Genomic DNA, 56387 nt, shown 5'->3' with positions numbered 1-56387 from the left:
GCGCCGGCGGGCACGCCGCTCCGCGGCGGCGTAGAGCGCGAGGCCGGCCGCGAGCGCCGGCACGCACAGGGCCAGCAGCCGGCCCGAGGGCGCGCTGTGGCTGATCTCCTCGGCCGTCCCGTACAGCGAGGACACCACCATCACCAGCGCCAGACCGATGACGGCGACCGCCCGCCGCTCGCGGCCGGAGGGGCGCTCGCCGAGCACCGCCGAGGAGAGCACGAGCAGCAGCACGAGACCGGACAGGAACAGGCCCTGGGCGGCGGCGATCGGAAGGGTGCGGTAGACGGCCAGCTGCGCGGCGAAACCCAGGCCCAGGGCCACCGCCCCGCAGAGCCACAAGGGCCTGCCGAGCAGCAGGAGCAGGGCCCGGCCCGGCCGTGCGGCGCTCAGCGGGGGCATGTCGGCCAGCGCCCGCTTCTCCAGGACGAAGCCCGTGCTGTACAGGACGTTCGCCACCAGAGCGAAGGCCACCCCCCACACCACGGGCTACACCTTCCTCGCGTGGACGAGGAGGATGGAGGAGAGGGAAGGCAGCCCGCAGGCCAGCCGGTCGAGCGGGCGGAGCGGGCGCGGCACCCCGTGGAACGGCGCGCCGGCGACCTTCACCACCTCGAAGCCGGACGCCGCCACGAACTCGCGCAGCGCACGGGCCGTGTACAGCCGCAGATGCCCCACGACCTCGCTGCCGGGCCTGCCGTGGATGCGGCGCAGGCTCACCTCGGAGAACACCGGCTGGACTCCGGCGAGCAGCAGGACGCGGTTGTACCAGGCAGCGAGGTTCGGCGTCGAGAGCATCAGGTGCCCGCCGGGCCGCAGCACCCTGCGCAGTTCGTCGAGGGCGCTGTCGGGGTCGACGAGATGCTCGACGACCTCGCTGAACAGCACGGCGTCGGCGCTGTCCGAGGCGAACGGCAGCCCGCTCCCGGTCAGTTCGCCGCGCACGACATGGCTCAGCCGGGGCGCCGCCCGGCGCAGCGCGTCCTGCGACCAGTCGATCCCCACGACACGGTGCCCGCCGAGGACCTCGGCGGCGATCGCGCCCGCCGAGCCGTCGCCGCAGCCCACGTCGAGCACGGTCGCGGCCGGCCGGCCGGGCCCCACGGGGCCGAGCGCGTCGGCCAGCATCCGGGCCTGGCGCAGCGTACGGGCCTCGCCGGAGGCGACGGGAACGGACGGGTTCTCGTAGAAGTCCCGCAGCCCGGGGACCGGCCGGTCCGGAGAGGTCCCCGGCCGGGGCGACGTCCCGGTCTCTGTCGAGCCGGTGGCTGAGAAGGTCATGACGGCCTCTTGTGGTTGTCCTGGGTGGAGCGGGCTGCGTCGGCTGCCGGGTCCACGGCCGCCAGCGACTCCTCGAACAGGCCCGCCAGTTCGGCGCCGGCCGCGTCCCCGAGCAGCGCCCGTGACCAGCGCACCGAGATGTGCAGGCGCCCGCCGGTGGAGGCCGCCGCCACGCTCAGTCCGCGCGGCATCCGCGCGGGCGCGGAGAACCACACGGCCGTCGCCCGGCCGGCGTCGCCGAAGTCCAGCGCGTACGGCACGCGCCCGATGTTGGTGACCAGCGCCGTCGACGTCCAGGACGCCGCCGCCCGCCGAGCGCCACGGGTGAGCACGCCGCGGACGCCGACCGGCAGCACCGGCGCGGTCAGCAGATCGGCCCCGGCCCCCATCGGGGCGCCCCGGACCGAGGTCAGCGCGCGGGTGCGCCGAGCGGTGGTGCGCAGCAGCCGGTCCACGGCCGCCGGGTCCGGCCGCTCACCGAGCAGGAGCTCCGTGTCGCCCGGATCCTCGGCGGCCATGTCCACCTCGACGAGCCGGGTCCCGTTGCCCATCGGCATCTCCGCGCCACGCGGGCGGTCGTCGACGGGCATCGTGAGCCGGACCGGACCGGCGGGCCGGCCGTGCGCGACGTTCCAGCGGCCCACGGTCAGGGCCGTCGCGACCAGCAGCTGGTCGTTGACGGTCCAGGGCGGGAGGCCGTCGGCCGGCGTCGCGCGCCCGGGCACGGGGAGGTCCAGCTGCAGCATGCCGTTGCCCACCGTGCGGGCGCGTTCCGCCACGGGCCGGGAGTCCGGCGCGAGCCGCACGGGCCGCGTACGTGCCGTCCGGCCGGTCCCGCCCGGAGCGGCACCCGGGGGAGCGGGCCGGACCCGCCCCGGGACCGGGAGGGCCGCCCCACCGGCGTACCGCTCGGCGGTCGTGGCGAGCAGCCGCAGCCCCGACGGCGCGTCGAGGGCCGTGTGATGCAGCGTCAGCAGGAGCACTGTGCCGGTCCCGCCCGGGACCGCGGCCCGAGTCTCGCTCCCCGCCTCGTGCTCGGTAGCGTCTCCGGCCTCGGTACGGCCCCCGGCCTCCGCGGCGGCCCCAGCTCCGTCCTCGGCGAAGGCCTCGGCTCCGTCCTCGGCGTAGGCCCAGGCCCCGTCCTCGGCGAAGGCCTCGGTCCCGCCCTGCTCGACCGCCTCCAGGCGCATCGGCGGCGACAGGGTGAGCGGCGGGCAGACGTCCAGCGCGCGGGCACGGGCCCGCGCCAGGGCGTCGGGACCGCGGTCCGCGAAGCCGACCGGTTCGCCGTCCGGCGCACCGGTCAGCTCCCACGCGAAGGACCGCCGGTGCAGCCGGCCGGGCACCTCCCGCATCAGCGCCCTGGGGTGCGCCAGGAGCGCCTGCCGGAAGGCGGCCCGCAGCCGGTCCGGGTCCAGCCGTCCGGGCAGATGGACCTCGATGTGCACGCTCTCCGGCTCGTCGGCGTCGAGGCAGTGCCGCGACACCTCGTCGACGGTCGGAAAGGGGATCAGGGCCCCGCCGGGAGGGGTGGAGGCACCCCTCCCGGCGGCTGCCCGCGGACCCGTCACGAAGGGTCGCCGTCGTCCGGCCGGCGACGCGGCTGCTCGGGCAGGTACCAGTCGTCGGTGCCACCCGCCGCGGTCGCCGCCGGGCCGGTCGAGACCACCCGTCCGACGCCCGGGGCGTCACCTCCTCCGTGCTCCTCCCGTCCGGCGGCCTCGGCCCCCGGACGGACCGCCGTCACCAGCGCGGCGGAGACGGCCACCAGGGCGAGGACCTGCGCGAGACCGCTGAAGGCACCCGCCCCGGCGGCGACCGGCTCGCCGGCGCCGAAGGCCGCGACGAGGCCGGCTCCGGCCATCGCCGCCGCCGCGGTCGGCACGAGCACGGCCGGGCGGAACCTGGCCGCCACGGCCAGTGCGGGCACGACGAGGGCCAGCGGTCCCGCCACCACCGCGACGACCGCGGTCAGCGCCAGCGTTCCGAGGAGCATCCCGGGAGCCGCGGGCTCGGGCAGTTCCTCACCCGTCCCGTCGGCCTCGCCGCCCCGGCGGCGGCCCACGAAGGCCAGCGCGGCCAGGGCCACGAGCGCGAACGCACCGCCGATCAGGGCCGCCCGGTACGTACCGGAGGGCTCGAACTCCATGGTCACGGTGCCGGAGGCGCCGGCCGGGACGACCCAGGCCTGCTGCCAGCCGTCGAGGCGCACCGGCTCCAGCTCCTTGCCGTTCAGGGTGGCCGTCCAGCCGTCGTTGGCGTTCTCGAAGGTCCGCAGGTAGACGGCCTCGGAGCCCTCCGAGATCTTGACGGTCCGGCTGTCGTCGGCCCACCGGGTGACGGTGGCCTCGCGGCCCGCCGCCCCGGTCAGGGCCCGCGGAGCGCCCTCGGTCAGCGTGACGTCGGTGATCGCCAGCGGTCCGGCGTCGGCCGCCTCCACCTCGTGGTCGCCGGCGGGGAGCTCCAGGGTGCCGTCCTTCTCCTCACCCGCGCAGAGGGTGACGGTGACGGGGCGGCGCTCGGTGAGGTCCCGGACGAGCCCGGAGGCCTTCGTCTTGTGCAGGACACCGCCCACGGCGAGGTCCGGACCCTCGCCACAGGCCAGCGAGAACCGCGCGTCGGCCTTGGGCCGCGGCACCCGCAGTTCGGCCAGCGCGGGGACGTGCACCTCGCTCAGTCCGACCGGCAGCTGCAACTGCGCGTCGGCCACCGGGTTGTGGACGGTGAGCGGGGCGACCCGGCTGATGGTGATGTCGATTCGGTCCGTCTCGATCGCCGGGAAGCGGACGCGTCCGTTCTCGTCCACGTCGGCCACCGCGGCACCGTTCGGAGAGCTGATCATCACCTGCTCGGGCCGGGTGGACACCCCGCCCGCCGCCGCGAGGACGATCTCGTCGATCTTCGTCTTCGCGGGCCAGCTCAGGTGGACGACCGGCCGGTCGCCCGCGATCCAGGAGGTCGTCAGATCACCGTCGACCAGGTTGCGCGCGCCGAGCGAGGTGCCGTTGACCGTCACGGAGTCCACGGACGCCGTCAGCCGGTTCTTCGACCCGGGGGCCGCACGGTCGAGCAGCCGGTCCAGGGGGCCGCCGGGCACGGCGACGGCTCGCGCCGACACCTTGTACTCGCCCGCCTCCCCGGTGGTGAACCGGCGGTGCAGTCCCACCTCGGCCGAGGAGGGCGACAGGCCGCCCGCGTCCGTGCCCCGGTGCAGCGAGTAGACGGTCGCCGCCGCGTCGGTGCGCTTGGCGTCGGCGGGCAGCGCCAGCAGACGCGTCACCTGCACGTCCGGGATCGACACCTCGGAGAACCCGGCCCCGGCCAGGCCCGGCCGCGCCTGCTGCGCCGCGAGGACGGTGATCTTCATCCAGGAGGCCTCGCCGGCGGGGGCCTTGACGGTCTGCGGCCGCCCGTCGGTCCGCAGCGGGCTGTCGGCCGAACCGCGGTCGGTCTCGATCCGCACCTGCGTGGGCGCCGCGCGCAGGGCGTCGCCCGGCAGCGGGGTGAGCTGCACGGAGGCCGGGATGTCGGTCGGCCCGGAGAAGTCCACCCGGAGCCACTGGCCGACCGGCTCGCCCGGGCTGCCCTCGGCCCATGCCGTGTCGGGGTTGCCGTCGAAGGCGTTCACCGGGTCGAACTGCGGCAGGTGGAAAAGCCAGTTGCCGCTGCTGGAGGCCGTCACCGACGTGGCGCCGCGCAGCACCGCCGTCGTCTGGTGGTCGGTGCCCTCCGACGGCAGGATCTGCTTGGGCTGCTCGCCCGGGTTCTGCATGCTGCCGGAGTGGTTGCGCTCGTCCGCGGTGTACGTGTACGAGGTGTTGTTGTTGACCAGGCCGAAGCGGGTGTCGGCGCGGCGCAGCCCGTCCGCGACCGCCTCGACCGGCGCGACGACGCCCTTGGGCAGCTTGTCCCCGGCCAGTACGGCCGGCCGGTCCGTCATCGAGGGATCGGCGGACAGCTGGAGCAGCGACTCGGGTCCGCCGCTGACCACGGCCGTGTCGGCCACGGCCGAGACACCGACCCGGTCGGGCCGCCCGGACCGGCCGGCCGGCTCGTAGATCTCCACGGCCTGGAGCCGCGGGAACAGTCCCTGCACCTGGAGCGGGGTGTCGGCGGCGATGCGCCCGCCGGTCACCAGCGGGCCGAACCCGGTCACCTTGCGGTAGCCGGACGACTCCAGGGTCCGCTTCACCGTCTGCGGCGGGACGTAGCCGATCTGGTCGGGGTCGAGGTCGTTGCGGACGACCACCTCGTGCATGCCGGCCCGTGCCAGGTACGCCTGGAGACCCGGCACCTCCGTCCCGGACAGCAGCGCCTGCTCGACGGCGTCCGTCATGCGCCGTGCGCCGGGAGTGCCGAAGGGGACGAAGTCACGCTGCGCCCACGGGGTCTCGGCCAGCACGTCGAAGGGCTGGTCGATGGGGGAGCCCCAGGTGTAGATGCCGTGCGCGGTCGCCGGGACGACCAGGGCGCGGCTGTTCGGGGCGTTGTCCTTGAGCCAGCCGGCGGCCTTCTCCCAGTGCGTCGGCAGCTTGTCGAACGCGCCGGGCTGGAGGATCGAGCCGTTGACGTACGGGAGCGCCAGACCGGGCAGGACGAGCACGGCCGCGGTCGCGGGCACCCAGCGGCGGCCACGCAGCGCGCGGGTGCCCCGGTTCTCGGCCAGTACGGCGGTCAGGTGGGCCAGTCCGAGGGCGAGCGCGAGGGCCAGACCCGGCTGGAACTTGTAGATGTTGCGGAACGGCTTCAGCGTCCCGTTCAGCCACTCCTGCACGGCACCGTGGAACGGCGCGCCGAAGGCACCGCCGTACCCGGCGAGCACGATCAGGACGACGGACAGGACGGTCAGCAGCAGCCAGCGGCGCTCCGGCAGGTCCCGCCGGGCCAGGCCCGCCAGGCCCAGGGCCGCGGCGAACGCCGAACCGAGGACGGTGACGACGGAGGTCGCGACGGTCCAGCCGGCCGGCAGCCACGGCTCACCGAAGTTCAGGTAGGCCACCCAGTTGCCCGCTCCGCGCAGCAGCTCGGTCGCGGACATGGTGGCCGTGGTGGTGTCGGACTGCTCGACGAACGGCATGAAGTTCTCGCCGTGCATGCCGAGCAGCAGCAGCGGCACCACCCACCACACGGTGGCCAGTACGACGCCCGGAATCCACCAGCCCAGCAGCGCGCGCCGGCGCGGACCGGCCGGGCGGCTGAGCAGGTACAGACCCACCGGCAGCAGCGCGGCCAGCGTCGAGGCCGCGTTCACGCCGCCCATGAAGGGGATGAGCAGGGCCGAACGCGCGGCGGCCGTCCGGGGGCTCAGCGTCGCGGAGGTCAGCGGGAGCAGCACCCAGGGCAGCAGGGCGCCCGGCAGCGCGGCCGCCGAGGTCGACCCGACGACGATGGTGAACGTGGGCCAGAGCGCGTAGACGACCGCACCGATCACCCGCGACGCGGGCTTACCCACGCGCAGACGCTCGGCGAGCCTGAGCGCTCCCCAGAACGCGGCGGTCACGATCAGCGACAGCCAGAGCCGCTCGGCCAGCCAGACCGGCAGCTGGAGCAGGTCGGCGAGCGCGTAGTAGGGCAGTGCCGGGAAGGCGTAGCCGACGTACTGGTTGGCGATGCCGCCGAGACCCACGTTGCCGTTCCACAGCGAACCGAGGTCGCCGAGGAAGCGCCAGGGGTCGAGGGCGACCCCCAGTTTGGTCTCGAACGTCATCTTCCCTGGTGACACCGCGAGGAACGCCAGCAGTACGGCGGCCCAGAAGCCGAACAGCAGGCGTCGTCCACGCGGCTCGCCCGACGCGGAGGGCGCCGGGCCGGGCTGCGGCACCCAGGTGGGTGTCTGGACGGTAGTGGTCATGACCGTTCCTCGCTTCGCATGCTCATGGGCTTCGCCTGAGAATCAGCAGCAGATTCCAGGTGGCGATCTCGCGCAGACCCGGGACCCGGGTGATCGTGCTCGCGAGGAACGGCCAGTAACGTGACCGCGCCGTGACGACCTGGACGTCGTCGCGGCCGCGGACGTGCCGAAGGGTGGGACCGATGTGGACGGGGAAGAGGTTCTCGCCGAGCGTGTGCTTGGCCGCGCGGCCGGTGCGCCGCTCGTAGCGCCGCCGGGCCCGGTCGGCACCGAGGTAGTGCCACGGCGCGGTCTCGTGACCGCCCCAGGGGGAGAGCCAGTTGGTGAACGACAGGTAGATCAGCCCACCGGGGCGGGTGACCCGCGCCATCTCGCTGATGAAGGTCTGCGGGTCCGACACGTGCTCCAGGACGTTGGACGAGAAGCACACGTCCGCCGCCCCGTCGGCGAGCGGCAGCAGGTACCCGTCGGCGAGCACCGCGTCCTCGCTGACCGGGCCGCGGGCGCCGAGCTCCCGCGGGTCGGGCTCGAAGAGGTAGCACTCCGCGCCGCGGCGACGGAACTCCTCGGTGAAGTGGCCGCTGCCGCCGCCGACGTCGACGACGATCTTGCCGGGCAGGTCGACATGGCGTGCGACCTGCGCGACCGAGTCGCGGGCCAGCAGCGTGTAGCACCGTGCCGGGTCGTGCTGTTCGCGCATGAACGCCCGGAAGAGGGCGGTCGAGCGCTTCAACGACGGGTCCTTGAAGGGGCGTTCGGTGGTCTCAGGCACGGCGGCTCCCGCCGCCTCCACGGGCCACGGCCCGCGCCGTGGCCTCGGCGGCGACCGCCTGGAACTGACGGACCGTCGCGCTCCAGCGGAACCGCTTCGCGCGCTGCGCGGCGGCACGGCCCATGGCCGCGCGCCGTTCGGCACTGAGGGTCAGGGCGCACCACGCGGCCGCGAAGGAGCTCTCGCCCTTGGCGAGCACCCCGGTCACCCCGTCCTCGACGGAGTCGCACAGACCGGGGATGTCGAAGCCGATCGCGGGCGTGGCCCGGGCGGCTGCCTCGGTGACGACAAGTCCCCAGCCCTCGACGAGGGAGGGGTGCAGGAGGAGCCACGCCTCGCACATCAGGCGGTGCTTCTCGGCGTCCGAGACCCGGCCGGCGAAGGTCACGGAGGGGCCGGCCATGGCTTCGAGGCGCTCCCGCTCGGGGCCGTCGCCGACGATGACGAGCCGGCCTCCGGTGACGGGGCGGACCCGTTCCCAGAGCCTGAGGAGCAGATCGATCCGCTTGTACTCCACGAGCCGGCCGACGGCCAGGAACAGCGGTTCCTTCGCCTCGGGCAGCAGGGGGCCGGGCTCCTCGACGCCGTTGTTGACGATCCGGATGCGGTCCGCCGCGACGCCGATGCCGCGCAGCTCCGCGGCGGTCGACTCGGAGACGGCCACCATCAGGTTGTCTCGGTGGGTGCCGGCCAGCGCCCAGTGCTCCAGCCGACGGCCCAGCCGGGCCGCGGGGCCCGGGTAGCGCATCTGCCAGAGGTCCGTGTGTACGTGGTTGACCAGGCACAACGTCGGTCCGCGGTGCCACAGCGGTGCCAGGTACGGCATGCCGTTGCAGACTTCGACCAGCAGGTCGCAGTCGCCGACCTCGCGGGCGAAGGTCGCCTTGGCGCGCAGGAAGTGCCCGGCGTCGCCTCCCGCCGACACCACCCGGTAGTCGCGGGCCGCGGGCGGGCCGCCGCACACGAGGGTGACGTCATGGCCGTCGGCGGTCAGACCGTCGGCGATCCGGTCGATGAGCAGTTCCGAGCCGCCGGCGGCCCGGTTGGCCAGGTCGCGGCGGGCGAGGAAGGTGATCCGGTGCGGCAGGGGCGTCGCGGAGGACGCGAGGTGCGGGTCCGCGGTGAGCGGGTCGGCGACGCGGTCGCCGGTACGGGCTTGGGCGGGGACGGAAAGAGGGTCCTTCTGGCCGGGGGCCAGGGCGGACGCGCGCTGGGGCATAGAGGTGCTCCAACTCGGCGGCTGCGAGAGGCAGGCGGGTGAGGGTGGTGCCGGGCTTCCGGGGATGAAGCGCTGGGCTGGCTCGGTGCTGCGGTGGTCACGGGTGGTGCGGGTGGTGCGGGTGGTGAAGGTGCTGAGGGGTGCTGCGGATATGTCGGGTCTCCTGGGGTGGGAGACCCGTCCACAGGAAGCACTGACGCCTTACTAAGCGGTAACGTCAGTGTTCGTTCAAGCATTCGTTCCAGCTACTCACGCTGCTGATAAATTCGATCCGTTTCGCAGCGCCGTTTCCTCACTCCGGTGAGTGTTGCGGCCGTCGGCCGCCCCGCAGCGTCAGCACGGCGCCGACGATGATCAGCAGACCGCCGACGACCCCGCCGCCCAGGGGCGCGGTCTCGCCCAGGAGCTTCAGCCGGCTGCTGTCCGCCTCGGCCAGCTTCACCTGCTCACGCCGGGTCGCGTCGGTGAACCGCAGCCCCTCGCTGGCCAGCAGGGTGACCGCGTCCTTCTGCGAACCCGGGGCCCGCAGCGTCTTCGTCGGCGCGATGAGCGCGTTCATGATCCGGCCCGTGCGCGGGTCCACGGTCAGCTCGATCCGCGCGTTCGCGTACCACTCCTCGGCCGCCACCTGGCCCGGCTGCTTGCTCCCGACCAGCACGGCGGGCACCAGACGCGTGCCCGTGGCGGTGGCCTCGACGGAGCCGACGAAGCGGTAGCCCTCGTGCCCCTCGACCCGGGTGACCTGGTCGAACTTCAACGGCACCGTGGCACCCAGGCTGCTGTCCCACCAGGTGTAGGTGCGCTTCTCGACGTCGAACGGGAACTTCAGGTAGGCCTCGCCCTCGAACGAGGGCTTCTCGTCGCAGCAGTGCACCGGACGGTTCGTCCGGCGGTCGGTCACCCAGCGTTCGGTGGTCCACTGCAGGGACTTCCGCGGGTCGGCCAGCGGCAGCGTCTTCGGCGTGTCGATCTGGGTCGAGACGTCCCAGACCGCGTTCCCGCTGCGCTCGCTGCCGGCGACGTCCCCCACCACCTTGCGGGTGACGGTGAGCTTCTGGTCGTCCACCGTGGAGACGGTCCCGGTGTCGAAATAGCTGCCCTGACCCTCGAAGACGGTCGTGGAGAGCGTGTCGGTCGGCGTCCGTTTGGCACGCGGCTCCACGTACCAGGCGAGCAGTTGGGTGAGCACCAGCAGGAAGACACCGGTACCCAGCAGGATCAGGGAGAAAGGCGAGACTGAGCGACGCATGCGGGTACTCCGATACGGACGCGATACGTGAGAGGTCGGGGCCGCACGGAAGGCCGCGCGGATCACAGCCGGCCGGGGCGATGGACGTCTTACCCGGGAGTAACTGCTGTGCAGGGCGAAATTAGGTGGAGCTTGACCACCTGTCAATGTGCCTCGCATACTGACCGCGCCGGACCGGGCCGGCGCGCTGGGTGACAGACCTCATCGACTGAGAGGCCGATCATCCTCATGTCCAGACTGCTCGCCGTCCTCCTGACCTGCGTCGCCGCCGCCGTACTGGCCACGGGTGCCGCCTTCGGGATCGTCGCCGCCCTCGAAGCCACGCCCGAGCCGCAGAACGTGCCGCTCGTCACATTCCCCGACCCGCCCGCCCAGGGGCCTTCCGCCTCGTCGGGCTCCGGTGCGGGCTAGTTTGTGCCTGTCAGGGCGACCGATCGAGCCCGTGGGGACCGGACATCCAGGAGCGGCGCTGTGCAAGCCTCGTCAGCGTGGCACGACGTGCCACGGGAACGGATCAAGCTGTTCGCCGACCGCGCCCTGGCGGAGGTCCCCGAACTGGCCCAGGACATCCTCGCCGAGATCAGGCGGGAACATCCGGGGCTCGTGCTCATCCCCGACGAGTCCGGAGAACCGAAGGCGCTGGTGGCCATCCGGCACGCCCTGGAGCTCTTCGTGGAGCAGATGACCACGGGCTCGGACCGGCCGATGGCCCTGTCCGAGCTGTTCCAGGACTTCGGCCGCGGCGAGGTCTCGCAGGGGCGCAGCCTGGACTCGCTGCAGGAGATCTACCGGCTGGGCGTGCGCCTGTCCTGGCGGCGCATGGCGGAGGTCGGCCAGCAGGTCGACATCCCGCCCTCCGCCATGTACGAACTCGCCGAGTCCGCCTTCGAGTACCTCGACGTGATGGTCGCCCAGTCGGTACGCGGCTACGCCGAGGCCGTCGCCCGCCAGGCCGGGGAGAGACTGCGCCTGCAACGGCTCCTCGTCGACCTCATGCTCTCCGAGCACCGCTCCGACCCGTCCGCCCAACTCGCCGACCGCGCGGCCCATCTGGGCTGGCAGCTCCCGGAGAAGGTGGCGGTGGCGGTGCTGCTCCGGCCCGCCGAGGAAGCCGTCGCCCCGGCCGTGGGCGACGAGGTGCTGCTCGACATGGAGGGCGAGCGGCCACGGCTGGTCGTACCGGACATGGACGCCCCCGGACGCGTGGAGTTGCTGCACCGGGCGGTCGCCGGCTGGTCGGGCGCGCTCGGCCCGTCGGTTCCCGTCGCCGAGGCCGCCACCTCACTGCGCTGGGCCGAGGCCGCCGTCGGGATGATCGAGCAGGGCGTCCTGCCGCGCGGGCGGCTCCTGCACTGCGCCGAGCACGCCGAGGCCCTGGTGCTGCTGCCCGCGGGCGAGTTGATCGACGACCTGGCACGGCGGCGGCTGGCGGCGCTCGACGAGTCCGGCGGGCCTGCCCACGCCCACCGCCTGGCGGAGACGCTGCTGGCCTGGTTGGAGACCCGGGGCGGCGCCCCGGAGGTGGCCGCCCGGCTCGGCGTCCACCCGCAGACCGTGCGCTACCGGCTGCGCCAGCTCCGGGAGTTGTGGGGCGACGACCTGGACGACCCGGACCTGCGCTTCGAACTGGAGCTGGTGCTCCGCACCCGCCGGCTGCGCGGAGACCTCCTCCCGCCCCCGGAGTGACGAGCCGTCATACCCCTTCCCGCGCAACGATGATCGAGGTCAGGCCGACCGTCGGCCGGTGTCGGCCTCGTCCTGCCGTACGGCGTCGTGGGCGGCCAGCGCGGCGCGCAGCGTCAGTTGGTCGGCCCCCCGCGCGGCGTCCAGGCCGGTGAGCTTCGTGGCGCTGCGCAACCGGTAGTCCACCGTGTTGGGGTGGACCTGGAGCCGCGCGGCGGCCTGGCGCCGGTCGATGCCGCAGGCGAGGAAGGTGCGCAGCGTGTCGAGCAGTTCCGGGCGCGCGGCCAGCGGAGCGAGCAGGGCCGCGAGCGCCTTGCTGGCCGGGCTCGGGCGGCTCAACTGGTACTCCAGCAGCACGTCGTCGAGCACGTACAGACCGGGGCCCCGCCCCGACGCCTTCGCCACCTGCCGCACCTCGCCCACGAGTCGGGCCGCGTCCGCGACGCCCTCCGGTGCGGCGGCCGCCGCCGCCACGAGCAGTTCGGCCCCGCACATCCGGCTGAGGTCCTCGACCAGCCGGGTGAGCCGGTCCCGGTCCGCGCGGTCCAACTCGCCCGCCGGTGTCTCGTCGGGGACGAGCGCCAGTCCGCCGTCTCCCGACAGCACGGCCAGCGGGACGCCCGGCGTCCGGCGCTGCAACTCGTTGCGCAGTCGCCGGAGTTTGCGGCGTACGGCGACGGAGCGGTTCACGTCGGGGAGCAGCTCGTCCGGGTGCGGCCCCATCGTGATGCCCAGGACCAGATAGCGGGGCGGCAGCGGGATGCCGGCGCGGCCGGCCGCGGCACGCGGGTCGCCGCCCTCCAGGAGCTGCGACAGCAGCGACTGCCGGGCGACCTGCTCGTCGCCGAGCGCCGCCTGCCGCTCCTGTACATATCCGGCCGCGACCGCACAGCTCACCAGCCTGAGGAAGCCCAGCAGTTGACGCTGGACGAGCAGTACGTCCGACAGGTCTCCCGGCTCGGCCGCCGACAGCACCTGGGCCACGCAGGCCTCCGCGCCGAAGTGGTAGGCACCGACGACGGCCTCCAGCGGGATGCCCTCGTCGGCGCGGCGGGCCGACGACTCGCGGATGTTCGCCAACTCCGCCTCGCGCGGCGCCTCGCCGGTGCGCAGCACCTCGATGAAGGTGCGAATGCCGTGGTCCACCGCCTGCGCGGTGTCGCCGCGGAGCTGTTCCGACGGGAGCGCTCCGTACGCGGGAAGCTGCTCGACGAGCCGGGCCATCACCGCCGGCGCCAGGGAGGGAGCGGCGTCGAGGAGCCGCTTGTGGACCGGGATGCCGCCCAGCCGCGGTGCGGGGTCGGGCTCCGTGGCGTTGGACGCGGTCACAATCCACCTCACGAATCTCTGTGGTTCGCCCCGGGGACAGCGCGCCGCGCCGCCGCCATGATGGTTTCCGGGATATTACCTACCAGTTGGTAACACGCCATTTCCTGGACCGCCACACGTACCCGCAACGCCGTCCCACCGCGCGTCCACCAGGCGTCCACCGCGCTGTCCGCCCAGCGCGCCGCACGCTCATCGTGATCTCGCTCCACGAACCGGGGGAATCATGTCCAAGCAAGGAGTTCGGCTGCTCGCCGTCACCGCGGCCATCGCGACGGCGGGTCTCACCGCCGCCGCACCGGCCACGGCGACCACCGCCACCGGGGCCGTCACCGGAACCGCGCAGGCGACGACCACGGCCGGGGCCACGCCCGCCGCCGCGGACCCCTTCTACGCCTACGACGGCAGCGAGCCCCTGTCGTCGTTCGCGCCGGGCACCGTGCTGAAGACGCGGACGCTCCAGTACCACCTCGTCGGCATCGCCACGCCGCTGAAGGCGATCCAGCTGCTCTACCGCACCACCGACGCCCAGGGCCGCCCCTCGGCCAACGTGACCACGGTGGTGCGCAGCCTCACGGGCGACGGCGGCAAGGCCGTCTCCTACCAGTCGTTCTACGACTCGCTGAACCCGGAGGACGGACCGTCCCGCGCCGTCGCCGGCAACGTCTCCCTCGGCGGCGTCATCCCGAACGCCGAGGCCCTGTTCATGGCGCCGCTGCTCGCGAAGGGCTACACGCTCGTCATCCCCGACACCCAGGGGCAGCGGGCGAACTTCGCCGCGGGCCCCGAGTACGGGACCAACACCCTGGACTCGATCCGCGCCGCGACCCGGTCGGGGGAGACGGGCCTGAGCGCCGACACCAGGTTCGGTCTCATGGGCTACTCGGGCGGCGCGATCGCCACGAACTGGGCGGCCGCGATGGCACCGGCCTACGCGCCGGACGTGAACCGGCGGCTCGTCGGCTTCGCCGAGGGCGGCCTCCTCGTGGCCCCGGCGCACAACCTGAAGTACGTGGACGGGTCCCTCGTCTGGTCCGGCGTCATCCCCATGGCGCTCATCGGTGTCTCCCGCTCCTACGACATCGACCTGAAGCAGTACCTGAACGACTACGGCAAGCAGGTGTACGAGGAGCTGGAGCACGGTTCGATCCTCGACGCGCTCGGCCACTACCCCGGGCTGACCTGGAAGAAGATGGCGAAGCCGCAGCACGCCGACGCGAACTCGGTGCCCGGGTTCGTCGAGGCGGTCAACAGGATCAACCTCGGCTCGGCCGCCACCCCGACCGTCCCCGGGTTCATCGCCCAGGGCAACGGCGGCGTGCTGGAGGGGACCTTCGGCAACCCGCCGGGCATCGGCACCGGCGACGCGGTCATGGTCGCCGGGGACGTCCGGGCCCTGGCCAGGCAGTACTGCGCCACCGGCAACGACTCGATCGCGTACCGGCAGTTCAACCTGCTCAGCCACAACGGCGTGCCCCTCGTCTGGGCGCCGCTCGCGATCGACTGGCTCGACGACCGGTTCGCGGGCAGGCCGGCTCCGTCCGACTGCGGCGACATCCCGGCGGGCAACTCGCTCGCACCGGAGCAGCCGGTGCCGGCCCCCTGAGACCGAGCACGTAGAGTGGGCCCGGGCCGTGACTGGCGCTTGAGGTGGATCACCACCGGGGAGCGGCCCGGGCGGAGCGCACCCGAGCGGTGCGCCCGTGACGATGCCGTGCGCCTGGGCGAACCACCCCTCAGTTCCGACGCCCAGGAGTCACCATGTCCACCAGCACCGCCACGCTCATGGACGGCACCGCCCTCGCCCGCCGTACGGTCGAGGAGACCGCCGCGCGCGCCGCCGAGATCACCCGCCGCACCGGCGTCACGCCGTGTCTCGCGACCGTCCTGGTCGGGGCCGACCCGGCCTCCGTCACGTACGTGAAGATGAAGCAGAACCGCTGCGCGAAGGCCGGGATCCGCTCCAAGCACGTCGAACTGCCCGCCTCCACGACGACCGAGGAGCTCGTCGCCGCGATCACCGCGCTGTCGGAGGACCCCGAGGTCCACGGCATCCTCCTCCAGCACCCGGTCGGCCCGCACATCGACGAGCGCGCCGCCTTCGAGGCGATCGCCCCGGAGAAGGACGTCGACGGTGTCACCATGGCCTCCTTCGCCGCCATGGGCTTCGGCCTTCCCGGCTTCGTCTCCTGCACGCCGGGCGGCATCATGCGCCTCCTCGACGCCTACGACGTCGAGCTGAGCGGCAAGCGGGCCGTCGTCGTGGGGCGCAGCGCCATCCTCGGCAAGCCGGCCGGCCTGCTCCTCCTGGGCCGCGACGCCACCGTCACCTACTGCCACTCCCGTACCGAGGACCTCTCCTCCGTCATGCGGGAGGCCGACATCCTGGTGGCGGCCGTCGGCAAGCCGAACTTCATCAAGGGCGAGGACATCAAGCCCGGCGCCGTCGTCGTCGACGCCGGCTACAACCCGGGCAACATCGGCGACGTCGACTTCGCCTCCGCCGCCGAGCGTGCCTCCCTCATCACCCCGGTCCCCGGCGGCGTCGGCCCGATGACCATCGCCGTACTGCTCGCCCAGACCGTCGAGGGCGCGGAGCGCCAGCTCGGTCTGTAAGGGGCGAGTCCCCGGGGCGCCGCGACGGCGCCCCGGCAGGGGCGGGGGGCATTCTGGTGATCATCGGACAAGATGCCCCCAGGGGTGCTCGATCATGGTCACGATTCTGTACAGGCCGTACTCGACGGCCCCTGATCACTCGCATCACGGCCGCCGACAGGCAACCCTGGTGACTGTGCCGCACCAGCCGACCACCCCTCCACCGCCGGACCGCCGACCCGCCGAGCAACCCTCGGCCGAGCCCAGGTCCACCGAGCCGCACTCCACCGAGCCGCACTCCACCGAGCCGCACTCCACCCGGCCCTTCTCCACCGAGGCCGGTTCCACCGAGCCGTTCTCCACGGACGCCGGTTCCACCGAGCCCTTCTCCACGGACACCGATTCCAGCGAGCGGCCCACCGCTCCGGCGTGGTCGCGTGTCGTACGCCTCGGCGCGGCCCGGCCGGGACCGGCCGCGCGGCACGCCCGCTGGTTCGGTGTGCCGCTCGTCCCGCTCTTCCTGGCCGCGGTGGTCGTGGGCGGGGTCATGACCGTCGGCGGCGGGGACGAGTTCGAAGGAGGGGCCGACGGCGGCGGCCCGGTGGCCGGCCCGTCGCCGGTCGTCACCGCCGACGAGGACGCCGCCGCACCCGCCACTCCCAGCCGCGGCGCGCCGACGTCCGGCACGCCTTCGTCCGGCCCGCCCGCGACGCGCGGCCCCGTGGCCGACACGCCGACGCACACGGCCCCCGGCCGGCGCCACGGCCCGCAGGAGAGCAGCACCTCCCCGGAGTCCTCGCGCACCGCGAGCACCGCGCCGACGACCGAGCCGTCCCCTCCCACGGCCCCGCCGTCGACACGTTCCCCCGCCAGGCCCGTCTCCTTCGAGGCCCTGCGGGTGGGGGACTGCTTCGACATCGACCGCGCCACGCCGGGCACGGCACTCCGCCGAGACTGCGACACGCCGCACGACGCCGAGCTCGTCACCCGGCCGCGCCTGACCGGCACGTACGCCGACGACGCGGAGGTACGCGCGGCGGCCACGGAACTCTGCCGCGCACCCCTCCGCGACAAGGCCGCCCGGCAGCCGCTCGGCACCCGCTGGACGACCTTCGTCCAGTACCCCTACCGCAACAGCTACCTGCTCGGCTCCGACACCGTCGCCTGCAGCCTGGCCGCCCCGTCCGCCACCGGCGGGAAGCTCACCGGCCTCCTCCGGTAGCGTCGGCCGCTCCCGCGCCGCCGCCCCCTCCCGTGGCGTCGGCCGCGAGGGCCGTGGCCAGGGCCGACGCCGGATCGCGGTCGGCCGGGCCCGCCGGGGACCAGCGGCCCGCCGCTTTGAGGTACGGCCACCAGCGGCCGTCCGCACCGAGACGCAACTGCGCCTCCGCGCCCACCACCGTCCAGCGCGCGCCGGCCGTCCGCCGGAGCACCGGCCGCTCGCCGTCCTCCCAGGACTCGGCGAGCCGCGCCTCGGCCCGGGTGAGGGCCTCGGCGTCCGGCGCCCACTCCTCCTCCAGCACGGCGAGGGCGGGGCCGCCGCCGAGCCGCCACGCGCGCGTGGCCGCGTCCAGCTCCGCCCGCGTCCGGCCCGACCCGGCGGCGAGCCGGGCGGTGATCCAGGAGGCGGGGGAACCCGCGGCGAGGCGTGCCGCGTCCTGCGCGACCGTCAGCGCCCGCTCCGGCTGCTCCGGTTCGCCGCCCCCGAGGGCCGCGACGAGCATCCGGTGCGCCCGGGCCGCCGCGTCCGCGGCGAGGAACTCGAGCGCGGTCGGGTCGACGCCCGGCTCCGGATCCGTGTCGCTGTCGAGCGAGAGCGGCTCGCCCGGCGCCGGGAGGGCCCGCGGCGGGGCCGGCAGGGGCGGCAGGATGTCCCGGGCCGCGAACGCCTCGGCCGCCGGGACGCCCGGCATGCCTCCGGCACCTTCCACCGGGTCGCCGTCCCCTGCGCCGGGTCCGTCCTTCGCGCCGCCCACCGAGGGCGCCGCGGCCCGACGGGCGCTGCGTGCCTGCAGCTGGTCGAGGAGCGTCCGCTCCCCGCGCCCCCGCATCAGCAGCAGGACGAACGGGTCCTCGTCGAGCAGGCGTGCCACCTGGTAGCAGAGCGCCGACGTGTGAGCGCAGTGGTCCCACGCCTCGCAGCCGCACTCCGGATCGAGGTCGCCGATCCCCGGCAGCAGGTCGAGCCCCGCCTCCGCCGCGTCCTCCACCAGGTGCGGCGGCATCTCCCGTTCGAGGAGCGCCGCGATGTGCCCCGCACTGTCCACGGCCAGGTCGAGCAGCCGCTCCCACTCCTCCTCCGTGAACTCCCGCACCAGCACGTCGCTGCGGTGCGCGGTGCCGTCACGGTCCTTGACGAGCGCCGTGATCCGGCCGGGGCGCACCGACACGGCCCCCACCGCGCCCGCGCGCGCGTGCCTGCGCCCGTCCTTGAGCTGCTGGTTGTCGAGCGCCGTGTCCTCCAGCGCCCTGAGCCACGCCCGGCCCCACCAGGTCCTGGCGAACGCCCCGCCCTTCGCGGGCGGGAGCGCCGCGAAGGTCCGCTCGTCGCCGTGCCCGTTCTCGTGTCCGCTCATCGTCCGTCCCCTCGCAGCCGCACGAGCTCCGCCAGCTCCGCGTCGGTCAGTTCGGTCAGCTCCGGCGGGGTGTCGCCGCCCGTCCCGAGGACGGAGTCCGCCAGTTCCCGCTTGCGGTCGAGCATGGTGGCGATCCGGTCCTCGATCGTGCCCTCGGCGATCAGCCGGTGCACCTGCACCGGCCGGCCCTGCCCGATCCGGTAGGCGCGGTCGGTGGCCTGTGCCTCGACGGCGGGGTTCCACCACCGGTCGTAGTGCACGACGTGCTCGGCCCGGGTCAGGTTGAGCCCGGTCCCGGCGGCCTTCAGGGAGAGCAGGAAGACGGGCACCTCGCCGTCCTGGAAGCGCGCCACCATCGCCTCGCGCTCGGCGACCGGCGTGCCGCCGTGCAGGAACTGGGTCCGCACGCCGCGCGCCGCGAGGTGCGTCTCCAGGAGCCGGGCCATCCCCACGTACTGGGTGAAGACCAGGGTGCTCGCGCCCTCGGCGAGGATCGTGTCGAGGAGTTCGTCCAGCAGCTCCAGCTTGCCGGAGCGGCCCTCGATCCTCGGCCGGTCCTCCTTGAGGTACTGGGCCGGGTGGTTGCAGATCTGCTTGAGGCCGGTCAGCAGCTTCACGACGAGCCCGCGGCGCTCCATGCCCTCGGCGACGGCGATCGTCTCCAGGGTCTCGCGCACCACCGCCTCGTACAGACCGGCCTGTTCCGGCGTCAGGGAGACGGCCCGGTCGGTCTCCGTCTTCGGCGGCAGTTCGGGCGCGATGCCCGGGTCCGACTTCCGGCGGCGCAGCAGGAACGGGCGGACCAGCGCGCCGAGCCGCTCGGCGGCGGCCGGGTCCCCGCCGCCCTCGACGGCGGCGGCGAAGCGCGTACGGAAGGCCCCGAGGCTGCCGAGCAGGCCAGGGGTCGTCCAGTCGAGGATCGCCCACAGCTCGGAGAGGTTGTTCTCCACCGGGGTGCCGGACAGCGCCACGCGCGCGCGTGCCCCGATCGTCCGCAGCGCACGCGCGGTCGCCGAGTACGGGTTCTTGACGTGCTGGGCCTCGTCCGCGACGACGAGTCCCCAGCTCCGGGCGGCGATCCGCTCGGTGTCGAGGCGCATCGTGCCGTACGTGGTGAGGACGACGTCGCCGTCGGCGACGCCGTCCAGGTCGCGCGCGGCGCCGTGGAAGCGGCGGACCCGGGTGCCGGGCGCGAACTTCTCGATCTCCCGCTGCCAGTTGCCCATCAGCGAGGTCGGGCAGACGACCAGCGTGGGTCCGGCGGAGGCCGGGTCGGTCTGCCGGTGGAGATGGAGCGCGATGACCGTGATCGTCTTGCCGAGGCCCATGTCGTCGGCGAGACAGCCGCCGAGACCGAGCGAGGTCATCCGGTGGAGCCAGTCGAGCCCTCGCAGCTGGTAGTCGCGCAGGGTCGCGGCGAGGGCGGTGGGCTGCGCGACCTCCGGGCGGCCGCCCTCGGGGTCGGCGAGCCGCTCGCGCAGCCGCTCCAGCCAGCCGGACGCCGCGACCTCGACGCGGCGGCCGTCCATCTCGGTCGTGCCGGTGAGGACCGCTGCGAGGGCGTCGACCGGCGTGACCTTGCGGTCCTGCTGGGAGCGGGCGCGGAGCACCTCGGCCGGGTCGACGAGGACCCAGCGGTCCCGCAGCCGGACGAGGGGACGCCCGGCCTCGGCGAGCCGGTCGAGCTCGGCCCGCGTCAGCTCGTGCCCGCCCACCGCGAAGCGCCAGTTGAAGGCGAGCAGGGCGTCGGCGGAGAGGAAGGAGGGCAGCGCACCGCCGACGGGACCCTGCGAGCCGTCCGGCGTGCCGGAGTCGTCCCCGTCCGGAGCGCCGTGGCCCGCGGGCGGCGTGTCGCCGGCTCCGTACCCCGTGCCGCCCGCCTCGGCCGCGCCGCCCGAAGGGCCGATCACCGCCTGGGCGGTGAGGCGGTCGGTGAGCTCGCGCGGCCAGTGGACCTGGACGCCGGTCGCCGCCAGGGCCCGGGCCGCCGGGCCCAGGAGCTCGGTGACCTCCTCGTCGGCGAGTTCGACGGTGTCCGGTACGGCCGCGGTGAGCAGCGGGGCCAGGGGAGGCCAGGCACGGGAGGCGCGCCGCAGCGCGAGGAGCGCGTCGATCCGGGCCCGGGGGCCGAACGCGCCGGCCGTCGGTCCGGATCCCGCCCACACCTCGGCGGCGTCCGCGACCAGCGTCGGGTCGGCGACACCGTGCAGCTGGAGCACCGCGCGGAAGGCGGGCGCCTCACTCGCCTCGGAGGTGAAGCCGGGGAGTTCGAGGCGGAGCGACAGCCGTACGCCCGCGTCGTGCCCCGCCGCCACGTCGGCGGCCCAGGCACGCTGCTCGGGGATCGACTGCGGCGTGTCGACCGCGAAGGCGGTGCCGCCCGCAGCGAGGGAGGCGGCCGGGGTCCGCGGCAGCGAGTCCGCGACCGCGTCGGCGAACGCGCGCAGCAGCGCCTCGGGTTCGGGCAGCAGCGGCGGCTCGCCGGACAGGGGTACGGCGTGGGCGCTCGGCGGCATCGAGGCGGCGAGGGTGCGCAGGTGCGCCAGTTCCTCGGGGCCGAGCGGTCCGGCCCGCCAGGCGTCGTGCTCGGCGGGCGTCAGACCAGGGAGCAGCAGTCCGCGTGCGACGAGGTCCAGGGCGAGCAGGGACGCGGCGCCCCAGAACGCGGCGGCGGGTGACGCGGCGTCCGCGAACCGGGCCCGGGTGAGCAGCGGCAGGGCGTCCCGCACGGACAGGGCGTGCGCGGGGACGGTCACGGGCCGGAGGCTCTCGCCGTCCACGACCGTGAGCTCGGTGTTCGCGGGGACGCTGTCCGGCAGCGCCTCGTCGTCCGGGGGCCAGAAGGCGATCTGTCCCGCACGGGGCGGATCGGCGGGCAGGAAGACGGCGGTGAAAGCGGAGAAATCGGTGGGTTCGCGGGCGGAATCATCGGATCCGTACGACAGCGACAATGCGTTCCTCAAATTTGACTACCGGGCGACGGAGCGGCCGAGGTTACCTCAGATGATCACCGCGAGGCGCGCGCCACGAGTGTGACGTGCGCCACGTTCGCCCCGATCGCGCCGAGAGGTGGGGCTGCCCCCACCCCCGGCCCCCTGCGCGCCCCCTGTCCCGGACGGGTGGTGACGCCATGGCCCCGGTCGATCACCGATCCGTAGTTTCGACGGAGGCGCCCACCGATCCGATCGCACCCGACGCACAGAAACAGGAGCCCGCCATGTCCCAGGCCACCGTCCTGCCCCCGGCGCCCGCCCCAGCCGCGGCGCCCGCCGAGGCACCCGTCCGCGCCAGGGGCGGCAGCGAGTTCACCCCGCTCCTGCGGACGGTCAGGGAACAGGGCCTCCTGGAACACCGCCCCGGCTGGTACGCACGGGGCATCGTCGTCAACCTCCTGGGCATCGCCGCCGTCGTGGCCGGACTCGCCCTGACCGGCCCCTCCTGGTGGGCCCTCCTGCTCGCCGTCCCCCTCGCACTCCTCTCCGCCCGCGTCGCCTTCGTCGCCCACGACGCCGGCCATGCCCAGATCACCACCGACCGGAAGGCGAGCCGCGCCGTCCAGCTCGCCCACGCCAACCTGCTCCTCGGCATGAGCCGGGAATGGTGGAACGACAAGCACAACCGCCACCACGCGAACCCCAACCACCTCGACAAGGACCCGGACGTCGCCGCGGACATTCTTGTCTTCGCCGAGCACCAGACCACCGGCCGCACCGGCCTGCGCGGCTTCCTCACCCGCCACCAGGCCTGGCTGTTCTTCCCGCTGACGACCCTGGAGGGCATCGCTCTCAAGGTGTACGGGGTCAGGGCCCTGCTCGCGAAGGACGGCCCCTGCCGCACCCGGCGCGAGCGGCTCGTCGAGGGGGCCCTGCTCCTCGCCCACTTCGCCGGCTACGCGACCCTGCTCCTCACCCTCCTCACCCCGCTCCAGGCCCTGGCCTTCGCCCTCCTCCACCAGATGCTGTTCGGCGTCCACCTCGGCATGGCCTTCGCCCCCAACCACAAGGGCATGGAGCGCCCGGACGAGCACGCCGACGGCGACAGCTGGGGCCACCTCCGCCGCCAGGTGCTCACCTCGCGCAACATCCGCGGCGGCGTCCTCACCGACTGGTTCCTCGGCGGACTCAACTACCAGGTCGAGCACCACCTCTTCCCGAGCATGCCGCGCCCCAACCTCCGGCTCGCCCAGCCCGCAGTCCGCGCCCACTGCGCCGCGCTGGGCGTGCCGTACACCGAGACCGGTTTCGTGGAGTCGTACCGCCAGGCCCTCGGCCATCTGCACGAGGTCGGCGAGCCCCTGCGCACGGAGCGGACCGAGGGCGCCGGATAGGCGCCGAGTAGGGTCGGAGGTGATCACGCGCGGTGTGATCATCGGTCCGGGGTCGGGTGAGGTGTATTCCCGCACCCACGACGACCGGTCGGCAGCGGAGAAGGGGAGCTCCCCGGCATGAGCAGCGGCACCGTCCAGACGGTCAGCAGCAACGGCACGTACTCGTTCACCAAGCCCAACCGTGAGGCCATCACGCTTCTCGCGGGCCTCGGGGTGGAGGGCGACGTCCACGCGGGAGTGACCGTCAAGCACCGCTCGCGCGTCGCCCAGGACCCGACCCGGCCGAACCTCCGGCAGGTGCACCTGATCCACGCCGAGCTCTTCGAGGACGTGGCGGGCGCCGGCTTCGAGGTCGCCCCGGGCGACCTCGGCGAGAACGTCACGACCCGCGGGATCGACCTCCTCGGCCTGCCCACCGGCACCCGTCTCCACCTGGGCGCCGAGGCCGTCGTCGAGGTCACCGGGCTGCGCAACCCCTGCGCGCAGATCGACAACTTCCGGCACGGCCTGCTCAAGCAGGTCCTCGGCCGCGACGAGAACGGCGAGATCGTCCGCAAGGCGGGCATCATGGGCATCGTCCTCACCGGCGGCGAGGTGCGCCCCGGCGACACGATCCGCGCCGAACTCCCGGAGGGGCCGCACCGCCCCCTGGTGCAGGTCTGACCGCGCACCCCCGTCAGGCGGTGCGGACGGCCAGTGCGTCGAGCCCCGCGAGGAGCGCCGGCAGCCTCGGGCCCGGGGCCACCGGCAGCACCTCGCGCGGCAGCTCGTCGAGGAGCACGAACGCCATGTCGTCGGTCCGGGCCACGAACGACCAACCGGGACCGTCGGCGCGCAGCAGGCGGGCATCGCCCTCCGCCGTCGGCACGGACCGCACCCGCCCCACCGGAGGGGCCTCCGCCAGATAGCCGCGGAGCTCGTCGAGTGCCTTGCGCACGCCGTCGTACGGGTCGGGCGCGGAGGCGACGGCCGCCGCCTGCGGTGCTCCCGTCTTCGGTTCGGGCGCCCCGCCGTCCTGGCCGTCGTCGCCCACCTGCGCACGCCAGGCCGCCCACCGGAGGGCCACCTCGTCCGCGCCGAGCCGGCGCTGGGCCGGCCCCCACACGTCTCCGGAGGGCGGGACCAGCGGGGCGGGATCGCCCTCCTCCGGCTCCGGGTCGTGCGGCGCGGGCACGCCGGGCGCGGCGGTGGCCACGGCGAGCGGCCAGCCCGGCAGCGCCGTCACCACCGAGTTCTCGTCGGGGGAGAGGTCGTAGGCCATGCCGCAGTCCCAGGAGGAGATGGCCACCGCGACGAGCGACACGTCGTCGACGACGACCGTCCACCGGGCCCCGAGCCCGTCCTGGCCGAACACGAGCCCGTACCCGTCCACGTAGGGCTGGAGGCCCAGCGCGGCGCAGGCCGCCGGATAGTCGTCACCCAGCACGCTCGGGAAGCGCTCCGGCGTCAGCAGCGCCGCGGTCAGCACAAACAGCGCGTCGGCGTCGGCGTCCGCGTCACCGCCACGCGCCTCGGCGATCGGGTCCGTCCCGGCCACGGCAGCCTCCCCATCTGGTCGTCGGCGCACCTTAACCAGTGAGTAACCCGCGCGTCGAGGGTGCGCGGGCGAGATGTGCCGCGAGAGACGCCCCGCCCCCCGAGGCTTCCGGAGGCCTTCCTCGGGCGGTCGTCACTCGCTCCGGAGGCCGAGCAGCGAGCGGGCCACGGTGGTCGGTGACTCGTCGCGCTCCCGGGCGAGGGCGATGAGTGCCCGGCAGGCCAGCTCGTTGACCCCGAAGGAGAGCGCGCCGGGGGAGACCCGGCTCGCCGCCTCCTCCGCCCGGACCGGGTCGTCCTCGGCGCTCGCGGCCACGTACTCCGCCGCGGCCTCGAACAGGTTGTGGCCCTGCCGGGGCCGCGCCGGCGCCGGCGCGGCCGTCTCGGGCGCCCGCCGGGCGGAGGGGAGGAGTCTGCGCAGTCGTTCCGTCACCCGTGCCATGACCCACCGCCTTTCCCGGGCACGACTGCCCGGCACCTCCACCGTAGACAGCGAAGTGCCGTGACAGAAGGGCGCGTTGGGACAGTTTTCGATCAGGACCGGTCGTGACCTGCCGTGACGGACGGCAGCAGGCTCCGCGGGACGGTTCAGCCTTCGCGTACCGCCAGGACCAGGTAGCGCGTGTCCTCGTCCACGTAGCTGACGAGCCGCCAGCCGGCCTCGGCGAGCACGGGGCGCAGCACGGGCTCGGCGCGGAGGTCGTCCGGCGTGATCTGTCGGCCGTGCCGGGCCGCGAGGGCGGCGCGGCCGATCGGGTGGAAGAGCGCGAGGCGGCCGCCGGGACGGACGACACGGGCGAGTTCCCGCAGGCCGGCGACGGGGTCGGCGAGATGGGAGACGAGCCCCGCCCCGAAGACGGCGTCCAGCGAGCCGTCGCGCACCGGGAGCCGACCGACGTCCGCGAGCAGGAGGGTCCCTGTGCCGTCCACGCCGTCCGAGGCGTCGACGTGGGTGTCGCGCGATCCCTGCCCCGGGGCGCCGCGGCCCGCCCGGGCGGCCGCCGCCAGCATCTCGGGGGTCAGGTCGGCGCCGAGCACGGTGCCGGTCGGGCCGACGGCCGCGCGGAGCGGCGGCAGTGCCCGGCCCGTCCCGCAGCCCGCGTCCAGTACCGCGTCACCGGGGCGCAGACCGATCTCGTGCACGGCGGCGGCGTAGGCGGGACCGTCGTCGGGGAACCGGCTGTCCCAGTCGGCGGCGCGAACGCCGAAGAACTCTCGGACACGCGTGGGGTCATCGCTCATGCGCTCATGATTCACTACCCGGAGGTGTGAACGTTCTGTGTGCACGTTCGAACTCGGTGTGATCGTTCGGGATCATCTCTCTGTCATATTCCATCAGCTTTCGAAATGCGCCCCTGGTGCGCCCCCGCATGCGCACTAGCGTCCCTGAGCCATGGGACACCTGGACCACGCCACCTTCGGCTGGCTGACACCCGCGCTGTCGTACGCGATGGCCTGCATAGGCGCCGCCCTCGGGCTGCGCTGCACCGTACGGGCGCTCGACGCGACCGGCCGCTCGCGACGGAACTGGCTGCTCACCGCCGCCTCCGCGATCGGCACCGGTATCTGGACGATGCACTTCGTGGCGATGCTCGGCTTCGGCGTGACCGGGACCGACATCCGCTACGACGTTCCCCTCACCATCCTCAGCCTGCTCGTCGCCATGGCCGTCGTCGGCGTCGGGGTGTTCGCCGTCGGCTACGGCCGCGACCGGGTCCGTTCGCTCCTGATCGGCGGACTGACCACGGGCGTCGGCGTGGCGAGCATGCACTACATGGGCATGGCCGCGCTCAGGCTGCACGGCGAGGTCGTGTACGACCCGCTGCTGGTCGCCCTCTCGGTCGTGATCGCGGTCGTGGCGGCCACCGCGGCGCTGTGGGCGGCGCTGAACATCCACGCTCCGGCGGCCGTGGCCGTCGCCTCGCTCGTCATGGGCGCGGCCGTCAGCAGCATGCACTACACGGGGATGTTCGCGGTGCGGGTCGAGGTCCTGCCCTCCGCGACCGCGCTCCCCGGCGCCACGGTCATGCAGTTCATCTTCCCGCTCGCCGTCGGCCTCGGCTCGTACCTGTTCATCACCTCCGCCTTCGTCGCCCTCTCCCCGACGGCCAAGGAGCGGGCCGCGTACGCCTCGGCGGAACGTCTCACCGAACCGGACGAGCGGGCGGTGGACGTCGCGCCCCCCGGCTTCCGCACCGCCGAGACGGCCCGCCGCATCTGACCGGCCCCCACACCCACTCCGCCGACCCACTCCGCTCACGCACTCGACCGACCACGCCGACCGCCTACGCACCCCACGACCCGCACCGCTCACGCACTCGACCGACCACGCCGACCGCCTACGCACCCCACGACCCGCACCGCTCACGCACTCCGCCCCACGCACCACCACCGCACCAGAGACAGACCCAGCCGGAACGAGGAGCCCATGCGAACTCCCCGCAAGACCAAGGACGCCGAGGCGACGGCTCCGCCGCCGGCGGCCACGCGCGGGCGACGCGCACACGCCGGGCCCCCCGCCGCGGAACCGGGGCCGCACCACACCCCCGACCAGGGCTCCGGCTCGCCGGTACGCACCCGCCCGACGGGACACGGCCTGCGCCCCCGGACGGTCCGGGCCAAGATCGTCTCGCTCCTGATGGTCCCGGTCGTCTCGCTCCTCGCCCTGTGGGGATTCGCCACCGTCACCACCGCCCAGGACATCGCCAGGCTCCGACAGCTCCAGCGCGTCGACGCCGAGATCCGCGAGCCGGTGACGGCCGCGATCGACGCGCTCCAGGCCGAACGGCGCGCCGCCGTACGCCAGGTGGCCGCGCCCGGCGCCGCCCGGTCCACCGAGCTCAAGGACCGGATCCGCCACACGGACGCAGCCGTCGGGCGCCTCCGCCTCGGCGGCGAGCACACCGTCGGCGACACCGGGGACCTGCCCGGAGACGTCCCCGCACGGGTGAGCTCCTTCGTCGGCACCGTCGAGGGCCTCGCGCGGCTCCGCACCGCCGCCGTCGACGGGCGCGCCGACTGGGGCCAGGTGTACGAGGAGTACACCGCGGCCGTCTCCGCGGGCTTCGCCGTCGGCGGCGCCCTCACCGGCATCCAGGACACCCAGCAGGGATCCGACGCGCGCGTGCTCCTCGAATTCGGCCGCGCGGGCGAGATGCTGGCCCGCGAGGACGCCCTCCTCGGCTCCGCCCACCTCACCGGGCGGCTCACCGCGGACCGGCTCCGCGCCTTCGCCGGAGCCGTCGAGACCCGCCGCACGCTCACCGCCTCGGCCACCGCAGACCTCCCCGCCGCCACGCGCGCGGAGTGGGCCCGGATCGCGGCGGGCAGCGACCACGCACGTCTCGCCAGGGCCGAGGACAGTGTCCTCACCGCCGAGGCCGGACGTCCCGCGGCCCAGGCGGTCACGTCCGCCGACTGGGACGAGACCCTCAAGGCCGTACGGAGCGGACTCACCGCGGTCGAGACGGAGGCGCGTACGGCCGCGGCCGACCGCGCCGACCCCTTCGCGGGCGGAGTCCTGAGCATGGGCGGCGCGGCGGTCCTGCTCGGCCTCGCCGCCGTCGCCGCCTCCCTCGTCATCTCCGTCCGCATCGGCCGCGGCCTCGTCGTCGAGCTCGTCAGCCTCCGCAACACCGCCCTCGGGATCGCCCGCCGCAAACTGCCCGCCGCCATGCGGCGCCTGCGGGCCGGCGAGGAGATCGACGTACGGGCCGAGGCACCGCCGGGGCCCGTCTCCCAGGACGAGATCGGCCAGGTCGGAGAGGCGCTCACCACGGTGCACCGCGCGGCCCTCTCCGCGGCCGTCGAGCGCGCCGAGCTCGCCAGCGGGATCTCCGGCGTCTTCGTCAACCTCGCCCGCCGCAGCCAGGTCCTCGTCCACCGCCAGCTCAACCTCCTGGACAGCATGGAGCGGCGCGCCGACGACCCCAACGAGCTCGGCGACCTCTTCCGCCTCGACCACCTCACCACCCGTATGCGGCGCCACGCCGAGAGCCTGATCATCCTCTCGGGCGCGGCCCCCGGCCGAGCCTGGCGCATGCCCGTCCCGCTCACCAACGTCGTCCGTGCGGCCGTCTCCGAGATCGAGGACTACGCGCGCGTGGAGGTGCGCCGGCTGCCCGAGACGGCCGTCGTCGGCGGCGCCGTCGCCGACCTGACCCACCTCCTCGCCGAACTCATCGAGAACGCCGCCCAGTTCTCCCCGCCCCACACCAAGGTGCGGGTCAGCGGGGAACCCGTCGGCAACGGCTACGCCCTGGAGATCGAGGACCGCGGTCTCGGCATGGGCAAGGAGACCCTCGCCGAGGCCAACGCGCGCATCGCCCAGTCCGAGGCCCTCGACCTGTTCGACAGCGACCGGCTCGGCCTCTTCGTCGTCAGCCGGCTCTCCGCCCGCCACGACGTCAAGGTCCACCTGCGGACCTCCCCGTACGGCGGCACGACGGCCGTCGTGCTGCTCCCGACCGACCTCCTCCAGGGCGCGCTGCCGCCGGGGCGCAGCACCCCGGTAGCCACCGGGCCGGACGCCGGGGGCGTGGCCGCCCCGGCAGGGAATCCCGGGATCCGGCGCACCCCGGCCGACCCGGCCCGCGGTGGCGACCCCCGTACGGGCGCCCGCCACGGCCGGGACCCGCGCGCGGGCGGCTCGGCCGCGGACGCCTCGCGCGTCGCGCGGGAGCACGAGGAGGCGCAGCGCGCGGAGGCCCGCCGCTTCGGCCGCCCCCAGGGACCGCGTACGACGGCGCCGACCCTTCCCCTCGGCCCCGCCTCGGGCGCCCGGACCCCGCAGCCCCCGCCCGGCCCGCAGTCCCGTCCGCAGCCCGTGTCACGCCCGACGGCGGTCCCCGCGCTGTCGGCCCGACCGGAGGAGGTCCCCCCACCCGCAGGCGTCACCGCCCTCCGCCGACGCGGCCCGTCCGTGCCGCCACAGGCCGCACCGACGAAGCCCGGAGAGGTACAGGCCGGAGAGGTACAGGCCGGAGAGGGGCAGGCCACACCGACAAAGCCAGGAGCAGTGCCGCCCGGACCGGCACGGACGGTTCTGTCGCCGGCCGGACCGGTACAGGCAGGACCGGCCCAGGCCGGATCGACCCCGCCCGCACCCGTACAGATCGGACCCGTGCAGATCGGACCCGTGCAGCTCGGACCCGTGCAGCTGGGATCCGTGCAGTCCGGACCGACCCAGCCCGGCACCGTGCAGTCCGGACCGGTACAGCCCGGATCGACTCGGCCCGGCTCGCATCAGCCCGGACCGACGCGGATCGTTCCGACGCCCACGGGACCGACCCCCTCGTCGGGACCGGCGACGTCAGCGCCGCCATGGGGCCCGGCATCCACGGCACATACGCCCGCGAAGCCGTTCGGCCGGGGCGCCTACGGCCCGCAAGGAGACCCGGGCGGCCTCGGCGCCGACCCCGACGGCGATCTGCCGCGCCGCGTACGGCAGGCGAACCTCGTCCCGCAGCTGCGTGAGGCGCCCGTCCCCGCCCCGGCCTCCGCGCCCCCGGCGCCCGGCGTGAACGCGCGCACCCCCGAGCAGGTCCGGGACCGCATGGCGGCCTACCGGGACGGCTGGCAGCGCGGCGGCGGCCCCGCCCCCGGCAGCAGACGGCCCCTCGGGACCGGCTTCGGCGGCGATTTCCGCGAGGAACCGCACCACGACCTCATCGACCCCACACCCCCCCGCTTCGAAGGAGACGACGCATGATCGACCACGAGAGGATCTCCCATCACCGGTCCGGTGAACTCGACTGGCTCCTCGACGACCTCGTCATGCGGGTCCGCGAGGTCCGCCACACCGTGGTGCTCTCCAACGACGGCCTGGCCGTCGGCTCCTCCAGCGGCCTGAGCCGCGAGGACGCCGAGCACCTCGCCGCCATCGCCTCCGGCTTCCACAGCCTCGCCAAGGGCGCGGGCCGGCAGTTCGGCACCGGTGGCGTCCGGCAGACGATGGTCGAGATGGACGACGGGTTCCTCTTCGTCGCCGCGGCCGGAGACGGTTCCTGTCTCGCGGTCCTCAGCTCGGTCAGCGCCGACATCGGCCTCATCGCCTACGAGATGGCCCGGCTCGTCAAGCGGGTCGGAGAGCACCTGCACACCCCGCCGCGGCTCACGGTGACCCCGCCGGCCGCCGGCTGACCCGGAGACCCCCATGAACGAGGACAGTACCGGCGGCGGTCCGTCCGACCCGGGCAGTCAGTGGTACGACGCCGAAGCCGGGCCGCTCGTCCGCCCGTACGCGATGACCGGCGGACGGACCCGACCGGGGCCCAGCAACGTACGGTTCGACCTCATCGCCCTCGTGGTCGTCGACGACGACCCGCAGGGAACGGCCGAGGAGAGCCTCCTGGGCCCCGAGCACCGCTCCCTGCTCGCCCTGTGCCGGGCCGAGACGCAGTCGGTGGCCGAACTCGCCGCCGATGCCGACCTGCCCGTCGGAGTCGTCCGGGTCCTCCTCGGCGACCTCCTCGAATCGGGCTTCGTCCGCGTCAGCAGACCCGTACCCCCCGCACAGCTCCCCGACGAAAGAATCCTGAGGGAAGTCATCGATGGCCTACGAGCGCTCTGAGAGCACCGGCGCGCGCGACGGCGTGGACACCAGCGCCCTCGCCCTGAAGATCCTGGTCGCCGGCGGATTCGGGGTCGGCAAGACCACCCTGGTCGGCGCCGTCAGCGAGATCCGGCCCCTGCGGACGGAGGAACAGCTCAGCCGTGCCGGCGAACTCGTCGACGACACCGGGGGAGTCGACCAGAAGACCACGACGACCGTCGCCATGGACTTCGGCCGCATCACGATCCGCTCTGGGCTCTCCCTCTACCTCTTCGGCACCCCCGGCCAGGACCGCTTCTGGTTCCTGTGGGACGAGCTGTCCCAGGGCGCACTGGGGGCCGTCGTGCTCGCCGACACCCGGCGGCTCGAGGACTGCTTCCCGGCCGTCGACTACTTCGAGCACCGCAAGATCCCCTTCGTCGTCGCCGTCAACTGCTTCACGGGCGCCCGGACCTACGGCGCGCACGAGGTCTCCCGCGCGCTCGACCTGGACCGCGGCACGCCCGTCGTGCTGTGCGACGCGCGTGATCGGGACTCGGGGAAGGAGGTACTCATCCGCCTCGTCGAGTACGCCGGGCGGATGCACACGGCCCGGCTCCTCGACAGCGTCGGCTGAGGTCCGGGTAGTGACGCGCGGGGCGTGGTCCGGTGCTTGCCCTGTCCACGACAGTGCGTAAGGCTTGCCACGACACGCGGAGCCGGACGACCTGCGGTTCGACGGGGACGCAACACCAAGGGGGAGGACCACGCATGGCGCTGGACAAGGGACTGGACTGGCTTCTCGACGACCTGACCCAACGGGTCGGGTACATACGGCACGCGCTGGTGCTGTCGAACGACGGTCTGGTGACGGGCGCGAGCAGTGGTCTCGTGCGGGAGGACGCCGAGCACCTGGCCGCCGTCTCCTCGGGGCTGCACAGCCTGGCCCGTGGCTCCGGCAGGCACTTCAGGGCCGGCCGGGCCCGGCAGACGATGGTGGAGTTCGACGAGGCGCTGCTCTTCGTGACGGCGGCGGGCGAGGGCAGCTGCCTGTGCGTCCTGAGCGCGGCGGAGGCGGACGTCGGCCAGGTGGCATACGAGATGACGCTGCTGGTCAACCGGGTCGGCGAGCACCTCGGCGTGGCGGCGCGCCAGCCGGACCGGCCGGGCGGCACCACGTACTGACACGGGTTGTCCACAGGGTGTTGTCCACAGCCCGCACAGATGTCGTCACTCTGCGTTACGTTCTCTCTGTCGGAGTTCGAGAGGTACGAACGTACGGGGGAGGGCCACGTGAGGACGGTGGACGCAGGCACGCGCACGGTGACAACGGGGCGGGCGGCGGAGGAGCTGCGGCTGAGGCGCGACGAGTTCCGGCTCGCCGCTCAGCTGGGCCTGGTGAGGACCGTGCCGGTGGGCGACGGGGAGCGGCGGCGTGTCGAGCGGGCGGAGATCGACCGGCTCAGCGCCGCGCCGGACTTCCCCGAAGGGCTGCGAGAGCGGGTGCGGGCCGTGGGCACCCGGGAGGCGGCGGCACTCCTGTCCGTGACCCAGGAGCGGTTCACCCGGCTCGCGAGGACGGGGCACCTGAGCCCGGTGAGGTTCTACCTGAACCGCTACCGGGCGGTGGTGTGGATGTACCTCGCGGCGGAGGTGGCCGAGTTCGGCCTCTCCCACCCGGCGCTGCTCAGCGGCCGGCTGCCCCCGGAGGTGCGCGAGCGGCTCGCCGCGCACGAGGACTCCAGGCCGAGGAACTGGCGGGCGCGTCGGCTCTCCCTGCTGCTCCGGGCCGCGGGCGATCCCTGGTCCCGTGCGGCCGCCATCGCCTCCGTGCTCCACCCCGTCCATCTGGCCGAGGTCGTCGGCGACCCGTACGAGCGCGCCCACCTCGACCGCCTGCGCCCGCCACCACAGCCGGGGCACGCCGTGTCGCCCGCGGCCCGCGAGGTCACGGAGCGGCTTGCACTGGCCGACGAGCCGGACGAGGTCGTCTGGCACCGGATGAGCCTGACCCTGGCCCTGGAGGAGGCCCGCGCGGACAGCCCCGCCCCGCACCCGGGCGAGGCCCAGGACCGGACCCAGGTGCCCCGGCACCCCGCGCAGCCACCACCACTCCAGGAGCCGCCGCCGTCCCGGCAACCACTGCCGCCCGCGGGCCCGCCACTGGTCTCGGGGTCGTGGCAGGCGCCGGACCCACCTCCGGCCGCCGGCCCGTCACCGGTATCGGGCCCGGGACCGGCCGTGAGCCCGCTACCGGAATGGGGCCCGGGACCGGACTCCGGCCCGCCACCTGCCGCGGGCCCGCCACCGGCCTCGGGCCCGCCACCGGCCTCGGGCCCGCCACCGGCTGGGACCCGGCGGTCGGCGGTCCCGGACGCGCCACCGGATTCGGGTGTGCCGCCCGTCCCGCCGCAGCGGTCGGCTTCCGGTCCGCCGCCGGGTGCGCGGGGCGGCTCCCCGCGTCCCCGGCTGCTCGACCGGCTCCTGGGCAGGGCCGCCGCGCGGGCCGCGCGCGGGCGGGGGAGGAAGCGGCCGACAGGCTGGCCCTGACGTGACGGCAGGCCGGTGCCGGCGTGCGGCGGGGGCGCGGGGTGGGGAGGATGGGCGCATGCTGCTCGCCCGTGTCGCGGAGGTGTCCCGGGAGGTCGCCGCCACCTCCGCGCGCTCGCGCAAGATCGGCCTCCTGGCCGAGCTCTTCGCGGAGGCCGCGCCGGAAGAGAGCCCGCTCGTCATCGCCTACCTCGCGGGCCGACTCCCGCAGGGGCGGATCGGCGTCGGGTGGAGTGTCCTCCAGCACCTCGTTCCGCCCGCCGTCCCGCCTGCCGAGGCGCCCGGCCTCACGCTCGCGCACGTGGACACCGCGCTCTCGGAGCTGGCCGCCGTGTCCGGAGCAGGATCCAAGGCGGAGCGGGACCGTCTCCTCCGCGTGCTGTTCACCGCCGCCACCCGCGACGAGCAGGAGCTGCTGCTCCGGCTCCTCTCCGGGGAGGTCCGGCAGGGCGCGCTCGACGCCGTCGCCCTGGAGGGCGTCGCCAAGGCCGCCGGCGTGCCGGCCACCGAGCTGCGCCGCGCCGTGATGCTCGAAGGCTCCCTGCCTCCGGTCGCCCAGGCCGTGCTGGCGGAAGGGGCGACCGCGCTCGACAGGTTCACGCTGCGGGTCGGGAGCCCGGTGCAGCCCATGCTCGCGCACACCGCCGCCTCCGTCGCCGAGGCGATCGGCGCCCTGGGAGCCTGCGCCGTGGAGGAGAAGCTCGACGGCATCCGTGTCCAGGTGCACCGCAGCGGCGACGACGTGCGCGTCCACACCCGCTCACTCGACGACATCACCGACCGGCTCCCCGAGGTCGTCGCCGTCGCCCGCGCCGTGCCCTCCGAGGCGTTCATCCTCGACGGGGAGGTCATCGCGCTCGACCCCGACACCGGGCGGCCCGTGTCGTTCCAGTCCATCGCGGCCAGGGTGGGCTCCCGTACCGACGTGGCCGGGGCGCGCGCCGCCCTGCCCCTGACACCCGTCTTCTTCGACGTCCTCGCCGCCGACGGCGAGAGCCTGATCGACCGGACGGGCCGGGAGCGGCACGCCGTGCTGGCCCGGCTGCTCCCCGAGTCCCAGCGGGTCGGCCGCCTCGTCGTCACGGACCCGGCCGACCCCGCACGCGTCGAGGAGGCCGAGCGCTTCTTCACCGAGACGCTGGAGCGCGGACACGAGGGAGTCCTCGTCAAGGCGCTGGACGCGCCCTACGTGGCCGGCCGCCGGGGCCGCACCTGGCTGAAGGTGAAGCCGGTCCACACCGTCGACCTCGTCGTCCTCGCCGTCGAACGGGGCCACGGCCGCAGGACCGGGCTGCTCTCCAACCTCCACCTCGGGGCCCGCGCGGAGGACGGCGGCTTCGTCATGTTGGGGAAGACGTTCAAAGGGCTCACCGACGCGATGCTCCGCTGGCAGACCGAGCGGCTCGGCGAACTCGCCGTGGAGGACGACGGGTTCACCGTACGGGTGCGGCCCGAGCTCGTCGTCGAGATCGCCTACGACGGGCTTCAGGCCTCGACCCGGTATCCGGCCGGCATCACCCTCCGTTTCGCCCGCGTCCTGCGCCACCGCCCCGACAAACCCGCCTCGGAGGCCGACACCGTCGAGGCGATCACCGGGCGCCGCGGGCCGCGGGGCCACGGGGCCGGCTGAACCCGCAGGACCTCGTCGGACCCCGCCGGACCTCGCGGGAGTCCTCGCTGCGAGGGATGCTGGAGACGTGGCACGAGCAGCCGCGAGGAGATGAGCGACGTGTACGACTTGCACATCGACACCGACGTCACCGTGCAGCTGAGCGACTGCTGCCGGGAGGACGCCCAGGCCGTGTTCGACGTCCTCGAGGGTGTCTACCAGCTGGAGGACGTGGAGGCCCCCGGCCCGCGGACGGCGGAGGGCCCGGCCCCCACCGTCTGGGTCGCCACGTTCGACACGGCGGGCGGACGCCGTGAGGACGTGGGCCCCACGCATCTGTCCGCGCTGGTCGGCGCCACCCTCACCGGTGGCTACCACGCCGTGGACGAGGTCCAGCGTGTCCTCGCCACCGGCTTCGACGTCCGGTCCCAGCAGTCGGTCTCGGGCGACCAGGAGACGGAGGCCCGCCTGCTGCTCGCCTCCCGCTGAGCGACGAGGCCGAAGGAACCCCCCGGGCGGAGCGGACGGGCGCCGTCCGGGGGCTCACGTGTGCCCGCACGTGACGGGTGCACCCCCCTGTGAAGCCCGGTATACACCGTGTGTAGAGTCCTTCGACGTCGCATGATCCGCCCTGACCAGGCGGTGGCGACTCATCGAGGACTTCACAGGGGAAGCGGGTTCCAGCATGTTCCGATTCAGGCCGGGCCGCCGCAGGGGGACGGCGGCCGTGGTACTCGCCGCCGCGTCGCTGATGCTGACGCTCGGCGGGTGCGGGGTCGACCGGGTCACTCCTCAGGACGCCCGGGACGCGGCCGGTACGGACGACAAGGCGGGTGGCGACGGGAGTGCCCGGCGCGTCGACTGCGCCGAGGTGAAGTGCATAGCGCTGACCTTCGACGCCGGGCCGGGCAAGGACACGCCCCGGCTCCTCGACGTCCTGAAGGAGAAGCAGGTCCCCGCCACCTTCTTCCTGCTCGGCAAGCGGCACGTCGACCGGTATCCCCAGGTCGTGAAGCGCATCGCCGACGAGGGGCACGAGGTCGCCAACCACACCTGGAGCCACCGGATACTCACCGGCCTCGACAAGGCCGAGGTGCGCGAGGAGCTGGCCCTCACCCAGACCGCCGTCGAGAAGATCACCGGCCGCAAGCCCACGCTGATGCGCCCGCCGCAGGGCCGCACCGACGACACCGTCTCCGAGGTCAGCAAGGAGCTCGGGCTCGCTCAGATCCTGTGGAGCGTCACGGCCAAGGACTACTCCACCGACGACTCCGCGCTGATACGCCAGCGCGTGATCGACCAGGCGGGCCGCGACGGCATCATCCTGCTCCACGACATATACGACGGAACAGTGCCGGCCGTCCCCTCGATCATCGACGAGCTGAAGAACCGGGGCTTCACCTTTGTGACGGTCCCCGAACTCCTCGCCCCGGGGAAGGCCGAGCCCGGAGCCGTCTACGCGCCCGAGGCGGAGTGATCACACCTGCTGAAAGCGGGTGAGGTGACTCACATCGCCCACACGGGAGTACACGGAACATTCGGGAAAGGTTTACCGTTCTACGTATGTGACTGCGAAGGGGCCCGGTCCCCTTGGTCCCCCGCCTCGCGGTGACCGCCCTTTGTCGTCACGGCTCACGGCCCCGGTTGGAATCCCCCGTCCAACCGGGGCTCAGTCGTGTCCCGGGGAGGTTCCGGGACTCGGTCCCGCCTGAAGTGCCACGTGAGGTCCCGCGTGAAGGCGCCCGAGGGGCGTGCGACCCGGCGCGTTCGACCCGTTCGAGTGAGCCTCGGCATGGCCGGTCCGACTACGGGCAGTGATCTTCCCGGGCCCTCCGGGTGATCGACCGGACCCCGCCCACCCGGGACGTCCGAAGGGGGACCATGTTTCTCGGCACACCTCGCGCCCGCCGCGCCCTCGTCACCGCGGCAGCCTCACTGCTCCTCCTCTCCGGCTGCACGGTCGTCGGCCCGGACGTCCCCGGTCCGCCGGGCGTACCGGCCGATCGGGCGGCCCAGGACCGACTCCTGAAGGCGGCCGAGCACCGGCTCGTCGTCGACTGCCTGGCCGACCGGGGCCTCACCCTCACGGCACGGGCCCGCGCCCCGGACGACGAGCGGACCCTCCAGGCCGCGCTCTTCGGAGCGGGGCCCCGCGAGCTCTCCGTCACGCTCGCCACCGGCGCCACCGTCACCGCCCACGCGGACGGCTGCCTCGCCACCGCGAGAGCCGGGCTCTACGGCGACGCCCGCCGTTGGTTCCGGGCCCAGGTCACCGTGGGCAACCTGCGCGCCGAGGCCCAGGCCCGGATGCGCGACGACCCCGCCCACCAGGAGGCGCTCGCCCGCTGGACCCGGTGCGCCACCCCGGCCGACCGTTCCCGCCCTCCCAGCCCGGACCCCGCCGTGGCCACCCGCTGTGCCCGGGAGAGCGGACTCGACGCCGTCCGCACCCGGCTGGAGGCCATGGAGCTGCTCGTGGTGCGGAGCCTGCACCGGGACCAGCTCACCGCATACCGGCAGCTGCGCGACCGCGCACTGCTCCGGGCAGCCGAACTGCCCGCGCCCACCTCACCGCAGAAAGGCCACGACCACTCGTGAAGCGCATTCTCGCCCTCTCCGCGGCGGCACTGCTCGCCGTCACCGCAGGCCTCGCCCTCTCCGCCTCCGCGGGCGCCGCCGAGTGCCCCAGCGGGGAGTTCTGCGTCTGGCAGGAATCGAACTTCGGCGGCCAGCGCGCCAACTGGAGCGGAGACGACGGCTGGTGGGAGAGCTGGATCTCCGACACCGACTCCTCCTGGGCCAACCACGGCATCTCCGGCCCCGGCATCAAGGACCACGTCAAGGTTTACGAGAGCGCCTGGCAGGGCGGCGACATGACCATCTGTCTCGCCCCCGGGCAGGAGGTCGGCTACAACGCCGCCGCGAACGACCGCGGCGACTCCCACATCTGGTCTACCGGCTGCTGACCCAGGGCAGGGCCGTCAGGCGCGATTGATCCGGCCGGGATCAATCGCGGCCGAGGGAGCCGCCCGGGTGGCGCAGGGCGGAGGCCAGCATCAGTCCCGCGCCGCGGACGACGCTCGTCGACGGGTCGCTCGCCAGCCGCAGGCGGGCCCGGAGCAGGTGCGCCAGGCGACCCGTCACGTCCATGCGGAGCGCGCCTCCGCCGGTCACCAGGACGCCGCGGCGCAGCGCCCCGCGGACGGCACCCGTGTGGTCGTGGCGCCACAGGTCGCTGACCAGATCGGCGGCCGTCCCGGCGATCGTGTCGGGCATCCTGCCCGACTCCGGCACGTCGTCGACGCCCACCTCGGCCAGCCGCGCGTCCTCGACCAGGCCGTCGACGACCAGTGTCACCTCGGTCAGCTGGGCGCCGAGGTCGACCACGAGCAGGGGGCCACCGCCGGGCGGGGCGGCATGGGCCGCGGCGGCGCGGGCGCTGTCCACGGCGATGACCCGTACCGGGCCGAGGCCGTCCACCACCCGGCGGGCGGCCTCGCGCTCCGCCGGGGCGGCGAGCACCGGATGGGTCAGCATCACGACGGTGTCGTGCCCGCCGTCACCGGGAGCGGCTTCCGTCACCCGGCGCAGCAGCCGGAGATGGGAGTCCGCGTCGGTCACCCGGCCGCGCCGGACGGGTCCGCTCGGCACGTCCGCGAAGACACCCGCCCCCGGCGCCCATGCCCGGGTCCGCGAGCTGCCGATGTCGAGCGCGATCCCGCGCACCGGGCGCCGCCCCGCACCCCGGCCGCCGCCGACCGATCCGAACGATCCCATCGCTTCCGTCCATTCGCTCCGTACCCGCTGATTGCGAGGCCGATACGGGCCCTCACTATGCAGTATCCGCAGCATGAATGCCATGCCGCTTGGCTATCGAAGGCAGGTGGTTCGCTGAAGGCCTCCCGTGCGGAGGCCTTCAGGAGAGGGTGTCAGTTCTCGGCGCCGAGCCACAGGTCCGGGCCGAATACCTCGTAGTGGATGTCGGCCGCGGCCGTCCCCCGGCCGAGGAGGTCGCCGCGCACGGTGCGGAGGAAGGGCAGCGGCCCGCAGAGGTAGGCCGTGGTGCCCTCGGGGAGGTCGAGCGCGGTGACGTCGGCGCGACCGCGGAGCGCCACGGAGTCCTCGCCCGGCTCCTCGTACCAGAGGTGGAGGGCGGCCCCCGGCAGCGCCTCGACGAGACGGTGCAGCTCGGCGGCGTGTGCGTGGGACGCGGGGGAGCGGTCCGCGTGCGCGACGACGACCGGGCGGGTCGATCCGGTGGCCGCGAGGTGGTCGAGCATCGCCAGCATGGGCGTGCTGCCGATGCCGGCGGAGGCGAGCAGCAGGGGTCCGTCGCCCTCGGGCAGCACCAGGTCGCCGAAGGGTGCCGACACCTCCACCGTGTCGCCCGCGCGGGCGTGGGCGTGCAGCCACGACGAGACCTCCCCCGCCGGGTCGCCGTCGACTCGCTTGACCGTGATCCGCCACTGCGGGTGTCCGGGAGCGGCGGAGAGGCTGTACTGACGGATCTGCCGGGCGCCGTCGGGCAGGGTGACCTGGACGCTCACGTACTGCCCCGGCCGGAACGCGGAGGCCGGGCTCCCGTCGGTGTGCCTCAGGACGAAGGACACGGTGTCGGCGGTCTCCTCGCGGCGCTCGGCGATCTCCATCGGCCGCCAGACCTCGCCCTCGGCGACGCCGGCCTCCTGGTACAGCCGGGCCTCCACGGCGATGAGCGCGTTGGCCATCAGCCAGTACACCTCGTCCCAGGCCTGGGCGACCTCGGGGGTGACCGCGTCGCCGAGGACCTCGGCGATGGCGGCGAAGAGGTGCTCGTGCACCGTCTTGTACTGCTCGGCGGTGACGCCGAGCGAGGCGTGCTTGTGAGCGATGCGGGAGAGCATGACGTCCGGGCGGCTGTCCGGGTGGTCGAGGAGCGCGACCGCGAAGGCGGCTATGGACCCGGCAAGGGCCTTCCGCTGCTCGCCGTTGACCTGGTTGCCCCGGTTGAACAGGTCGCGGAGCAGCTCGGGGTGGGCGGCGAAGAGCCGCGCGTAGAAGCGCTCGGTGATCTCGTCGAGCGCGCCGCCGACGGCGGGCAGAGTGGCGCGGATGACCGGGGCGGCCTGCTCGGACAGCATGGGAACTCTCAATCTGGTAGATGATCTGCGTATTAAATGGTGTGGGTGCTCCCCCTCCGAGGAGGGGGAGTGCCTGGTTCAGGTGGAAGGGCGTGGAGTGAGGGAGAGGAGCAGCGGTCCCGTCGGCGAGGCGACGAGCTCGTCCACGGTCAGCGGGTCGAGGACGCGGTAGAACGCCTCCTGCGCCTCGCGCAGCGCACCCCGCAGCCGGCATGCCGTGCGCAGCGGACACGGCGGGTCGCCCTCACAGCCGACGACCTCCTCCTCGCCCTCCAGGGTGCGGGCGAGCCACCCCACCGAAGAGCGCCGGCCCAGCTCCGTCAGGGCGAGGCCGCCGCCCCGGCCGCGTCGCGCCTCGACCACGCCGAGGTGCTGGAGCCGGGTGACGACCTTCGCCATGTGCGCGTAGGGCACGTCCATCGACTCCGCCACCTCGCGCGTGGTGACGGACTCCTCCTGCGCGATGACCGCCAAGCGCATCACGGCACGGAGCGCCAGGTCGGTGAACTTCGTCAGCCTCACGATCCGACCTTATCAAAGCAGCATTTGGCATACGTATTAAGGGGTGGTGCCTGAGACGGGCGGTCTACGAGAAGGGAAGTGGTGTACGAGAGGGGAGCGGCGTACGAGAAAGGAGTGGCGTACGCGCCCACGGCCCGTGCGCCACTCCCTCCTCCCCGGCCCGGCCATGTACGGCCCGGCCCTGACCTCAGGCCAGGACCTTGGCCTTCGCCTTCTCGAACTCCTCGGGCGTGATGGCGCCCTTCTCCTTCAGATCCGCGAGCCGCGCCAGCTCGTCGGTGGCACCGCCGCCCGGCGCCGACCCCGCCGTCTTGCGGATGTAGTCCTGGAACGCCGCCTCGGAGGCCTTGGCCTGCTTGACGTCACGCTCGCCCATGCTCTTCCCGCGGGCGATGACGTACACGAGCACGCCGAGATAGGGGAGCACGATGCAGAAGATCAGCCAGCCGGCCTTGCCCCAGCCGCCGAGGTCGTGGTCACGGAAGATGTCGGTGATCACCTTGAAGAGCAGGAAGAGCCACATGATCCAGAGGAAGAACCACAGCATGGTCCAGAAGACGTTGAGGAGAGGGTAGTCGTCCATTCCTGCGCACTCCGTTCCCGCGTGGGCCGTGTGGAGGCCCGGCGTACGAGTGAGTCTCGTGCAGGCTCCGCCTCCCCGCACGTCGTGGCGGCCCGGCATGCGGCCCGCTCCGAACCGTGCTCGGATGGGCCGTGCGTCAGCCGCGCCGCAGGGCGGCCAGTGCCCGGTCCGCGTGCACGCTCATGCGGAGTTCGCTGCGCACGACCTCCCGCACGCGCCGGTCCTGACCGATCACGAACGTGATCCGCTTCGTCGGCGCGAGAGAGAAGCCCCGCTTCACGCCGAACCTGTCCCGCACGGCCCCGTCCGGGTCCGACAGCAGCGGGTATCCGAGGGAGTGCCGCTCCGCGAACTCCAGCTGGCGCTCCACCCCGTCGGTGCTGATCCCCACGGGCCGCGCCCCGACGGCGCGGAACTCGGCCGCGAGGTCGCGGAAGTGGCACGCCTCGGCGGTGCAGCCGGGGGTCATCGCCGCCGGGTAGAAGAAGAGGACGACCGGCCCCTCGTCCAGCAGCCCCGAGAGGGAGCGCGGAGCGCCGGTTTCGTCCGGAAGGGTGAAGTCCTCGACAAGGTCACCGACGTTCATGGCGGTCCGTCCCCGATCCGTCCGTACGCGGCCACCGGCGCCTCCGGTGGCCGGCCGGTGACGTTACCGCAGAGTAGGGGATCCCCGTAACCCCCGCCCGGCCCTCGTCGAAGCCTCAGCGGGCGGGCGTCGCCACACCGTCGCGCGCCGCGGCGCGCCGGTCGAGCACGGCGAGGGCCCGCTCCCCCCAGCGAAGGTTCTCCTCCTCGAAGAACCGGCCGCGCATGAGCGTGAGATAGGGGCCGATCCGCTCCGCCTCGACGAGGTACGTCTCCTCGTCCCGTCCGTCGAGCATCCGCTCCCGCAGCCGGTCGTAGCGCGCCAGCTTGGTCCGGGCCGTCTCCATGCGCCGGGCCACGAAACCCCGCACCGCTTCGGTGTCGCCCTCGTCGCAGGACTGCACCTGGACCATCAGTTCGTCGCGGATGGCGCTGGGACGCGGGGGCGCCGAGGTGTAGACGTGCAGATCGCGCCGCCCCGACTCCGTGAGGCTGAACATCCGCTTGTTGGGACGCCGTTCCTGCTCGACCACGCGGGCCGTGATGAGACCGGCCTCGGCGAGCCGCTCCAGTTCGCGGTAGAGCTGCTGCGGGGTGGCGGCCCAGAAGTTGGCGACGGACACGTCGAAGATCTTGGCCAGGTCGTATCCGGAGGCCTCGCCCTCCAGGAGAGCTGCGAGGACGGCGTGCTTGAGCGACATCCGGACAAAGTAGCAGCACGTTGAATAGTTTCCTCCGCACCTATTCAACGCCGCAGGATCGCCCGGCGGCGCTTCGCTGGCACGTCGCTCCCGCGCCTGCCTAGGCTGGAGGGAGAAGGCCGTGGGGGCGTAGATCCGAGGGGCAGCGCGATGTGCAGCGACACGTTCGTCTACACCACCTACATCCGGACCACCCCCGACGAGCTCTGGAAGGCGCTCACCGCCCCGGAGCTCACCCGCCGCTACTGGGGCGTGGCCTTCGAGTCGGAGTGGACGCCCGGTGCCCCGATGGTCTGGGACGAGGCCGGACGCAGGACCGTCGACCCGGAGCAGGTCGTCCTCGCCGCCGAACCCGGCCGTCTCCTCTCGTACACCTGGCACACCTTCACCCCGGCGTGGGCGGAGGCCGTGGGCCTCGACCGGGAGGTGTACGCGCCGCTGACACGGGAGCGCCGGTCCCGGGTGACCTACGACATCGAGCCCTCGGGCGACACCGTCAAACTCACCGTCACCCACGGCGACCTGGAGCCTGACGGCCTCATGCGGGGGCTGATCGGGGAGGGGTGGCCCGCGCTGATCTCCAGCCTCAAGTCCCTTCTGGAGACCGGCGAGGAACTCCCCGAGCCACCCCGCTGACCAGGGCCCCGGGCGCGCTGGCCCATTCGAGTCGTCTCCGTCCCCACTCCGCCGCCACGCCCGGCGTCGTGATCATCTTTTTTCCTCCTTTCATCCGCTTTGATGCTGCTTCGGCGACGCCCGTCGTCGCTGCTGCCGTCCGGAAAGGGAGGGTGTCCGACGTGGCGTCACGCAGATACGTACGGAGGTGGGGAGCGCTGTCCCTGGCGGTCGGAGCCGTCCTCGTCGGCGCGGCCGCCCGGTCGCCCGCCGGCCCGGACCCGCTCGCGGCCGGGACGGCGCCGGAATCCACCACCGTGGTCTCGGTGGACGGCTGCGACACCGGTGGCCTGTGCACCGCGCCCCGCCACACCGTGGCCCTGACCGCCGGCACCTCGGCCGGACGTGCCCTCACGGGGCACCCCGTCACCCTGGTCGCGGGGGCGACGGGCCCCGTCTCGCTGCTGCTCCGCACCCCCGGCCGCTTCGCCGACGTCACCGTGACCGACCGGCGCGGCCGCCGGGTCGCCGGAGCGGTCGGCGCGGACGGCACCCGCTGGACGAGCGCCACCGCACTGGCCGCAGGAGGCCGCTACACGGCCCGTCTCGTCGTCGAACGACCGCGGGACGGAGCCGGCCCCGAGGCTCCCCGCCGCCATCTCGCCCGGCTGGTGCTCCGTACCCCCGTCGCCCCCGGCGGCGAACGGCTCACCGTCACCTTCGGGCCGGCGGGCGGCCGGACGTACGGCGTCGGCCGGCCGGTCACCGCCGAACTCAGCCAACCCGTCCCGGCGGACAGCCCCGTCACCCGCCGCCTCGTCGAGCGCGGCCTCCGGGTCCGCACCGAGCCGAGGGTCGAGGGCTCCTGGCACTGGGTCGACCCCACCACCCTCCACTACCGCCCCCGCCACTACTGGCCCGCCCACGCGACCGTCCACGTCCACAGCGCCCTCGACGGACGGCACATCGGCGGCGACCTCTACGGCGGCCGGTCCCGCCCGCTCACCCTCACCACCGGAGACCGCGTCGAGGCCGTCACCGACGTGTCCGCCCTGAAGATGACCGTCTTCCGCGACGGCCGGGCGATCCGCACCATCCCGGTGACCACCGGAAAGCCGGCTACCGGACCCGAGGCGGTATCAAGGTCGTCCTCGGCAAGGAGCCGCTCGTCCGTATGCGGGGCGACTCCATCGGCATCGCGCGCGGCAGCCGCGACTACTACGACCTCAAGGTCCGTTGGGCCACCCGGGTGACCTGGAGCGGCGAGTACCTGCACGCCGCACCCTGGTCCCTCGACGCGCAGGGCAGCGAGAACGTCAGCCACGGCTGCACCGGGATGAGCACCGAGGACGCCGCATGGCTGTTCCGCACGGTCCGCGAGGGCGACCTCGTCCGCGTCGTGAACGGTTACGGGGAGCCGATGACGCCCTTCGGCAACGGCTTCGGGGACTGGAACCTCAGTTGGGCGGAATGGCGGCGCGGCAGCGCGCTGACGGACCCGGCCGCCGCCCCCGGTCCCGCGACGGCCGCGGCGGGCTCCCTGCGCCCGGCGCTCTGAGCCGCACATCGAGTCCGATCCGTCGCCGAGTCCGGTCCGTCGACGGGTCCGATCCGTACGCTGCTCAGGCCCGCGCCACGCCGAGTGCCCGAGGGACGCCCCCGGGCCCGTACGCCTCGGTGATACTGACGTCCTGTCAGGTGGCCGGTGCAGGGAGCTTCGATGTCGGACGTCACCAGGGTCGGGGTCGGGGACGCGACCCTCTTCGTGGAAGCCACGCGGCTGGGCCCCGACAGCGAGCTGGAAGGGTTCGGCGACCGGCTGCCGGACCTCTCCGCCGTCACCGCGGCGCTCGCCTCCTTCGCCGGGCAGATCGGCGAGGCGCTCGACCGTGCGGCCCCCGACCGGGCGACCGTCGAGTTCGGCTGCCAGCTCGGTCTGGACGCCGGCAAGCTCACCGCCCTCGTCGTGCAGGGCAGCACCAACGCCAGCCTGCGGGTCACCCTCGAATGGGAGAAGTCGCCCCGCTGAGGCCGCCGGACCGGGCCCTCTCACTCCTTCCGCCGGTGTCGCCCGCCACGATGATCTCCGAGATGCCGGTGAGGCCGACCGCACCGGGGGCGAGCGGCCAGAAGCAGGGCAGGAACACCACCCTGTCCGGCGTGTGCCAGCGGCGGGCGATCCACCTGGCGGAGAAGTACAGCAGAAAGCCGAAGCCGGGGAGCAGCACGCCGCCCCACGGCGCCCAGAGCCCGAGCGCCGCTCGCGCACGTCAGCAGTGGATGCGAGGCCTCACAGTTGTCCGCACAGTTGTCCGTTCCGGGGCGGGCCCGGCACGGGTTCCGAGCGCAAGGCTCGACCTCTGGTCGATGGTGAGAGTCCCGGGCGTGCTGCGCTCCGCGAGGCGAGGCCCGGCGTGGGTCAGCCGTCGACGGCCGAAGCCCGGTCGTCCACGACCGCCGGTCAGTCGTCCACGGCCGAAGGCCGGTCGTACACAGCCGCCGGTCAGTCGTTCACGGCCGTCAGGAGGACCACCGCGTCCTCCAGGGCCGTCAGCCCGTGCCGCTCCTTGGGGATCATCCGTAGCGCCGCCGCCGGGAGCTCCTCACCCCAGCCGGCCGCCGTCAGCTTCACCCGCCCCCGCAGCACCTGGAGGCTCGCGGCCGGCGGCGCGTTGTGCTCGTCCAGGGACGTGCCCGAGGTCAGGGCGATGACGGTCTGCCGGAGCACCCCGTCGTGCATCACCAGATGGGCGCTGCGCCCGTGCGGTGCCGTGCGGGCCGCGGCCAGGTGCTCGTCGGCGAGCGCGGTGAGGTCCAGGATCATGTCTCTCCCTGCGGGGTTCTCTCCGGTGCGGTGCTCGGGCGGATATCCCCAGCCTCCCGTGTGGCGTCCGGGCCGCAACTCGGGACCGCCGGCCACGCCACCACGAGACCGGCGACCGCGACGCACGCCCCGGCCGCCGACAGGGCGGCGGTCCAGCCGTGCGCCGTGTACAGCCAGGTGCCGACGAGCGAACCGAGCGCCCCGCCGCCGAAGGTCGCCAGCATGAAGACGGTGTTCACCCGGGCCGCCACCGCCGGGCCGATCGCGAAGATCCGGGCCTGACTCGCGACCTGGCACGAGCTGACCCCGACGACCAGCAGATTGGCCCCGGCCACGAGCGCCGCGGGGGAGTGCGGGGCGACCCCGGCCACCCCCAGGCCGAGCCCCGCGGCCGCCAGCCCTCCGGCGTTCACCACCCGCGCCCCGTACCGGTCGGCCGTCGGACCGGCCACGGCGGAGAGGAGCGCCGCCGGCAGGGTCAGCACGCCGAAGAGCCCGGCGGCGCCCGGCCCGAACCCGAGGGGCGGGGCCGCCAGATGGAAGGCGAGCACGGACCAGAAGACGCTGAACGCGGCGAACACGCACGCCCCGAGCAGTGCCGAGATCCGCAGTTCCCGGTGGGCGGCGAGGAGCCCGGGCAGTCCGGCGAGGAGCCGGAGGTACGAGGAACGGCGCCGGCCGTCCGGCCCTGCGTCCCCTCGCCCGCCCATCCGCTCCGGCAGCCGCCGGGGCAGGAGCCACAGCAGCGCGGCCGTCGCCGCGGCGGCCACCAGGTAGGCCGCGCGCCAGCTCCCGCTCGCGTCGGCCACGGCCCCCGAGACCGTACGGGACAGCGTCGAACCCAGGGTGAGGCCGAGGCCGACGAGCCCCACGACCCTGCCCTGCCGCCCGGGACCCGCGAGCACGGCCGCCACCGGGGTGAGGATCTGCGGCAGCACCGTCGTCGTGGACAGCGCCAGGGTGGCGAGCGTCAGGGTGACCACGTCCGGCGCCGCCGCGGCCACGAGCAGCGAGGCGGTGGTCAGGGCGAGCAGCACCGACGTGAGCCGGCGCAGCCGCGCGGTGTCGGCGAGCGGCACGAGCAGCAGGATGCCGAGCGCGTACCCGATCTGGGCCGCCGAGGCGATCAGCCCCGCCGTCCGCTCCGAGACCTCCAGGCCCCGCGCGACCGCGGCGAGCAGCGGCTGCGGGAAGTAGATGTTGGCGACGGTGACGGCCCCGGCGACGGCGAAGAGCAGGACGTTCACGGTCCGGGCGGGCGAGGGCGAGGTCGGCGCGGGGGTGGGTGTGGGGGGTGCGACGGCGGGGCTCGGTTCCACGGACTCTCTTCCGTACGGGGGAGGGCGACGCCTCCAGACGCCTCCAGGCTCCTCGCCGTCACCCTTGTCGAACAAGATGCGATCATCGAAGCGTCGTTGAGCCGCACTCAACGATCCGAAGAGGCCCGGAGGAGGTCCGATGTTCGAGCGGTACGAGCTGGAGGCGTTCCTGGCACTCGCCGAGGAGCTCCACTTCGGGCGCACCGCCGAGCGCCTCGGCGTCTCCACCGGCCGCATCAGCCAGACCGTCAAGAAGCTGGAGCGGCGCGTCGGAGCCCCGCTCTTCGCCCGGACCAGCCGCAGCGTGCAGCTCACTCTCGTCGGCCGGCGCCTGTACGAGGACACGCTGCCCGCCTACCGGCAGCTGCGCGCCGCGCTCGAACGTGCCACCGAGGCAGGGCGGGGCGTCCACGGCAGACTGCGGACCGGCTTCGCCACGCCCTGGGGCGGCGAACTGCTCACGGCCGCCGCCGACATGCTTCTCGCCGGCCACCCCGGCTGCGAGATCACGGTCCGCGAGGTCCCGCTCGACGGCGGAACCGGCCCGCTCCTGGACGGGACGCTCGACGTCCAGTTCGCCGCCTTCCCCGTCCGCGAGCCGGACCTCACCACCGGTCCCGTCCTCGTCGCGGAGGACCGGGTCCTGCTCCTGCCCGCGGCGCATCCGCTGGCGGGCCGGGCGTCCCTCGGCCTGGAGGACCTCGCGGGGCTGGCCATGATCGCCCCCGAGGGCGCGAGCCCCCGGTACTGGCGGGACCACCACTTCCCCCGCCGCACCCCGTCGGGCGCCCGCGTCGCCCGGGGGCCCGCGGCCGCGACCTGGCAGGAGGTCCTCTCCCATGTGGGCGCCGGCCGGGGCGTCGCCGTCGGCGCGGCGCTCGGCGCCCGCTACCACCCGCGCCCCGGCGTCGCCTACGTCCCGCTGCGGGACGCCCCGCCCATCGAGTACGGACTGGCCTGGCCCACGGCCGCGGACTCCGCGCTGCTCAGGGCCTTCGTGGCGGCGGTCGCCGCCGCGTCACGCCCCTGAGTCCTCGGGTGCGGGCGCCGTCAGAGCCCCCGTCAGATGGTCGTACGCCACGTGGGCGTGGAGCCGGACACCGGTGACGAGGGTGTCGTCGTCCGCGTAGAAGTGCGGATGGTGGTTGGTGACGATGCCGCGCCCGCCCGGCACCGGCACGGGCCGGCCCGCGGGGTCCAGGGCCGAGTCCTGCACCCCGAGCATCACGTACAGGCCGCCGAAGCGGCGTACGAACTCGGAGACGTCGTCGTACCCGAGCGTGCCCCCGGTCTCCACGACCCGGTCCTCGCCCACGACCCGGCGGAAGGTCGGCAGCGCCGACTCGACCCACGGCCGGGTGTTGTGGACCGGCGGGACGGGCTGGAGACAGTCGACCGAGGCCGTCGCCCCGTACGCCGCCGCCGAGTGCTCCACCAGCGTGGTCAGCCGCCGCTGGACCTCTGCCATGTCGGACTCGACGGCACACCGGACCGTGCCCCACAGGGTCACCGTCTGCCCGATGATGTTGAACCGGCCGACGTCCTCCACGTGCCCGAAGGAGACCGTGACCGGGGAGAAGGCCGAGACCTGCCGGTAGAGCTGGCCCACCCCCGTCAGGACCGCCCCCACCGCCGGCATCGGATCGACGCCCTCCCAGGGGGTGGAGCCGTGCGTCTGCTTCCCGGTGACGACGACGCGGACGAGGGCGGACGCGGCGTACTGATTCCCGATCCGGTAGCCCACGTACCCCTTCGGATAGGGCGTCACGTGCAGACCGAAAGCCATCGTCGGCACCGGGTCCACGAACGCGCCCGCCTCCACCATGGCCCGTGCCCCGCCCTCCTCGGTCACCGGCGGGCCCTCCTCGGCGGGCTGGAAGACGAAGAGCACGGTGCCGGGGAGGCGGTCCCGGACCCCGGCGAGCACCGTCGCCGCGCCGAGCACCATCGCCGTGTGGCAGTCGTGCCCGCAGGCGTGCGAGACGGGGAACGGGCCGCCCGGATAGTCGGCGTCCACGACGTCGGCGGCGAACTCCGCCCCGCACAGGTCCTTGACCGGCAGCGCGTCCATGTCCGCCCGGAGTGCCACGACCCGCCCGCCCGGCGACGCGCCCCCGCCGCGCAGGACGCCCACGACGCCGTGGCCCGCGATGCCCGTCCGTACCTCGTCGAGGCCCAGCGCGCGGAGCTCGTCCGCCACCAGCCGGGCCGTGTTCACCTCCCGGTTGGACAGCTCCGGGTTCCGGTGCAGATGGCGCCGCCAGGCGACCACCCGTTCCGCCGCCTTCGCCGCTCGCTCGTCCAGTTCGTCGTGCGTCGTGTCGGGCTCCGTGCTCAACGGGGGACTCCCTCTCGTCAAGGCTTGCGCCGGGGCCGGGGCCGGGGCCGAACCGGACCGGCCGCCGACACCCAAGAGTGTCAGCGGCCGGTCCGGTCGGCGAGTGCGCCGACAGAGGTGAGGTGCGTCGGGTCGGCGTCAGCCGGTGAAGACCTCGGTCAGCGACCAGATCGCCAGGCCCGCCATGCACACGCCGCCGATGCGCTGCACGGTCTTGAGCGGTACGCGCTTGGCGATGAACCGGCCCGCGACCAGGGCGAGGGCGGAGACGCTCATCAGGGCGGCGAGCGAGCCGATCGCCGTCGACCAGGTGCCGTTGGTGGCGGCGAGGTTGGCGGTGGTGATCTGCGTGAGGTCGCCCCACTCGCTGATGAAGACGGCCATGAAGGCGGTCGAGAAGACGGGCCAGAAGCCGGTCACCGTCCGGCCGCCCCCGTCGCCGTCCTCGTCGTCGCCCCCGCCGCGCAGCAGCATGAACGCGCCGAAGCCGAACAGCAGGGCCGAGACCAGCTTGACGATCCAGCCGGGGAGCAGCCCGAGCAGGCTGCCGGCTCCCACGGCGATGGCGACATGCGCCAGGAAGGCGGTGGACGTGCCGATCCAGACGTACAGCGGACGCATGCGCGTGCCCATGGCGAGGGACGCGAACATCGTCTTGTCGGGAAGCTCGGCGAGAAAGATCAGCCCGAAGGCGGTGAGGATCGCCAAGGGGTCGAGGTGCATACCGGGGCTCTCTGCTCGGTCCGGGCCCGTGGGCTCCGCACCTCGAAGGCGACGGGAGGACCACTCGGCCCGGCATGACGGACCACGCCCACGGAGGCGCGGACGCGGTTGATGCCTGGCCGAAGGTCTCGCCCGTCCACCACACACGTGGACCCGGTCACCGGGAACCCGGGGGTTCCAGTGTGTCGACGACCGGTTCGCGGGGCTACTCCCCTTCGCTGTCCCTCAGTGTACCGAACGGGGCGTGAGAGCGGGTAGACACTGTCTACTCGATCTTGCTAGACAGTGTCCATGCAGCTTCAGGAGAACGAGGGACCCGACGAGCACGAGCAGGCGTACGACCACGGGCACGAGGACGGACTGCGCGGACGGCTCGTCCGGGCGGGCGTCGAGCTCGTGAACGCGGAAGGCGCGCAGGCCCTGTCCCTGCGCGAGATCGCCCGCAGGGCCGGCGTCTCCCACGGAGCGCCCCGCCGCCACTTCCCGACCCACCTGGACCTCCTGTCGGCCATCGCCCGGCAGGGCTTCGCCGAGCTGGCCGAACGGCTCGCCGAGGAGGACCGGGAGGACGCGGGGCCGCGCGAACGGATCGCGATCCTCGCGCGCGTCTATCTCGGGTACGCGGAGACCCGGCGCGGCATGTACGAGCTGATGTTCCGCCACGACCTGCTCGACAGCGGCCGGCTCGGCCTGCGCGAGACGAGCCTGCCGCTCTTCGCCCACCTCACCGATCTCGTCGCCCGTACGTCTCCGGGGACGGGCGGGGCCTCGCCCGGCGGCGCGCTCCCGCCCACCGGCGCGGCGCTGCGCGCCGGCGCCCTCTGGGCGAACCTCCACGGCATCGCCCAGCTCTGGCACTGGGGGAGTCTGCCGCTCGCCACCGGCGGCACCGACCCCGCCCCGCTCCTCGCCGCGGCCCTCGACGCCCACCTCGGTCCCGGCGAGGACACCCCGTGAGCGCGCCGGGCCCGCGCCGCGCCTCCACCCTCGCCTGCAGCGTCCTCGGCGCTGCCGTCGTCGCCCTCGACGGCACCGTCCTCACCGTCGCGCAGCCCGCTCTCCAGCGAGACCTGCACGCCGACGTCGGGCAGGTGCAGTGGACGAGCACCGCCTACCTCGTCACCGTCGCGAGCCTGCTCGTCTTCGCCGGCCGCCTCGGAGACCGCTACGGCCACCGCCGGGTCTTCGCCGTCGGCGCCCTCGGCTTCGCCGCGGCCTCCGCCGGCATCGCCCTCGCCCCCGGCATCGGCGCCGTGATCGCGTTGCGCGTGCTCCAGGGGGTGTGCGGGGCGCTCCTCCAGCCGGCCACCCTCGGCATGCTGCGCACCGCCTTCCCGCCCGAGCGGCTCGCGACGCCGATCGCCGTGCGCACGGCCGCCATCGGTCTCGCCGCGGCGGCGGGCCCGCTCGTCGGCGGCGCGCTCGTCTCCTCGTACGGCTGGCGCGCGGTCTTCCTCCTCGGCGTGCCGCCGACCCTGGCGATCGGCCTGCTCGCGCTCGCCGGACCGGACCCGCGCACCGAGGCCGCGGAGCGGCGCCCCTCCGCCGGAATCGCCGCGCTCGACCCGCTCGGCGCCCTCCTGCTCGCCGTCGCCCTCGGCCTGCTGGTCCACGGACTCGTCGACGCGCCCCGGCCCGGCGGCACCGGCACCACCGTGCTCGTCCTCGCCGCCGCGGCGGCCGCCGGCGCCGCGCTCCTCCGCCACGAGCGCCGTGCCCCGCACCCCCTCCTGCCGCCGGAGTTGATGCGGAGCGTGCCCGTCCGCGCCGGGCTCGCCGTCCTCCTCGCCGCCTCGGCCGCCCTCTTCGGGACGCTCTTCGTCGCGACGTACTTCCTCCAGGACGTCCAGGGTCTCGACCCCCTGGACTGCGCGCTGCGCTTCCTGCCGCTCGCCGCGCTCATGGTGCTCGGCGCGCCCCTCTGCCCGCCCCTCCAGCGCCGCTTCGGCCCCCGGCGCACCGCCGTCGCCGGAGCGACCCTGCTGACGCTCGGCGTCCTGCTGCTCTCCCGCCTCGACGCGACGGCCTCCGCCGTCTCCGTCGGGACCGGCTCGGGCCTGCTCGGCGCGGGCTTCGTCACCCTCATGGTCACCGCGACCTCCGTCGTCGTGCACCGCGCCCCCGAGGCCCACGCGGGTGTCGCCGGAGGCCTCCAGCAGACCGCCATGAACATCGGACCCGCCCTCGGCGTCGCCACCGCGACCCTGCTCCTCGCCCTTGTGCCGGACGGCGGTTTCGTCCCGGACCGGGGCGTCGCCCTGCCCGCCCTCGCCGCCGTCGCGGCCCTCGCCCTCCCCGCAGCCCTCGCCCTGCCCGGCACGACGCACCACCGTGTGAAGCAGACGGGGAGTCGGACCGGGAGCCGGATCGGGGGCCAGACGGGGGGCCATATGGGGAGCCGGCCGGGGAAGCAGCGGGAGGGCGGTGGGGGGACACGCCCGGAGCCGACCGCACCCCGGACCCGACGGTGATTCTGCGTACGATCATGAAATGCCCGACGCCGGCCACCGGCGCCCGCCCGGCAAGGCGGAGCGCACACAGTTCAACCTCGGTCGCGCCCTGCCCTTCCTGATCCTCGCGGTGACGGCCGCCGCCGATGTCCTCACCCCCGACCGGGAGCGCTTCGAGCGCCTCCTCGTCGCCGCGCCCGCGCTCGCCGCCGTCACCTGGAGCGTGCGCGGGACCATCGGCATCGGGCTGCTCGCCATGGTGGTCCGCGCCCTGCTCCACCTCGGCCGGGACGAGCCCCTCGTGCCCGACCTCCTCGCGAGCGAGGTGTTCCTCGCCCTCGTCACCGCCTGCGCGGCCTGGGTCAGCCGCGTCCGCACCCGCTACGAGCAGGACCTGCGCGAGGTCACCGCCGTCGCCGAGGTCGTCCAGCGGGTCGTCCTGCGGCCGCTGCCCGAGCGACTCGGCCGCTTCGACCTGCACCTGCTGTACGTCGCCGCCGCCGCCAAGGCCCGGATCGGCGGCGACTTCTACGAGGCGGTCCGGGTCCCCGGAGCCGTACGGATCATGCTCGGCGACGTCCAGGGCAAGGGCCTCGGCGCCGTCGAGACCGCCTCCGTGCTCCTCGGCTCCTTCCGCGCCACCGTCAACACGGCCCCCGACCTGGCCGCGCTCGCCGACACGCTCGACGAGGGCCTGACCCGCTACGGCGGCTGGGACCCGGAATCCGACGCCGCCGAACGCTTCGCCACCGTCGTCCTCGTGGAACTCCCCGAAGACCGGGACGTCGCTCTGCTCCTCAGCTGCGGCCACCCCGCGCCCCTGATCCAGCGCGGCGCCGAGGTCGTCCCGGTCGCCTTCGCCGACCCCTCCCTCCCCGTCAACCTCGCGGGCCTCGCCGAGAACCACCACCGGATCGAAGAGGTCCCCTTCGGGCCGGGGGACCGCATGCTCCTCTACACGGACGGCGTCAGCGAGACGCGCGACCGGGCCGGCACCTTCTACCCCCTGGAGCTGCGGATGCGCGGCTGGGCCCGCGAGCCGGGTGCCGAGCTGCCGGCCATCCTCCACCGCGACCTCGCCGCGTACGGCGCCGACGGGCTCGACGACGACGTCGCGGCGCTGCTCGTCGTCCGCGCGCCCGAGCCCGTCCGTCCGCCCGAGCCCGTCCGTCCGCCCGAACCCGTCGGCCCGCCCGGGCCCGGTCACCCGCCGGAGCCCGCCCGACCCCCCTCCTGACCACCTTCGCACCGCGAACGGTGTCCTCAAACATCAAGTACGGGGCGGCTTGTGTCGTTCCCGCACGGTTGCGCGACACGTGCGCCGTTCGTGCGCTCTGGCCGCTCCGACCCTCATACGTGAGGCTTGCGACCGTCCGCAGCGCGGACAGACTGCAGTCCACTCGAGAGGAACGGGTGCACGTGCCCCAGGACAACCCCTTCACCACCGGCTCGTCCGAAGAGTTCCCCGGCTTCCCGGACGGCACGGTGGGCCTCACCGCCGCCGACACCGCCCGCATCGCGGGAAGCGGCATCGCCGGCGGAAGCGGCCTCTGGGCCGCCGACGGAACCGTGAACCCCGACGCCGTCCGCCTCGGCCAGACCCTCGCCACCGCACTCCTCGGCGGCGGCACCTCACGTCTGGCGAGCACCGACTCGCTGCTCCCGGCCGAACTCGCCGCGCACGTCGAAGAGGTCCGCGGCCTCGCCCGGCCCGCGTACCACCGCATCGAGTCCACCGACGGCGTCCGGCTCTCCGCCCTCAGCCTCCGTCAGCTCGGCCCGGGTCCGCACCCCCTCGTCGTGGTCCCCGCGGGCTGGACCCCCTTCGGCTGGCCGCTCTTCCTCTGGGCGTACCTCAGCCTGGCGCGCAGGGGCTACCACGTCCTCGCGTACACGCCCCGTGGTCTCGGCCTCCCCGGCCTGCCCTCCACCTCCGAGGGCCTCGTCGACGTCGCCGGGCCCCACGACTGGGCCGACGGCTCGGCCGTCATCGACTTCGCCGTGGAACACCTCGCCCCGAGCACCATCGGATTCCTCGGCGAGTCCTACGGCTCCGGCATCAGCCAGCTCGTCGCCGCCCACGACGGCCGCGTCTCCGCCGTCGTCGCCCTCAGCACCTGGGGCAACCTCGCCACCAGCCTGTACGACAACGGGACCCGCCACCTCGCGGCGGTGAAGGCGCTGCTCGCGCTCACCGGCGGCCCGGTCGAGGAGAAGTTCGACGAGGAGAACCAGCGGATCCTGGCCGACTTCCAGGCCGACCGGAACCTGGACGAAGTCGTCAGGTGGGGACGCAAGCGCGCCCCCGAGTCGTACCTGCCGCTCACCAACGAGAACGAGACACCCACCTTCTTCTCCAACACCTGGCACGAGAGCCTCTTCCCGGTCAACCAGGTCCTGACGGCCTTCGAGGGCCTGCGGGTGCCCAAGCGGCTCAACCTCTGGATCGGCGACCACGCCGCCCCCGAGGGCCCGGCGCTCATCGGCACGGAGCCCCGCAAGCCCAACGTCCCCATGGAGGAGGCGTACGCCTGGCTCGACCACCACCTCAAGGGCGATCACAACGGGGTCGAGGAGTGGGAGAACGTCTCCAGCCAGGTGATGTTCACCTACGTCACGGAACCGGTCACGGACCCCGGCACCGGCGCGCCGACCGGGGAGAACCGGATCGTCCAACCCGCCGTCCGCGAGTCCCGTGCCGACTGGAGCGAGGTCACCACCGGCATCGAGGTGTTCGGGCTGACCGGCGACGGGGCGGGCGGCGCCGACGGCCGACTGGTGCCGCGCACCGGCGAGGGGCGGGACCCGCGGGAGGAGACCGGCTGGCGGCGCGCGTTCGTCGCGGGTGTGGACACCGAGGCCACGGCCATGGACGCGCTCATGAAGACGGGTCAGGCGGAGTGGGGCGGCAACCCCAAGATCTACGACACCCGCAAGATCGACCGCCGGCACGCCGTGGCCTGGACGACGGAGCCGCTCGAAGCCGCCGAGGGGGAGGAGCGGGCGGCCCGCCGCGTCCGGGGGATTCCGCGCCTGCGCCTCACTATCCGCTCCACCGCCACGTCGGCGGGGCTCGTCGCCCACCTCCTGGACGTCGCCGAGGACGAGACGGCCCGGATCGTCACCCACGAGCCGCTCAACGTGTACGGCCTGACGCCCGAACAGGACACCACCGTGACCTGGAACCTCCAGGCCGCCGCGTACGACATCCCCGTGGGCCACCGGTTGATGCTGGTCGTCGACAGCATGGACCCGCTGTACGGCGGGGCCTCCGTCACCTGGTCGCAGACCGCCTTCGGCTCACCGGCGGGCGAGCCGTCGTTCCTGGAACTGCCCCTGGGCTGAGCCGGGAGGCGGTACGGGGGGAGTGGGGGCGCGAACCGACCGCGTCCCCACTCCGCGTCCGCGCCCTAGATGAATGAGTCCGATTTCCGTGCTGGTCGCGACCATGGCGAAGGGCGCCCGTTGGTCAGTGTGTGAAGACAAACCTGGACGCCCTTC

General features: G+C 74.0%; 50 protein-coding genes, 1 pseudogene and 1 riboswitch (1 of these 52 running past the window's edge). Of the genes and pseudogenes, 28 read left to right on the top strand and 23 right to left on the bottom strand.

The genetic code is table 11. The features are described from left to right. The 7 genes from ACF08F_RS32855 to ACF08F_RS32825 form a co-directional block, all read right to left on the bottom strand. On the bottom strand, window positions 1–486 hold the 5' portion of the coding sequence (locus ACF08F_RS32855) for a DMT family transporter (RefSeq protein WP_392302179.1). 420 nt of this gene lie to the left of the window's left edge; 486 of the gene's 906 nt are visible here — the first part of the coding sequence; its start codon is at window positions 484–486; its stop codon lies off the left edge, out of view. A gap of 3 nt (window positions 487–489) precedes the next feature. Continuing rightward, the gene (locus ACF08F_RS32850; protein WP_392302178.1) at window positions 490–1281 is read right to left on the bottom strand and encodes a class I SAM-dependent methyltransferase; all 792 of its coding nucleotides are present in this window, start codon (window positions 1279–1281) and stop codon (window positions 490–492) included. Next, the gene (locus ACF08F_RS32845) at window positions 1278–2768 is read right to left on the bottom strand and encodes a condensation protein (protein ID WP_392302177.1); all 1491 of its coding nucleotides are present in this window, start codon (window positions 2766–2768) and stop codon (window positions 1278–1280) included. Before ACF08F_RS32845 ends, ACF08F_RS32850 begins: the two co-directional genes overlap by 4 nt. Window positions 2769–2848: 80 nt before the next feature. After that, a complete protein-coding gene (locus ACF08F_RS32840; protein WP_392302176.1) occupies window positions 2849–7132 on the bottom strand; it encodes an alpha-(1->3)-arabinofuranosyltransferase family protein in 4284 nt (1427 codons plus the stop codon). Between the two features lie 22 nt (window positions 7133–7154). Then, entirely contained in the window at window positions 7155–7832 is a 678-nt protein-coding gene (locus tag ACF08F_RS32835) for a class I SAM-dependent methyltransferase (protein ID WP_392302257.1), read from the bottom strand. A gap of 64 nt (window positions 7833–7896) precedes the next feature. Further along, window positions 7897–9123 (bottom strand): glycosyltransferase family 4 protein, encoded by a 1227-nt coding sequence (locus tag ACF08F_RS32830; RefSeq protein WP_392302175.1) that lies wholly within the window; start codon window positions 9121–9123, stop codon window positions 7897–7899. Between the two features lie 292 nt (window positions 9124–9415). Beyond that, complete coding sequence (locus ACF08F_RS32825) at window positions 9416–10372, bottom strand: DUF3068 domain-containing protein (RefSeq protein WP_392302174.1); 957 nt, start codon at window positions 10370–10372, stop codon at window positions 9416–9418. Between the two features lie 228 nt (window positions 10373–10600). On the opposite strand from ACF08F_RS32825, the gene ACF08F_RS32820 reads away from it, so the two are divergent. After that, the gene (locus ACF08F_RS32820; protein ID WP_392302173.1) at window positions 10601–10783 is read left to right on the top strand and encodes a hypothetical protein; all 183 of its coding nucleotides are present in this window, start codon (window positions 10601–10603) and stop codon (window positions 10781–10783) included. 87 nt (window positions 10784–10870) lie between these two features. Beyond that, on the top strand, window positions 10871–12058 hold the full coding sequence (locus tag ACF08F_RS32815; RefSeq protein WP_392302172.1) for a PucR family transcriptional regulator: 1188 nt from the start codon (window positions 10871–10873) through the stop codon (window positions 12056–12058). Window positions 12059–12097: 39 nt separating this feature from the next. Here ACF08F_RS32815 and ACF08F_RS32810 read toward each other — a convergent pair whose 3' ends face one another. Then, window positions 12098–13384, bottom strand: coding sequence for a PucR family transcriptional regulator (locus ACF08F_RS32810; protein ID WP_392302171.1), 1287 nt, complete (start codon window positions 13382–13384; stop codon window positions 12098–12100). Window positions 13385–13607: 223 nt separating this feature from the next. Here ACF08F_RS32810 and ACF08F_RS32805 point away from each other — a divergent pair, with 223 nt between their 5' ends. From ACF08F_RS32805 to ACF08F_RS32795, 3 genes are all read left to right on the top strand, one after another. Next, window positions 13608–14987 carry a lipase family protein gene (locus tag ACF08F_RS32805; protein WP_392302170.1) on the top strand — a complete coding sequence of 460 codons (1380 nt, stop codon included), beginning with the start codon at window positions 13608–13610 and terminating at the stop codon, window positions 14985–14987. An 18-nt stretch (window positions 14988–15005) separates the two neighbouring features. Further along, a riboswitch (ZMP/ZTP riboswitch) is annotated at window positions 15006–15114 on the top strand. A gap of 28 nt (window positions 15115–15142) precedes the next feature. Next, the gene (locus tag ACF08F_RS32800) at window positions 15143–15997 is read left to right on the top strand and encodes a bifunctional 5,10-methylenetetrahydrofolate dehydrogenase/5,10-methenyltetrahydrofolate cyclohydrolase (RefSeq protein WP_392302169.1); all 855 of its coding nucleotides are present in this window, start codon (window positions 15143–15145) and stop codon (window positions 15995–15997) included. A gap of 175 nt (window positions 15998–16172) precedes the next feature. Continuing rightward, entirely contained in the window at window positions 16173–17198 is a 1026-nt protein-coding gene (locus ACF08F_RS32795) for a hypothetical protein (protein WP_392302168.1), read from the top strand. Here the strand turns inward: ACF08F_RS32795 and ACF08F_RS32790 are convergent. Together ACF08F_RS32790 and ACF08F_RS32785 are read right to left on the bottom strand one after the other, a co-directional pair. Further along, window positions 17179–18552 (bottom strand): SWF or SNF family helicase, encoded by a 1374-nt coding sequence (locus ACF08F_RS32790; protein WP_392302167.1) that lies wholly within the window; start codon window positions 18550–18552, stop codon window positions 17179–17181. The genes ACF08F_RS32795 and ACF08F_RS32790 overlap by 20 nt on opposite strands. After that, window positions 18549–21497 carry a DEAD/DEAH box helicase gene (locus ACF08F_RS32785; RefSeq protein ID WP_392302256.1) on the bottom strand — a complete coding sequence of 983 codons (2949 nt, stop codon included), beginning with the start codon at window positions 21495–21497 and terminating at the stop codon, window positions 18549–18551. Before ACF08F_RS32785 ends, ACF08F_RS32790 begins: the two co-directional genes overlap by 4 nt. Before the next feature lie 272 nt (window positions 21498–21769). Between ACF08F_RS32785 and ACF08F_RS32780 the strand changes: the two genes are divergently transcribed. Beyond that, window positions 21770–22879, top strand: a complete 1110-nt coding sequence (locus ACF08F_RS32780; RefSeq protein WP_392302166.1) for a fatty acid desaturase family protein — start codon at window positions 21770–21772, stop codon at window positions 22877–22879. Between the two features lie 117 nt (window positions 22880–22996). Further along, window positions 22997–23542, top strand: a complete 546-nt coding sequence (locus tag ACF08F_RS32775) for an MOSC domain-containing protein (protein WP_392302165.1) — start codon at window positions 22997–22999, stop codon at window positions 23540–23542. A 13-nt stretch (window positions 23543–23555) separates the two neighbouring features. Here ACF08F_RS32775 and ACF08F_RS32770 read toward each other — a convergent pair whose 3' ends face one another. The 3 genes from ACF08F_RS32770 to ACF08F_RS32760 form a co-directional block, all read right to left on the bottom strand. Beyond that, entirely contained in the window at window positions 23556–24416 is an 861-nt protein-coding gene (locus ACF08F_RS32770) for a hypothetical protein (protein WP_392302164.1), read from the bottom strand. A gap of 132 nt (window positions 24417–24548) precedes the next feature. Beyond that, the gene (locus tag ACF08F_RS32765) at window positions 24549–24857 is read right to left on the bottom strand and encodes a hypothetical protein (RefSeq protein WP_392302163.1); all 309 of its coding nucleotides are present in this window, start codon (window positions 24855–24857) and stop codon (window positions 24549–24551) included. A 146-nt stretch (window positions 24858–25003) separates the two neighbouring features. Further along, the gene (locus ACF08F_RS32760; protein ID WP_392302162.1) at window positions 25004–25657 is read right to left on the bottom strand and encodes a methyltransferase domain-containing protein; all 654 of its coding nucleotides are present in this window, start codon (window positions 25655–25657) and stop codon (window positions 25004–25006) included. A 151-nt stretch (window positions 25658–25808) separates the two neighbouring features. On the opposite strand from ACF08F_RS32760, the gene ACF08F_RS32755 reads away from it, so the two are divergent. The 12 genes from ACF08F_RS32755 (at window position 25809) to ACF08F_RS32700 (ending at window position 38072) form a co-directional block, all read left to right on the top strand. Next, window positions 25809–26636, top strand: a complete 828-nt coding sequence (locus tag ACF08F_RS32755) for an MHYT domain-containing protein (protein ID WP_392302161.1) — start codon at window positions 25809–25811, stop codon at window positions 26634–26636. A 207-nt stretch (window positions 26637–26843) separates the two neighbouring features. Continuing rightward, window positions 26844–30125, top strand: coding sequence for a nitrate- and nitrite sensing domain-containing protein (locus ACF08F_RS32750; RefSeq protein ID WP_392302160.1), 3282 nt, complete (start codon window positions 26844–26846; stop codon window positions 30123–30125). After that, complete coding sequence (locus ACF08F_RS32745; RefSeq protein ID WP_392302159.1) at window positions 30122–30556, top strand: roadblock/LC7 domain-containing protein; 435 nt, start codon at window positions 30122–30124, stop codon at window positions 30554–30556. Before ACF08F_RS32750 ends, ACF08F_RS32745 begins: the two co-directional genes overlap by 4 nt. Before the next feature lie 13 nt (window positions 30557–30569). Continuing rightward, window positions 30570–30986 (top strand): DUF742 domain-containing protein, encoded by a 417-nt coding sequence (locus ACF08F_RS32740; RefSeq protein ID WP_392302158.1) that lies wholly within the window; start codon window positions 30570–30572, stop codon window positions 30984–30986. Further along, the gene (locus tag ACF08F_RS32735; RefSeq protein WP_392302157.1) at window positions 30967–31584 is read left to right on the top strand and encodes an ATP/GTP-binding protein; all 618 of its coding nucleotides are present in this window, start codon (window positions 30967–30969) and stop codon (window positions 31582–31584) included. Before ACF08F_RS32740 ends, ACF08F_RS32735 begins: the two co-directional genes overlap by 20 nt. A gap of 134 nt (window positions 31585–31718) precedes the next feature. After that, window positions 31719–32132 carry a roadblock/LC7 domain-containing protein gene (locus tag ACF08F_RS32730; RefSeq protein ID WP_392302156.1) on the top strand — a complete coding sequence of 138 codons (414 nt, stop codon included), beginning with the start codon at window positions 31719–31721 and terminating at the stop codon, window positions 32130–32132. Between the two features lie 108 nt (window positions 32133–32240). Continuing rightward, window positions 32241–33497 (top strand): DUF6397 family protein, encoded by a 1257-nt coding sequence (locus ACF08F_RS32725; RefSeq protein ID WP_392302155.1) that lies wholly within the window; start codon window positions 32241–32243, stop codon window positions 33495–33497. A 58-nt stretch (window positions 33498–33555) separates the two neighbouring features. Next, window positions 33556–35127: an ATP-dependent DNA ligase gene (locus tag ACF08F_RS32720; RefSeq protein WP_392302154.1), complete on the top strand. Its 1572-nt coding sequence runs from the start codon at window positions 33556–33558 to the stop codon at window positions 35125–35127. A 90-nt stretch (window positions 35128–35217) separates the two neighbouring features. Continuing rightward, window positions 35218–35595 carry a hypothetical protein gene (locus ACF08F_RS32715; RefSeq protein ID WP_392302153.1) on the top strand — a complete coding sequence of 126 codons (378 nt, stop codon included), beginning with the start codon at window positions 35218–35220 and terminating at the stop codon, window positions 35593–35595. 196 nt (window positions 35596–35791) lie between these two features. Then, window positions 35792–36583, top strand: coding sequence for a polysaccharide deacetylase family protein (locus ACF08F_RS32710; RefSeq protein WP_392302152.1), 792 nt, complete (start codon window positions 35792–35794; stop codon window positions 36581–36583). Between the two features lie 404 nt (window positions 36584–36987). Further along, window positions 36988–37704, top strand: a complete 717-nt coding sequence (locus tag ACF08F_RS32705; protein ID WP_392302151.1) for a hypothetical protein — start codon at window positions 36988–36990, stop codon at window positions 37702–37704. Then, complete coding sequence (locus ACF08F_RS32700; protein WP_392302150.1) at window positions 37701–38072, top strand: peptidase inhibitor family I36 protein; 372 nt, start codon at window positions 37701–37703, stop codon at window positions 38070–38072. Before ACF08F_RS32705 ends, ACF08F_RS32700 begins: the two co-directional genes overlap by 4 nt. Before the next feature lie 40 nt (window positions 38073–38112). Here ACF08F_RS32700 and ACF08F_RS32695 read toward each other — a convergent pair whose 3' ends face one another. The 6 genes from ACF08F_RS32695 to ACF08F_RS32670 form a co-directional block, all read right to left on the bottom strand. Next, window positions 38113–38883: a rod shape-determining protein MreC gene (locus ACF08F_RS32695; RefSeq protein ID WP_392302149.1), complete on the bottom strand. Its 771-nt coding sequence runs from the start codon at window positions 38881–38883 to the stop codon at window positions 38113–38115. 152 nt (window positions 38884–39035) lie between these two features. Continuing rightward, window positions 39036–40226, bottom strand: a complete 1191-nt coding sequence (locus tag ACF08F_RS32690; RefSeq protein WP_392302148.1) for a globin domain-containing protein — start codon at window positions 40224–40226, stop codon at window positions 39036–39038. 78 nt (window positions 40227–40304) lie between these two features. Then, complete coding sequence (locus ACF08F_RS32685; protein ID WP_392302147.1) at window positions 40305–40748, bottom strand: RrF2 family transcriptional regulator; 444 nt, start codon at window positions 40746–40748, stop codon at window positions 40305–40307. 187 nt (window positions 40749–40935) lie between these two features. Further along, window positions 40936–41331: an SHOCT domain-containing protein gene (locus ACF08F_RS32680; protein WP_392302146.1), complete on the bottom strand. Its 396-nt coding sequence runs from the start codon at window positions 41329–41331 to the stop codon at window positions 40936–40938. 136 nt (window positions 41332–41467) lie between these two features. Next, window positions 41468–41917: a peroxiredoxin gene (locus ACF08F_RS32675; protein ID WP_392302145.1), complete on the bottom strand. Its 450-nt coding sequence runs from the start codon at window positions 41915–41917 to the stop codon at window positions 41468–41470. A 115-nt stretch (window positions 41918–42032) separates the two neighbouring features. Then, on the bottom strand, window positions 42033–42617 hold the full coding sequence (locus ACF08F_RS32670) for a PadR family transcriptional regulator (RefSeq protein ID WP_392302144.1): 585 nt from the start codon (window positions 42615–42617) through the stop codon (window positions 42033–42035). 150 nt (window positions 42618–42767) lie between these two features. Between ACF08F_RS32670 and ACF08F_RS32665 the strand changes: the two genes are divergently transcribed. From ACF08F_RS32665 to ACF08F_RS32650, 4 genes and pseudogenes are all read left to right on the top strand, one after another. Next, window positions 42768–43253: an SRPBCC family protein gene (locus ACF08F_RS32665; protein ID WP_392302143.1), complete on the top strand. Its 486-nt coding sequence runs from the start codon at window positions 42768–42770 to the stop codon at window positions 43251–43253. Next, window positions 43181–44131 (top strand): annotated as a pseudogene (locus ACF08F_RS32660) (Ig-like domain-containing protein); the annotation flags it as partial. The gene ACF08F_RS32665 and the pseudogene ACF08F_RS32660, both read left to right, overlap by 73 nt. Then, window positions 44098–44790, top strand: coding sequence for a L,D-transpeptidase (locus tag ACF08F_RS32655; RefSeq protein ID WP_392302255.1), 693 nt, complete (start codon window positions 44098–44100; stop codon window positions 44788–44790). The pseudogene ACF08F_RS32660 and the gene ACF08F_RS32655, both read left to right, overlap by 34 nt. Window positions 44791–44952: 162 nt before the next feature. After that, window positions 44953–45261 carry a CU044_2847 family protein gene (locus tag ACF08F_RS32650; protein WP_392302142.1) on the top strand — a complete coding sequence of 103 codons (309 nt, stop codon included), beginning with the start codon at window positions 44953–44955 and terminating at the stop codon, window positions 45259–45261. Between the two features lie 474 nt (window positions 45262–45735). Here the strand turns inward: ACF08F_RS32650 and ACF08F_RS32645 are convergent, their stop codons facing one another. Together ACF08F_RS32645 and ACF08F_RS32640 are read right to left on the bottom strand one after the other, a co-directional pair. Then, the gene (locus ACF08F_RS32645; protein WP_392302141.1) at window positions 45736–46056 is read right to left on the bottom strand and encodes a cupin; all 321 of its coding nucleotides are present in this window, start codon (window positions 46054–46056) and stop codon (window positions 45736–45738) included. Then, complete coding sequence (locus tag ACF08F_RS32640) at window positions 46053–47375, bottom strand: MFS transporter (RefSeq protein ID WP_392302140.1); 1323 nt, start codon at window positions 47373–47375, stop codon at window positions 46053–46055. The genes ACF08F_RS32645 and ACF08F_RS32640 overlap by 4 nt, the downstream gene beginning before the upstream one ends. Before the next feature lie 139 nt (window positions 47376–47514). Here ACF08F_RS32640 and ACF08F_RS32635 point away from each other — a divergent pair, with 139 nt between their 5' ends. Next, window positions 47515–48405, top strand: coding sequence for a LysR family transcriptional regulator (locus ACF08F_RS32635; protein WP_392302139.1), 891 nt, complete (start codon window positions 47515–47517; stop codon window positions 48403–48405). Here ACF08F_RS32635 and ACF08F_RS32630 read toward each other — a convergent pair. Both ACF08F_RS32630 and ACF08F_RS32625 read right to left on the bottom strand, forming a co-directional pair. Beyond that, a complete protein-coding gene (locus tag ACF08F_RS32630) occupies window positions 48394–49713 on the bottom strand; it encodes a M20 family metallopeptidase (RefSeq protein ID WP_392302138.1) in 1320 nt (439 codons plus the stop codon). The two genes, ACF08F_RS32635 and ACF08F_RS32630, sit on opposite strands and share 12 nt — an antisense overlap. A 138-nt stretch (window positions 49714–49851) precedes the next feature. Next, window positions 49852–50436 (bottom strand): TMEM165/GDT1 family protein, encoded by a 585-nt coding sequence (locus ACF08F_RS32625; protein WP_392302137.1) that lies wholly within the window; start codon window positions 50434–50436, stop codon window positions 49852–49854. 291 nt (window positions 50437–50727) lie between these two features. Between ACF08F_RS32625 and ACF08F_RS32620 the strand changes: the two genes are divergently transcribed. The 4 genes from ACF08F_RS32620 to ACF08F_RS32605 all read left to right on the top strand — a co-directional run bounded on the left by ACF08F_RS32620 (window position 50728) and on the right by ACF08F_RS32605 (window position 56231). Further along, window positions 50728–51393: a TetR/AcrR family transcriptional regulator gene (locus ACF08F_RS32620; protein WP_392302136.1), complete on the top strand. Its 666-nt coding sequence runs from the start codon at window positions 50728–50730 to the stop codon at window positions 51391–51393. Beyond that, on the top strand, window positions 51390–52907 hold the full coding sequence (locus ACF08F_RS32615; protein ID WP_392302135.1) for an MFS transporter: 1518 nt from the start codon (window positions 51390–51392) through the stop codon (window positions 52905–52907). Before ACF08F_RS32620 ends, ACF08F_RS32615 begins: the two co-directional genes overlap by 4 nt. Before the next feature lie 19 nt (window positions 52908–52926). Beyond that, the gene (locus ACF08F_RS32610) at window positions 52927–54123 is read left to right on the top strand and encodes a PP2C family protein-serine/threonine phosphatase (protein ID WP_392302134.1); all 1197 of its coding nucleotides are present in this window, start codon (window positions 52927–52929) and stop codon (window positions 54121–54123) included. A gap of 182 nt (window positions 54124–54305) precedes the next feature. Beyond that, window positions 54306–56231, top strand: a complete 1926-nt coding sequence (locus ACF08F_RS32605; protein WP_392302133.1) for a CocE/NonD family hydrolase — start codon at window positions 54306–54308, stop codon at window positions 56229–56231. Window positions 56232–56387 lie beyond the last annotated feature (156 nt).

The organism is Streptomyces sp. NPDC015130 (genome assembly GCF_043080005.1).
Taxonomy (GTDB): domain Bacteria; phylum Actinomycetota; class Actinomycetes; order Streptomycetales; family Streptomycetaceae; genus Streptomyces.
Note: the sequence above shows the minus strand (reverse complement) of the source record. Positions and strands in the feature narration are given on the sequence as shown.

Coding starts and splice junctions, on each gene's coding strand:
- ACF08F_RS32695 (WP_392302149.1), bottom strand. CDS start 38,883: ATGGGATCGTTCGGATCGGTCGGCGGCGGCCGGGGTGCGGGGCGGCGC.
- ACF08F_RS32735 (WP_392302157.1), top strand. CDS start 30,967: ATGGCCTACGAGCGCTCTGAGAGCACCGGCGCGCGCGACGGCGTGGAC.
- ACF08F_RS32840 (WP_392302176.1), bottom strand. CDS start 7,132: ATGACCACTACCGTCCAGACACCCACCTGGGTGCCGCAGCCCGGCCCG.
- ACF08F_RS32710 (WP_392302152.1), top strand. CDS start 35,792: ATGTTCCGATTCAGGCCGGGCCGCCGCAGGGGGACGGCGGCCGTGGTA.
- ACF08F_RS32690 (WP_392302148.1), bottom strand. CDS start 40,226: ATGCTGTCCGAGCAGGCCGCCCCGGTCATCCGCGCCACTCTGCCCGCC.
- ACF08F_RS32780 (WP_392302166.1), top strand. CDS start 21,770: ATGTCCCAGGCCACCGTCCTGCCCCCGGCGCCCGCCCCAGCCGCGGCG.
- ACF08F_RS32665 (WP_392302143.1), top strand. CDS start 42,768: ATGTGCAGCGACACGTTCGTCTACACCACCTACATCCGGACCACCCCC.
- ACF08F_RS32775 (WP_392302165.1), top strand. CDS start 22,997: ATGAGCAGCGGCACCGTCCAGACGGTCAGCAGCAACGGCACGTACTCG.
- ACF08F_RS32610 (WP_392302134.1), top strand. CDS start 52,927: ATGCCCGACGCCGGCCACCGGCGCCCGCCCGGCAAGGCGGAGCGCACA.
- ACF08F_RS32670 (WP_392302144.1), bottom strand. CDS start 42,617: ATGTCGCTCAAGCACGCCGTCCTCGCAGCTCTCCTGGAGGGCGAGGCC.
- ACF08F_RS32720 (WP_392302154.1), top strand. CDS start 33,556: ATGCTGCTCGCCCGTGTCGCGGAGGTGTCCCGGGAGGTCGCCGCCACC.
- ACF08F_RS32625 (WP_392302137.1), bottom strand. CDS start 50,436: ATGCACCTCGACCCCTTGGCGATCCTCACCGCCTTCGGGCTGATCTTT.
- ACF08F_RS32820 (WP_392302173.1), top strand. CDS start 10,601: ATGTCCAGACTGCTCGCCGTCCTCCTGACCTGCGTCGCCGCCGCCGTA.
- ACF08F_RS32825 (WP_392302174.1), bottom strand. CDS start 10,372: ATGCGTCGCTCAGTCTCGCCTTTCTCCCTGATCCTGCTGGGTACCGGT.
- ACF08F_RS32760 (WP_392302162.1), bottom strand. CDS start 25,657: ATGAGCGATGACCCCACGCGTGTCCGAGAGTTCTTCGGCGTTCGCGCC.
- ACF08F_RS32835 (WP_392302257.1), bottom strand. CDS start 7,832: ATGCGCGAACAGCACGACCCGGCACGGTGCTACACGCTGCTGGCCCGC.
- ACF08F_RS32800 (WP_392302169.1), top strand. CDS start 15,143: ATGTCCACCAGCACCGCCACGCTCATGGACGGCACCGCCCTCGCCCGC.
- ACF08F_RS32680 (WP_392302146.1), bottom strand. CDS start 41,331: ATGGACGACTACCCTCTCCTCAACGTCTTCTGGACCATGCTGTGGTTC.
- ACF08F_RS32745 (WP_392302159.1), top strand. CDS start 30,122: ATGATCGACCACGAGAGGATCTCCCATCACCGGTCCGGTGAACTCGAC.
- ACF08F_RS32750 (WP_392302160.1), top strand. CDS start 26,844: ATGCGAACTCCCCGCAAGACCAAGGACGCCGAGGCGACGGCTCCGCCG.
- ACF08F_RS32715 (WP_392302153.1), top strand. CDS start 35,218: ATGAGCGACGTGTACGACTTGCACATCGACACCGACGTCACCGTGCAG.
- ACF08F_RS32850 (WP_392302178.1), bottom strand. CDS start 1,281: ATGACCTTCTCAGCCACCGGCTCGACAGAGACCGGGACGTCGCCCCGG.
- ACF08F_RS32740 (WP_392302158.1), top strand. CDS start 30,570: ATGAACGAGGACAGTACCGGCGGCGGTCCGTCCGACCCGGGCAGTCAG.
- ACF08F_RS32805 (WP_392302170.1), top strand. CDS start 13,608: ATGTCCAAGCAAGGAGTTCGGCTGCTCGCCGTCACCGCGGCCATCGCG.
- ACF08F_RS32705 (WP_392302151.1), top strand. CDS start 36,988: ATGTTTCTCGGCACACCTCGCGCCCGCCGCGCCCTCGTCACCGCGGCA.
- ACF08F_RS32830 (WP_392302175.1), bottom strand. CDS start 9,123: ATGCCCCAGCGCGCGTCCGCCCTGGCCCCCGGCCAGAAGGACCCTCTT.
- ACF08F_RS32620 (WP_392302136.1), top strand. CDS start 50,728: ATGCAGCTTCAGGAGAACGAGGGACCCGACGAGCACGAGCAGGCGTAC.
- ACF08F_RS32650 (WP_392302142.1), top strand. CDS start 44,953: ATGTCGGACGTCACCAGGGTCGGGGTCGGGGACGCGACCCTCTTCGTG.
- ACF08F_RS32635 (WP_392302139.1), top strand. CDS start 47,515: ATGTTCGAGCGGTACGAGCTGGAGGCGTTCCTGGCACTCGCCGAGGAG.
- ACF08F_RS32765 (WP_392302163.1), bottom strand. CDS start 24,857: ATGGCACGGGTGACGGAACGACTGCGCAGACTCCTCCCCTCCGCCCGG.
- ACF08F_RS32645 (WP_392302141.1), bottom strand. CDS start 46,056: ATGATCCTGGACCTCACCGCGCTCGCCGACGAGCACCTGGCCGCGGCC.
- ACF08F_RS32790 (WP_392302167.1), bottom strand. CDS start 18,552: ATGAGCGGACACGAGAACGGGCACGGCGACGAGCGGACCTTCGCGGCG.
- ACF08F_RS32675 (WP_392302145.1), bottom strand. CDS start 41,917: ATGAACGTCGGTGACCTTGTCGAGGACTTCACCCTTCCGGACGAAACC.
- ACF08F_RS32755 (WP_392302161.1), top strand. CDS start 25,809: ATGGGACACCTGGACCACGCCACCTTCGGCTGGCTGACACCCGCGCTG.
- ACF08F_RS32730 (WP_392302156.1), top strand. CDS start 31,719: ATGGCGCTGGACAAGGGACTGGACTGGCTTCTCGACGACCTGACCCAA.